This is a genomic window from Mycobacterium sp. NGS39 (genome assembly GCF_059812765.1).
Genome location: NZ_JCALDH010000012.1, coordinates 56,171 through 109,345, shown reverse-complemented (window position 1 = coordinate 109,345; position 53,175 = coordinate 56,171). Strand labels below are relative to the sequence as shown.

Below are 53,175 nucleotides of genomic sequence, written 5' to 3'. Positions count from 1 at the left end.
ACGCCGTCGTGAGTGCGGAAAAGCGACACCGGCGTGCGATAGGTCTTGCCGGAGCGTCGTCCGACGTGCTCGATGATCGACCACATCGACACCCAGCCGCTGATCGGCCGGACCAGCCGGTTGAGCACCTGCCGGTTGAAACGGGCTCGTCGGCGCGCGAAATCGCTCATGCGTCTTCTCTTTTCAGCAGCACTGCGTACTCGAACGGCAGCCTGGCGAAGATCGGCCGCCACAGCCCCTTCACCGACGGCGCCGCCACAGATTTCGGCATCACCCGGGGATCTGTCACGGTGAACGTCTTACCGTGGCGCTGCATTCGGCCCCGCCCGGCAGATGTCAAATTCTTCAGCCAATCGCGGTCGGGCCCGTAGGTCAGCAATATCGCGACACCGTCGCGGGTGCTGAACACGTTCAGCGGCGTGCGGTAGACCCTGCCCGACCGCCGTCCGACGTGTTCGAGGATGCCCATCGCCGGCAGCCAGCCCGCCCACAGCCGCTGAATCGGGTTTGTGACGCGGCGATTGAACCGGGCAAGCCATTGCGGCAGTTGCATGGTGACCATCAAACTCGTGGGCATGGCCTACCTCAAGCCGCCGTGGTTCACCGCCAAGATCTTCAACCGGCTCGCGATGGCCAGCGGCATGGCCAACACGGAAACGCTGACGGTGACGAAGCGGGGCAGCAAGGAACCGCAGAAAGTGCCCGTCCTGACCGTCGACGTGGGCGGCACCAAGTACCTGGTGTCCACCCGAGGCGAATCGCAGTGGGTGAAGAACGTGCGCGCCGATCCGAACGTCACGATCACGACGAAAGGCCGCACCACCAGCTACACCGCCCGCGAAATTCCCGAGAAGGACCGGCAAGCCGTCCTGACGGCCTACCGTCAGAAGGCCGGAAGGATGGTCGACGGGTACTTCCGCAAATTGCCGCACGAAGCTGACCATCCCGTCTTCGCGCTCACTCCCGCGAGGACCTAAGTCACCAGATCTCCATTTCTGGCGAGCGGGACCGCCTACGTCGCTTACAGTCGGTTTTCAGCAATTCTTGCGCGAACGCAGGGGGACATCGATGTCGACCCGGACTAAGTGGGCGGGAATCGCGGCTGCGGTTTCTGCGGGGGTAATCGCCAGTGTCGTGGCCGCGGCAGCGCCGGAGGGCGCGCCGGTGGTCTCGTCGCCCACGGCGGCAGCCACCGCTACACCGTGGGTGCCGCGGCCGATCTTCGGGCCCAAGCCCGTACCGCAGCCTCGTTCGGCGATCGGGCAGACGCAGAAGCCACGCCCGGCCGAGAACAGCACCGACTGGGGTAGCAAGGCCAATGCACCGTTCCAGGCGATCCAGCAGGCGTTGGGCAGCCTGGGCGACGCGCTGAACGCTTCGGACATCGGTGCGACGCAGTCGGCGTGCCGCCAGCTGAGCAGCGCGGGCGCCCGGTTCGCCGCAACCCTGCCCGCCCCGAAGCAGGCGCTCACCGACGAGGCGCAGGCCGCGGTCAGTGAGATCGACGCCGCGTCGCAAGCCTGCCTGGCCGATTCGCCGGACCTCGACGCGCTCGTCACGCACGCGAACGCCGCCAACGACCACCTGTCGGCCGTGGCGAAGATCTCGTCCGGCAGCGGCTAGAGGTCCTACACCCTGTAGTCGGCGCCTGGCCTGCAGCTGGGACACTGGTTCCCATGTGCAGCGCTGAGCAGATCCGCTTCGACGACGGCGCCGCACGCACCGCTGTTTCCGCCCGCCTGTTCGCCCAAGCCTGCGACGTGATCCCGGGCGGCGTGAACTCGCCGGTGCGGGCTTTCAAGTCGGTTGGGGGCACGCCGCGGTTCATCACGTCGGCCCGCGGCTGCTGGCTCGTCGACGCCGACCGCAACCGCTACGTCGATCTCGTCTGCTCGTGGGGCCCGATGATCCTCGGTCACGCCCACCCAGCGGTCGTCGAGGCCGTGCAACGCGCCGCCGCCACCGGCTTGAGCTTCGGTGCCCCCACACCCGCGGAGACCGAGCTCGCCGCGGAGATCAGCCGCCGGGTACCACCGGCCGAGCGGGTCCGACTGGTCAACTCCGGCACCGAGGCCACCATGAGCGCGGTGCGGCTGGCCCGCGGGTTCACCGGCCGGCCCAAGATCGTTAAATTCGCCGGCTGCTACCACGGCCACGTCGACGCGCTTCTTGCCGACGCCGGTTCCGGGGTGGCGACGCTGGGCCTGCCGTCGACGCCCGGGGTCACCGGTGCGACGGCCGCGGACACGATCGTGCTGCCCTACAACGACGTCGGCGCGGTGCAGCAGGCCTTCGACCGGTTCGGCACCGAGATCGCGGCCATCATCACCGAAGCCTGCCCCGGCAACATGGGCACTGTCGCGCCGGAGCCGGGCTACAACGAGGCGTTGCGCCGCATCACTCGACAAGCCGGGGCGCTGCTCATCAGCGACGAGGTGATGACCGGCTTCCGGGTGAGCCCGTCGGGGTGGTACGGGCTGGAGCCGGTGCAGGCAGATCTGTACACCTTCGGCAAGGTGATGAGCGGTGGGCTACCGGCCGCGGCGTTCGGGGGGCGCGCCGAGGTGATGGAGCGGTTGGCGCCGCTGGGTCCGGTGTACCAAGCCGGCACCCTGTCCGGGAACCCGGTCGCGGTGGCGGCCGGGCTGGCGACGCTGCGCGCCGCCGACGAATCCGTGTACCGCAATCTGGACGACAACGCCGAGCAGCTGGCGGAGCTGCTGCATGATTCCCTCGCGGAAGCCGGTGTGCCACACGCCATTCCGCGTGCCGGGAACTTCCTGTCGGTGTTCTTCGGTGACCGTCCGGTCAACGACTTCGCCTCGGCCAAGGCCAGTCAGACATGGCGATATCCGGCGTTTTTTCATGCGCTGCTCGACGGCGGCGTCTACGCGCCCCCGAGCCCATTCGAAACCTGGTTCGTCTCAGCGGTTCTCGATGAAGAGGCGTTCCACCGCATCGAGGCCGCGCTGCCCGCCGCCGCCCGGGCCGCGGCGAAAGCCCCACGACCGGAGGCGTGATGGCAGAGACCACGACCGTGCACGTGATGCGACATGGCGAAGTGCACAATCCCGACAAGATCCTGTACGGCCGGCTGGACGGCTACGGACTATCCGAACGGGGTCGCGCGCAGGCCCAGGCGGTGGCCGAGGCGCTGGCCGACAACGACATCGTCTTGGTGGTGGCCTCGCCGCTGCAGCGGGCTCAGGAGACGGCCGAGCCGATCGCTGCCCGCCACGGATTGGACGTGGTGACTGACCCAGACCTGATCGAGTCAGTGAACGTGTTCGAGGGACAGCGTGTTTCGCCCGGCGACGGCGCCCTGCGGGATCCGCGCAATTGGCGGTATCTGGTCAACCCGTTTCGGCCGTCGTGGGGAGAGCCGTACAAGGAGATCGCCGCGCGCATGCGCACCGCGGTCGAGAAGGCACGCGCGAAGGCAGCCGGCCACGAGGCCGTAGTGGTCAGCCATCAACTGCCGGTGTGGACGCTGCGGCGACATCTGGAAAACAAGCGGCTGTGGCACGACCCGCGCAAGCGGCAGTGTGATCTGGCGTCGCTGACGTCATTGGTGTTCGACGGCGAGAATTTCATTCGCGCGAACTACTGGGAACCGGCCGCGGAATGACGATGCGTCGGCTGATCGCCTCGCTGGCGGCTGTGGCGGCACTGTCGACCGCCTGCTCCACCGGCGACGACGCGGTCGCGCAGGGCGGCACGTTCGAGTTCGTCGCACCGGGTGGCCAAACCGACATCTTCTACGACCCACCCGACACCCGTCGTCGCCCCGGCGACCTAGCTGGACCGAGCTTGATGGACCCCGCGAAGACGGTGGGGCTCAACGACTTCAGCGGTCAGGTGGTCGTCGTCAACATCTGGGGACAGTGGTGCGGCCCCTGCCGCGCCGAAATTGCCGAGCTGCAGCAGGTCTACGACGCCACCCGCCGTGACGGCGTGGCGTTCTTGGGCATCGACGTGCGCGACGGCAACCGCGACGCCGCAAAGGATTTCGTTATCGACCGCAAGATCGCCTACCCGTCCATCTACGACCCGGCGATGCGCACGATGATCGCGTTCGGTGGCAAGTTCCCCACCACCGTGATCCCGTCCACCCTGGTGCTGGACCGCCAGCACCGAGTCGCAGCGGTGTTTCTGCGTGAGTTGCTTGCCGAGGACCTGCTGCCGGTGGTGCAGCGGCTGGCGGCTGAGCAACCGAAACCGGGAGTGCAGTGACGGGTTTCGCTCACCTCGCCGCCGCCGGGCCACTGCTCGTCGCGGTCGGTGTGGCCGCGCTGGCTGGTCTGGTGTCGTTCGCGTCGCCCTGTGTGGTGCCGCTGGTACCGGGCTATCTGTCATATCTCGCTGCGGTCGTCGGTGAGGAGCAGGCGCACGGCCAGGTCGCCGTCAGGACCGCCCGCTGGCGAGTGGCCGGCTCTGCGGTCTTGTTCGTGGCCGGCTTCACCACGGTGTTTGTGCTGGGCACGGTCGCGGTGCTCGGGATGACCACGACACTGATCACCAATCAGCTTCTGTTGCAACGCATCGGCGGCGTGCTGACGATCGTGATGGGGCTGGTGTTCGTCGGGTTCATTCCCGCGTTGCAGCGCCAAGCCAGGTTCACGCCGCGCCGCGTGTCGACTGTGGCGGGTGCCCCGTTGCTCGGTGCGGTGTTCGCGCTGGGGTGGACGCCGTGCCTGGGCCCGACGCTGACCGGGGTGGTCGCGGTCGCGTCGGCCACCGACGGGGCCAGCGTCACGCGGGGCGTGCTGCTGGTGGTGGCGTACTGTCTGGGTCTCGGAATTCCGTTCGTGATATTGGCATTCGGTTCCGCGTGGGCTGTGCGCGGGCTGGGCTGGCTGCGCCGGCACACCCGCGCGATCCAGATCTTCGGCGGAGCACTACTGATCGCGGTCGGTCTGGCACTGGTCACCGGCGTCTGGAACGACTTCATCGCCTGGGTGCGTGACGCGTTCGTCACAGACGTGAGGCTGCCGATATGAGGCACGCTGTCGCATGGGCCCGCAACACGTGGCGGGCGCTGACATCGATGGGCACCGCGCTTGTGCTCTTGTTCCTGCTTGCGCTGGGCGCCGTGCCGGGCGCTCTGCTGCCGCAGCGAAACCTCAACCAGACCAAGGTGATCCAGTACATCGACGAGCATCCGACGATCGGACCGTGGCTTGACCGGCTGCAGGCATTCGACGTGTTCTCGAGCTTCTGGTTCACCGCCATCTACGTGCTGTTGTTCGTGTCGCTGGTCGGGTGCCTGGTACCGCGGATGGTCGACCACGTCAAGAGCTTGCGCGCGACTCCAGTCGCCGCGCCGCGCAACCTTTTTCGGCTGCCCAAGCATGCCGAGCGCCGGCTCGAGGCGGAACCGGAAGCGCTTGCCGCCGAGATCGACGACCGGCTCGGCGGCTGGCGCCGTGTCACCCGCCGCAGCGGTGATGTCGTCGAAATCTCAGCGGAGAAAGGTTATCTGCGCGAATTCGGCAACCTGGTGTTCCACTTCTCGCTGCTGGGCTTGCTGGTGGCGGTGGCGGTCGGGAAGCTTTTCGGTTACGAGGGCAACGTCGTGGTGATCGCCGACGGCGGTCCCGGATTCTGCTCCGCGTCACCCGCGGCGTTCGACTCGTTCCGTGCCGGCAACACCGTCGACGGCACATCGTTGAACCCGATTTGTGTGAGGGTCAACGATTTTCAAGCACACTATCTGCCATCGGGGCAGGCGACGTCGTTCGCCGCGAACATCGACTATCAAGCCGGCGACGACGTGACCGCCGGCAGGTGGCGGCCGTACCGGCTTGAGGTCAATCACCCGCTGCGCATCGAGGGCGACCGGATCTACCTGCAAGGCCACGGCTACGCGCCGACGTTCACGGTGACCTTCCGCGACGGGCAGACCCGCACCCAGACCGTGCAGTGGCGGCCTGACGACCCGCGGACGCTGCTCTCGTCGGGCGCGATGCGGTTCGACCCGCCGGGCGGCACCTATCCCGATCCCAATGAACGTCGCAAGCACCAGATCGCGATCCAGGGATTGTTCGCGCCCACCGAACAGCTGGACGGCGCCCTGCTGTCGTCGAGCTTCCCGACGCTCAACGCCCCGGCGGTGGCGGTCGACGTCTACCGCGGTGACGCCGGTCTGGACACCGGCAAGCCGCAGTCGTTGTTTTCGCTCGACCCGGCGCTGATGCATCAGGGCCGGCTCGCCAAGGTGGCGCGGGTCAACCTGCGGGCCGGTGAGCAGGTGCGGCTCGACGACGGCACCGTGGTGCGATTCGACGGTGCGGTGCCGTTCGTCAACCTCCAGGTCTCCCACGATCCCGGCCAGATGTGGGTGCTCGTGTTCGCGTTGACGATGATGGCCGGCTTGTTGGTGTCGCTGGTGATCAGGCGGCGACGGATTTGGGTCCGGATCGTTCCGTCAGAGGTCGTCGGTACCGTGAACGTCGAGCTGGGCGGCTTGGCCCGCACCGACAACTCCGGCTGGGGTGACGAGTTCGAACGGCTGGTCACGCGAGTGCTGCCGGACCGGGCGGCGCCCGAGCCGACGAGAGAGAAGGCGGACCGCGCATGAATACCGAGCGAGAAGCGAAGGCGGATCGCGCATGAATACCGAGCGAGAAGCGAAGGCGGATCGCGCATGAATACCGAGCACGTCGACGTGACGCTGGCTACTTATTCGGATTGGGCCTTCACGTCGTCCACCGTCGTGCTGGTCGGGGCGTTGCTGCTGTTGGCGTTCGAGTTGGCCTACAGCCGCAGCCGCAAGGCCGAGGCGCGGGAGCTGGTAGCGGCCGGCGTCGGCGGCGACGGTGCCGCACCTGGCGTGGCCGACAACCCGGCGCGACCGTTCGACGAGCGCGTCGGCGGCGCCGGCCTGGCGCTGGTGTACGTCGGAATCGGCTTGCTGTTCGCGTGCGTCGCGCTGCGCGGGTTCGCCACCATGCGTGCGCCGTGGGGCAACATGTACGAGTTCATCAACCTGACATGTCTGTCCGGGTTGGTGGCCGCGGCGGTTGTGTTGCGACGTCGGCAGTACCGCCCGCTCTGGGTGTTCGTGCTGTTGCCGGTGTTGATATTGCTGACGATTTCGGGCCGCTGGCTCTACGCCACCGCCGCGCCGGTGATGCCTGCGCTGCAGTCGTATTGGCTGCCGATTCATGTCTCGGTGGTCAGCCTCGGCTCGGGGGTGTTCTTGGTCGCCGGCGTCGCGAGCATCCTGTTCCTGTTGCGGATGAGCAAATTCAGCCAGCCCGATACGCAAGGGATGTTGGCGCGCGTCGTGCAGAAGCTGCCCGATGCTCAAACACTCGACCGGATCGCTTACCGGACAACGATTTTCGCGTTCCCCGTGTTCGGCTTCGGGGTGATCTTCGGAGCGATCTGGGCCGAGGAGGCATGGGGTCGCTACTGGGGCTGGGACCCCAAGGAGACGGTGTCGTTCATCGCGTGGGTGGTGTATGCGGCGTACCTGCACGCTCGGTCCACCGCGGGCTGGCGTGACAAGAAGGCGGCGTGGATCAACGTCGTCGGCTTCGTCGCGATGGTGTTCAACCTGTTCTTCATCAACTTGGTGACGGTCGGCCTGCATTCGTACGCGGGAGTCGGCTGATCGCTGCGCTAGTGTCGTGCGCGAAGGAAAGACGAGCTAGGGGGACAGGGCGTGCCTGACGGCTTCGACACCGGTGGCTTTCGCGCAGAACAGCGCTTCGACGAGCCCACCACGGGGCCGGTGCGAGACAGCAACGGCCGTCACAGTCAGCCGCCGCCGCACTGGGCCGCCGCGACACCGCCCACCGGCTTCCCGCAGCCGCTGGCCCCCCCGTATCAACCACCGCCCACCTCCGAGGATCTGACCACCACGGAGTTGTTGCGCCCGGTGAAGCCGCCGCCGTCGAGCGGCTGGCGAAAATGGCTGTATCTAGCCACATTCAAGGCCGTGAACCTGGGCGAGAGCCCGAAGGACGCGCACCGAAAGAATCTGCTTGCGCAAGTCAATCGGCCGCTGCAGGGCTGCTATCGAATTGCCCTGCTGTCCTTGAAAGGCGGCGTCGGCAAGACCACGATCACTGCGGCGCTAGGTGGCACGTTTGCGACGATCCGGGGGGACCGGGTCGTCGCCGTCGACGCCAACCCCGACCGCGGCACGCTCAGCCAGAAGGTGCCGCTGGAGACGCCCGCGACCGTGCGCCACCTGCTGCGTGACGCCGAAGGCATTCAGCGCTACAGCGATATTCGCCGCTACACGTCGCAAGGGCCGAGCCGCCTGGAAGTGTTGGCCTCCGAGAGCGATCCGGCCGTGTCGGAGGCGTTCAGTTCAGAGGACTACACCCGCACGCTCGACATCCTCGAACGCTTCTACAGCCTGGTGCTCACCGATTGCGGTACTGGCCTGATGCATTCGGCGATGTCGGCGGTGCTGTCGAAAGCCGACGTTTTGATCGTGATCAGTTCGGGTTCCGTCGACGGCGCCCGCAGCGCGTCAGCGACGCTGGACTGGCTCGACGCGCATGGACATCGGGAGATGGTGCGCAACTCGATCGCGGTGATCAACGCGGTGCGGCCCCGCTCGGGCAAGGTGGATCTGCAGAAGGTGATCGACCATTTCTCGCGGCGGTGCCGCGCGGTGCGGTTGGTGCCGTTCGACCCACATCTGGAAGCGGGCGCCGAGATCAGTTTGGACCGGTTGAAGCCGGCGACCCGGCAGGCGCTGATCGAACTGGCCGCGGTTGTGGCCGACGGCTTTCCGAGCGGCCGGCCTGAGGGCTTCGTTTAACGCTTGGTCGTGTCGTCGTTGCCCCGGCCGAGCCGCCACAGGAATTCGGGATCGTCGTCCGGGCCGATGACGCGGGTTCGGTGCCGAGGCTCGCGCGCAGCCTGCGTCATCCGCCAACCGACGTAGATGAGGCTGGCCAGGATCAGCAAGATGATGAGCAGGTATACCAGCGTGAACACCTCCTTGGATCGAATATACGCGCGTGGATAGGCTCGGGCGGTGGGCAACGATGAGCCGCTTGCGCGAAGAGCAGAAGGCAGCGATGAGCCGCTTGCACGAAGAGCAGACACTGGCGATGAGGGGTCCGACGCAAGGCCGGGGCCTCGGCTGGTACGTGATGTGGTGCTGTACGCGCTGGCCCGGCTTCTTCTGGTCGCCGCCCTGACCGCGCTGATCTACGGCGTCGCCCGCGTGGCCGGCGTGCACGACTTCCCGCTCTACATCGCGTTGGCGTTCGCGATCGTGATCGCGCTGCCGTTGGGAATCTGGTTGTTCACACCGTTGCGGCGTCGGGCTACCGCCAGCATCGCCGCGTTCGACGACCGACGGCGCCGGGACCGGGAGCAGTTGAGAGCTCGGCTTCGTGGCGAAAAGCCGCCGGGGTAGCGCAAACTATGAGCCCATGACCGGGCTGGGCTTCGGTGTCTTGGGCCCGTTGGAGATGACGGTCGACGGGTCGGCGGTGCCGCTGGGCACGCCGAAGCAGCGAGCCGTGCTGGCCATGCTGCTGATCAACCGCAACCGTGCCGTCAGCATCGGATCGCTGGTCACGGCGGCGTGGGAGCAGTGGCCGCCCGCCGAGGCGCGGGCAAGCCTGCACTCGTACGTGTCGAATCTGCGCCGGCTTCTGGCCAAAGCGGGCATCGACCCGCGCACCGTGTTGGTCAGCGCGCCGCCGGGCTATCGTCTCAACATCACCGAAACAGCTTGCGACATCGGCAGATTCATCGTCGAGAAGAACAACGGGGTGCAGGCGGCCGCCGCCGGTGACTTCGATGCGGCCAGCCGGCATCTGACGGCTGCGCTCGCGGAGTGGCGCGGACCCGTGCTCGACGACTTGCGCGATTTTCAGTTCGTCGACGCCTTCGCGGCCGCGCTGACCGAAGACAAGCTGCTTGTCCACACCGCATGGGCCGAAGCCGAAATCGCTTGCGGCCGTGGCTATGCGGTGATCAGCGAGCTCGAAAGGCTGACCGCCGAACACCCTTACCGCGAGCCGCTGTGGGCGCAGTTGATCACCGCCCACTATCTGGCCGAACGGCAATCTGATGCGCTGGACGCCTACCGGCGGCTCAAAGACACGCTCGCAGAAGACCTCGGGATCGATCCGGGCCCGACGGTGCAGGCGCTCTACGGGCGGATCCTGCGGCAGGAGCCTCTGGACATCAAGCACACCGCCAGGGCAACCGCGGCGGAGACCGTGATCAGCATCGACCAGCGCACCGCGGTCAGCGGTGAGCATGCGCTGGCATGCCTGCGCGAGCAGTCAGGACGCAGTCATCCGCTCCTCGCGGCCGCCACCCGGATCGGTCGGCTGGCCGACAATGACCTGGTGCTCGACGACGCCAGCGTCAGCCGCCACCACGCCGTGATCATCGACACCGGCACCAGCTTCGTGATCACCGACCTTCGATCAGCCAACGGGGTGTACGTGGGAGGGCAACGGGTGCGGGGCAGTACGTCGCTGAACGACGGTGACCAGATTCGGATTTGCGATCACCGCTTCACATTCGAGATCCGTTCCCCCGACGAGCATGCTCAGTAGCCCGGTTTCCCCTGTGAGCTGCGTCTGCAGGCATTAGCGTGTTGCCGTGAGCGGCCCGGTGATGCGGCCCGCGGGAGGGTGAGGAAGACCAATGAGCGACACCGACTCGCGGGTGGGAACCGACTTCGGTCACTATCACTTGAGACGGTTGCTCGGGCGCGGCGGCATGGGTGAGGTGTACGAGGCCGAAGACACTCGTAAGGACCGGACCGTGGCGCTCAAGTTGCTGCCGTCGGCCATGACTCACGACCCGGTGTTCCGCAAACGCCTTCAGCGCGAAGCACATTCGGCGGGCCGGCTGCAGGAACCGCATGTGGTTCCAATACACGACTACGGCGAAATCGACGGGGTGCTCTACGTCGACATGCGCTACATCGACGGCACGGACCTGCGCAAGATGCTGGTCCGCTACGGGCCCCTGACGCCGGCACGTGCGGTGGCCATCATTCGTCAGGTCGCGTCCGCGCTCGACGCCGCCCACGAGAGCGGCATCATGCACCGCGACGTCAAGCCAGAGAACATCCTGATCACTCGAGACGACTTCGCGTATCTGGTGGATTTCGGCATCGCCAACGCCACGACCGACGAGAAGCTCACCGAACTGGGCACCGCGGTGGGGACGTACGCGTACATGGCGCCTGAGCGGTTCACCAACTCGGAGGTGACTTACCGCGCCGACATCTACGCGCTGGCGTGCGTGCTGCACGAGTGCTTGACGGGGGCGCAGCCGTATCCGGCCGACAGCGTCAGCGTGGTCATCACCGCGCACCTGATGCATCCGATCCCTCGGCCCAGCGTGCTGCGCCCCGGCATACCCGCGGCGTTCGACGACGTGATCGCCCGCGGCATGGCGAAAGACCCGAAAGATCGGTATGCCACCGCGGGTGACCTCGCGATGGCGGCGCACGAAGCGCTCGCCAGCCGTGACAAGGACCAAGCCGAGACCATCCTGGCGCGAAGCGGGGCGGCCACCATACCCGCGGCTGTCCCGCCGACCACTCCGGCCGGCTTTGCAACGCCGCCGCCCAGCTTCTCGACGCCGCCGCCTGCCGGGCCGCCGCCTGCCGGGCCACCGCAGGGCTCGCCGACTCCGCCGCCCACGCCGCCGCCGTTCGCGGCCGCATCGTCGCAGCCGCCGTACCAGCCTCCACCGCCGTCGGGACCGGGCGGTTGGGGGCCCGGCGGCTGGGGACCCACCGGTCCCATGGGTCCTGGCGGCCCGCCAGCGGGACCGCCGTGGCAGCCGCCGCCATCGGGACCGATGCCGTCGGCCCAGCCGCCCAAACGCAACTGGACACCGATCATCCTCGGCATCGTCGCGCTCGTCGTCGTGGTGATCGTCGCCGTGGCGGCCATCCTGCTCATCCCGAAGTTGCTGAAGAACAACGACGAGACCTCGACGACCGCTACGACGTCGCCGACCACTACGACCAGTACGAAGACACGGACCACCAGCCGGACCGCACCGTCGACCACCGGTCAGGGCGGCCCGATCGCCAAGCTGATGACGCTGCTGCCGCCGGGCTACGACCCGGGAACCTGCAAGCCGGTCACTCCCGTCGCGGACGCTTTGGCCACGGTCGACTGTGAACAGAACTCCAAGCCGGGCGGACCCGCCGTCGCCCGCTATTCGTTGTTCGGTGACCAGGCGAGCCTTGACCGGCATTTCGAGAGCGCAATGAAAGAAGACGAAGAGCTGCTGACGTGCCCCGGTAGCGACACACCGTCGCCCACCACCTGGCACTACACGTCCACGCCGGACAAGGTGGAGGGCCAGGTGGCGTGCGGCAGATACAAGGGCGACTCGGATGTCATCTGGACCCGCAACGAGGACCTGATGCTGGGCAGTGGTCAGGGACCCGACATGGCTGCGCTGCACGACTGGTGGCTGCAATTCGGCTGATCGCCGCGGCCCGTTGGCGGCGCCGGTTGATGTTGCCGCACAATGGCGCTCATGAGCGCACAATCGTTGTACCAGAGGTGGATCGAGGAATTGTGGTCGGGAAAGCCGGTCGCCGCCGAGTTGGTGTCCGACGACTTCGTGGGCCACTGGCCTGGGCGTGACGTCCACGGGCCGTCGGAGCTGCAGGCGATCGTCGACGAGACGCGAGAAATGATGCCGGACTTGACCTTCGACATCGAGGTGGGGCCGCTGGTCGACGGCGAGCTGCTGGCCGCACGATGGGTCGGTCGGGGCGGCGACGGGAGCGTCGCGTTCACCGGCAACGACATCTTGCGGATCGCCGACGGGCGCTTCGTCGAATACTGGACGGGGACGTCGGCCGCCTGATCACGTCGGCGGCGCCGTCAGCGTCAGCGCCAGTGCGACGGCCGCCGACCACACCAGCATCGTGAGCCCGGTGTCGCGCAGCACGGGAATCAATTCGCGTCCACCGCGGCCGCGCCGCACCGGGGCTGCGGCCCGCCACGCCAGCGGCGCAGCGATGAAACCAGTTGCAGCCCAGGGGGTTGCGGCCGTCAGGCCCAACGTTGCGACAGCCGCAACACCGAGCAGCACCTGATAGAACACCCGGGTGCGGGCATCGCCGAGCCGCACCGCGAGCGTGACCTTGCCGGTGCGCGCGTCAGTGGGGATGTCGCGCAGGTTGTTGGCGACGAGCACTGCCGACGACAGCGAGCCCGTCGCCACTGCCAGCACCACGCCCACCCAGTCCACCTGAAGCGCCTGCACGTACTGCGTGCCCAACACCGCGACCAACCCGAAGAACACGAACACCGCCAGCTCGCCGAAGCCGCGGTACCCGTACGGCTTTGAGCCGCCCGTGTACAGCCACGCACCAGCGACGCAAAGCGCGCCGACCGCGATCAGCCACAGCGCGCTGGTGACGGCCAGCGCCAGACCTGCGGCTGCGGCGATGGTCAGGCTCACCGCGGCGGCCGCCCGCACGGATCTCGGTGCGGCAAGCCGGGATCCGACCAGTCGCAGCGGTCCGGCGCGCTCGTCGTCGGTGCCGCGGATGCCGTCGGAGTAGTCGTTGGCGAAGTTGACGCCGACGGTCATCGCGACCGCCACCAGCAGCGCCAGCAGCGCCTTCCACCACACCGCGGCGTGCAGCCATGCCGCGGCCCCTGTCCCGGCGATCACCGGCGCGACGGCGTTGGGCAACGTACGGGGACGCGCCCCCTCGATCCACTGCGCCACGCTGGCCACAGCGTCGATAGTCGCATGCTGTTTGAATGGGCCAATGATCGGCGTGATCGGAGGCAGCGGCTTCTACACGTTCTTCGACGGCGACGCCCGCAGCGTCGAGATGGACACCCCATACGGGCCGCCCAGCGCGCCGATCACCATCGGCGAGGTCGCTCACCACCAGGTGGCGTTTCTGCCGCGCCACGGCGTGCGCCACGAATTCTCGCCGCACGCGGTGCCGTACCGCGCCAACATGTGGGCGTTGCGCGCGCTGGGGGTGCGGCGGGTCTTCGGGCCGTGCGCGGTCGGCAGCCTGAGCCGTGCGCTCGGCCCGGGCGCGATGGTGGTGCCCGATCAGCTCGTCGACCGCACGTCGGGCCGCGCCGACACCTACTTCGATTCCGGCGGTATTCACGTCAGCTTCGCCGACCCGTACTGCCCGACGCTGCGGCAGGCCGCGTTGGCGCCGGGGATCACCGACGGCGCGACGATGGTCGTTGTCCAGGGGCCTCGGTTTTCCACCCGCGCCGAGAGCCGGTGGTTCGCGGGCCAGGGCTTCGAGCTGGTGAACATGACCGGGTATCCGGAGGCGGTGTTGGCGCGCGAACTCGAGATATGTTATGCCGCAATCGCTTTGGTCACCGATCTGGACGCTGGTATCGACGTCGGATCCGGGGTGCGCGCGGTCGACGTGTTCGCCGAGTTCCAGCGAAACCTGGGCCCGTTCAAGCAGGTGGTGCTCGACGCCATCAGCGCGGTACACAGCGAGCGCACCTGCACCCATTGCCTGCCGCATGAGGGCGTTTCGCTGCCCTTCGAGCTGCCATGAAGGTGCTCGTGACCGGCGCGGCCGGGTTCATCGGGGCGCGGGTGGCCGACGCGCTGAGCGCCGACGGGCACGAGGTCGTGGGTGTGGACGTGATGCATCCGGCCGCCCACGCGCCGGGCAGTCAGCCGCCGCCCGGCTGTCATCGCGTGGACGTCCGCGACGCCGACGCGCTGGCCGGGTTGCTGGCGGGTGTCGACGTGGTGTGCCATCAGGCCGCGATGGTGGGCGCCGGCGTGGACGCCGCCGACGCCCCGGCGTACGGCAGCCACAACGACTACGCCACCACCGTGCTGCTGGCCCAGATGTACGCCGCAGGCTGTTCCCGGCTGGTCCTCGCGTCGTCGATGGTGGTCTACGGGCAGGGCCGCTACGACTGCCCGGTCCACGGGCCGGTCGAGCCGCCGCCGCGAAGCCGCGAAGATCTGGACGCCGGCATGTTCGAGCACCGCTGCCCACACGGCGGCGAGGATCTGCAGTGGCGACTGGTGGACGAGGACGCGCCACTGCGGCCGCGCAGCCTTTATGCCGCCAGCAAGACCGCGCAGGAGCACTACGCGCTGGCCTGGAGCGAGGCGGCCGGCGGATCGGTGATCGCGCTGCGCTACCACAACGTGTACGGCCCGGGCATGCCACGGGACACGCCGTATTCGGGGGTCGCCGCGATCTTCCGGTCGGCGCTCGAAAGGGGAGAGCCCCCAAGGGTTTTCGAAGACGGTGCCCAGATGCGCGACTTCGTTCACGTCGACGACGTCGCAGCGGCCAATGTGGCGGCCGTCCGCCGGGTGGGCGCGCAGCGGTTCGCCGCCGCGAATATCTGTTCAGGACAGCCGATTTCGATCCTGCAGGTGGCCGAACTGCTGTGCAGCGCAAGCGGCGGGCCGGCGCCCGTGGTCACGGGCCAGTACCGCAGCGGGGACGTCCGCCACATCGTCGCCGACCCCACCCGGGCGCGCGACCTGCTCGGGTTCACTGCCCACGTCCGCCCAGCGGAAGGCATTCGTGCCTTCGCAACGGCGCCGCTGCGCGCCTGACAGCGGCTCAGCGATCTGCCGCGAGCGGCAACCTGACCTCGAATCGTGCCCCGGTGCCGAGATTGTGCGCCGAAAGCGTGCCGTGATGCGCCTGCACCAACCCGGCCGCGATCGCCAGCCCCAGACCAGAACCGCTCGGCAGCGACGGGTCGCTGCGCGGCACCCGCCCGTTGGAGCCGCGGTACGCCACGTCGAACACCCGCGGAAGGTCGGCCTCGTCGATGCCCACGCCGGTGTCGTCGACGCGGGCGAACGCGCCGTTCTCGTCGGCGCCGAGCGCCAGCTTCACGGTGCCGCCCGCCGGCGTGTGCGCGATCGCATTCGCCACCAGATTCGACAGCACCCGCACCAACGCGCGGTCGCTGCCGATCACCCGGACCGGCTCGGCGGGCAGCGTCGCCTGCAACGCCACCCCGGCACGTTCCGCGGCGATCTTGTGTGCGGCCAGCACGTCGTCGACCACCTCGTCGAGCGCCACCCGCTCCTGCGTCAGCTGCACGGCGCCGGCGTTGATCTTCGACATCTCGAACAGGTCGTCGACCATCTCCGACAGCCGAACCGACTCCTGCTCGATGTGTTTGGCGTGCTCGCGGATTTCACGCGGCGGCACCACGCCGTCAGCCAGCGCCTCGGCGACCGCGCGGATGCCGGCCAGCGGCGTGCGCAAATCGTGGCTGACGAACGCCACCAGCTGCCGCCGTGACTCCTCCGAGGACCGCTCAGAGTCGCGAATCTGTCTCTCCCACACCGTCCTTCGGGCCTGGAACCGGGCCAGCATCACCGCCGCCGGGATGGTGACCACCGCGACGATCACCAGCACCACGGCTATCTGCCGGAACGTCTGCGTGATCATGAAGCCCGACGCACCCAACACGCCTGCCAATGTCGCGAGCGTCGGAATCAGCACCAGCACCACCATGCTGACGGCCAGCGACCACGACCGCGCCAGCCGGATCACCAGCCAACCGGCCACCACGACGGGCACCGTGCAGCCCAGCGCCCAGCCGACGATCTGTACCAGATCATGTGTCGGCATGCGGTTCGCCCCACATGTACCCGCGCCCCCACACGGTCTGAACACGATGTCGCGCACCGAGTTTCGTGCGCAGCCTCTTCACGTGCACGGTCACTGTCGACAGGTCGCCGAACTCCCAGCGCCACACCCGCTTGAGCAGTTCCTCGCGGGTGAACACCGTGTCCGGGTGGGTCATCAGGAACAGCAGCAGGTCGAACTCGCGGTTGGTCAGGTTCACCTTGCGCCCGTCGACGTACACCGACCGCGCGGCAGTGGCCACCTTGATCCCGTCGGCGGTGATCTCCATCGGCACCGCAGAGCCGGGAGCCGGGGCCCGGCGCAGCACCGAGCGCACCCGCAGCGCCAGTTCTCGAGGGCTGAACGGTTTGGTGACGTAGTCGTCGGCGCCTGCCTCCAGGCCCGCGATGCGGTCGTCTTCCTCACCCAGCGCGGTCAGCAGGATCACCGGGATCGGATAGCCGCCGCCGCTGCGCAATGTGCGGCACAGCGCCATCCCGTTGGGGCCGGGCATCATCACGTCGAGCACCGCGACGTCGATCCGCTGGGTGCCCAGCACCCGCAGCGCCTCGGTCCCGTCCCCGGCGACGGTCACGTCGAGGCCGTCGCGCTCCAGATACCGCCGCACGACGTCACGGACGACGGTGTCGTCGTCGGCGATCAGCACCCGTGCGGCCACAGCCCCGAGGTTAGTCGGAAACCGGGACGACCTGCGGCGATGTCATTGATTCGTCACCCCTGCCGGCGCAGCGGCAGATACCGGCGTGACTAACCTCGACACACATGCCCGACTGTTCGGTGACGGTGGTGCTGCCGTGCTTGAACGAAGCGGCCTCGCTGCCGGGCGTGTTGGCGAGAATTCCGCCGGGATATCGGGCTTTGGTGGTCGACAACAACAGCACTGACGAGACCGCCGATGTGGCGCGCAGCCACGGCGCTCGGGTGGTCACGGAGCCACGGCCGGGGTACGGCGCCGCGGTGCACGCGGGCGTCGTCGCGGCGACGACGCCGATCGTGGCTGTGCTGGACGCCGACGGATCGCTGGATCCGGCGGAGCTGCCCCTGATGGTCGCCGAACTCGAGCGGGGCGCCGACATGGTGGTCGGACGCCGGCGCCCGGTGCGCGGGTTGCGCTGGCCGTGGCATGCGAGGCTGGGCACCGCCGCGGTGAGCTGGCGGTTGCGGAACCGCTATGGACTGCCGATACACGACGTCGCGCCGATGCGGGTGGCCCGCCGCGACGCGCTGCTGCGACTCGGCGTCGAGGACCGCCGGTCGGGATATCCGGTGGAGCTGCTAGTGCGGGCAGCACAGGCCAGCTGGCGCGTGGTGGAGCGCGACGTGGGATACGGCCCGCGTACCGGCGGGAAGTCGAAAGTCAGCGGGTCGGCGCGCGGCAGCCTCGTCGCGGCCGTCGACTTCTGGCGGGCGATCTCATGACGCTGCCGGTGACGGTGCTGGTGGTCGCGAAGGCGCCCACACCGGGGCAGGCCAAGACCCGGCTGGCGGAGGCGGTGGGTGCGCAGGCGGCAGCACAGATCGCCGCGGCCGCATTGCTGGATACGCTCGACGCCGTCGCGGCAGCGCCGGTGGCCGGTCGTGTGGTCGCGTTGACGGGTGATCTCGATACCGCGGTGATGGCCGACGAGATACGTTCGGCGCTACGCCCTTTCGTCGTCGTTCCGCAACGCGGTATCGATTTCGGCGACCGGCTGGCCAACGCCCACGCCGATGCCGCCACAGCGGCTGGACCGCGGCCCGTGCTGCAGATCGGCATGGACACCCCACAAGTCACGCCCGGGTTGCTTTCCCGCTGCGCTGACGCGCTGCTGGCCGCGCCGGCCGTGCTCGGGATGGCCACCGACGGCGGCTGGTGGGTGCTCGGGGTGCACTCGCCCATCGAGGCGGACGTGCTGCGCGCGGTGCCGATGTCGCAACCCGACACGGGTGCGATCACACTTCGCGCCTTGCGCGACACCGGAATCAACGTGGTGCTTGTCGACGAACTGCGCGACGTCGACACCATCGACGACGTGGCCGCGGTGCGTGCTCAATGCGCATCCGAATCGCGATTCGCCAACGTAACCCAAGGGCTGTGACGTGCTGGGCAACCTCTACGAACTGGCGCTCAGCGGTGAACGGTGCTGGGTTCGCCACGACGACGGTCGCGTGCATGCGCTTCCGGTGCGCAGCTGGCTGGGCGGGCGCGGGGCCGACGATGCTTTCGACCGCGCCGTGGTCGGCTTGTGTGACGGCCCGACACTCGATCTGGGTTGCGGGCCAGGGCGATTGGTGGCCCAGCTGATACGCCGCGGCATCCCAGCGCTCGGTGTGGACCAGTCGGCCACCGCAGTGCGGCTAGCGCGGCGCCGGGGCGCGCCGGCACTGCGCCGTGACATGTTCGCGCCATTGCCGGCCACCGGCCGCTGGCACACCGTGCTGCTCGCCGACGGCAACATCGGCCTGGACGGCGACCCGGGGCGGATCCTCGCGCGGGCCCGTCAGCTGCTGCGGGAGGGCGGGCGGTGCCTGGCCGAATTCGACAGCGCTGCAACGGGTGTGCACCGCGGCTGGGTGCGGCTGGAGTCGGCACGTGCGGTCGGGCCGTGGTTCCGCTGGGCGTCCGTCGGCGTCGACAGCGCCGCCCGGCTGGCCGAGCTCGTCGGCATGTCGGTCATCGGAATTCATCCGGTGGGTCGACGGGTGGTGGCGAGCCTCGCCGTTTGACCCGCACCAGCCGGATCGCGTAACAGCCCGCGCTGACAGCGAACATCGCCGCGCACAACAGCAGCCACCTGCCCAGAAACGGCTGCTGCGTCTGGCCGGTGGCAGCCTGGTACGTGGCGGCACCCTGCTCGATGATTCCGGGCAGGAACACCAGCAGGGTCAGCGCCGCGCCGAGGAGGGGCACGCGAAGGTAATTCAGCACCGAGACACGGGCTTTCGGCAGCCGGCGGTCTGGCAGCGTCAAAAGCCGGTCGGCCAACGAGTACAGCGGAAACAGCACCAGGTCGTGGCCGACGACGGCCGCTGCGAACCACACCGCGATCGACTGCCACCACACGTGCGGGTTCCACAGTGTCTGGGGCTTCATCACGGCGATGACGTAAGCCAGCGCGGCGAACCCGGCCAGCATGGTCAGCAGGTGCAACGGATGCGAGCCGTAGAACGTGCGGTAGCGGGCCAGCAGGCCGCCGGCGGTGTTCACGGTTCGGGCTCGAACTCGATGGACGCCACCCACTTGGTCTTGTGGACGCCGGGCAGCGCGGGAACGATGATCCGCGCGGGATATCCGTGGTCCAGCGACAACTCCGCACCGTTGACCCGCAGCGCCAGCAGCGAATCGGAGTCGAGCACCTGGTTACCTTGCAGCACAGCGCGGTTGAATGCGCCAAAGCGTTCCAACGACGTCACCCGCGCCAGCCGCGGCGTCGGCACGCCGGCGAGCGCGGCCAGATCACGCAGCCGCACGCCGCTCCATGTTTCGGTGGTCGACCAGCCTTCGACGCACGCGATCGGCAGCCGTGCGGTGTGTTGCGCCATGGCGGCCAGTGCGTCGCGGTCCAGCGTCACCGGAGCGGATCCACCGGTCAGCCTGAGTCGCCACCGCTCGCCGGTGCTCTCGGGGCTGATCGCTGCCGCGAATGCGGTCCGGTTGACCTGAAAGTCGTTGGGCCCCGATCCGTGGTCGCGTCCGCGTGGAAGCAGCAACGCCGAATGGCGGGTCCAGCCGCCGACGGTCTGCCCGGCGGTGATCGCGGCCATGGCCAGCGCGCCGCCGCCCACCAGTGCCAACGCACCACGGCGGCTCACCGTCGCAGGTGCCGGATCGGAGGCCACCAACCCGTCGGGATCCTGCGGCTCTGGCTGTGTGTCAGAGCGGTTGGTGCGCAACACTTCTCGCATCGGGATGGCACGCACACCGCTGAGCATGCGCGGAACCTTCAAGGTGATGTGCATCAGGAAGCCGACGATGAACACCCATGCGCCGAAGTAGTGCGCGGTGTAGAAGCTGAAACCGAAGATGTAGTCGTATTGGATGTTCAGCACACCGGTGGCCAGCTCGAACAAGATGCCGCCGACGAGCATGAGCAGCGAAAGCCGTTCCAGCATTTGCGCGATCGACCGACTCGGCGGCCAGACGAACAGCTTCGGGATCACCGACCACAGCTTGGCCAGCACCACGGGAATGAGCACGAGTCCAAGCCCGACGTGCACGCCCTGGGTGAGCCGGTACAGCCATGCCGGCCTCGTGGGCCAGTCGAACGTCGGCAATTTCAGCCAACCCACGTCGGCGGGAATGGCCTGCCGAAACTGCGGGCCGTACGCGATGTACGACAACAAACCGGTGAGGATCACGACCGGCAGGGTGACCAACAGCACCAGGCCCAGGACCGAGGTCAACCATGGGCCGCGAAGCGGGCTGCGCCACCGGCGTTGTGTCGGCGCACTGTCGTCGGCCATGTCTCTCGTCTACTCCGGTCTGCGCCCAGCGGCACCGTTTTCCCGGAGACGAAGTTCTTACCAGTTGGTGTAGATGACGTGGTTGAGCACCAACGCACCGACGACGTTGGCGGCCAGCCACCAGCGATGCGACCGGTGGGGCAGCAGTGCCGGCGCCGCTGTCAGCCACATCGTGAACGGCAGCCAGATGCGTTCGGTTTCGGCCTTGCTCAGCATCGACAAGTCCGCGCACACAATCGCGGTGAGCGAGGCCAGCACCAGAAGGTGAACACCGCAGCGGCGGCGGATCGCCGTGAGATCGAAGACCTTGCTGACTCCGGCGACACTGCCCAGACCGATCGCGCACACCACCGATGCCAGATTGGCCCAGCTCCAGTACTGAAACGGCCGGTCATTCGCTATGCCCTGCCAATAACGTTGCTGCACAAGGGTATAGCCGTCGAACCACCAGAAGCCTGCCCACGCGAAGACGCCGACGACCATCAGCGCCGCGGGTATCGCGACGGCCAGCGCTGTCAACGCGTCACGACGTCGATCGGCGGTGAAAAGCACGGCCACCGCCAGGACTGCGATCAGTGCCAGGCCGTAGTTCAAGAAGACCGCCCAGCCCAGCAGCAGACCGGCAGCGGCGGCGGCCACGACGGGCAGCCGGACGCTTCGGCTGACGGCCAGCGCCAGCAGCGCCAGCCCCCATGCGGCGACTCCCGCGAAATAGCCGTCGGCTGACACCGCAACCCAGATCGCGGTCGGTGCGACCGCCACGAACGGCGCGGCGAGCCGGGCGGTGGCCTCGCCGTCGAGGGCCCGCAGCGTCACGACGATCGCCGCGGCCGCGCTGGATCCGGCGAGCAGGCACAAGGTCCCGGCCCAGCCGCCGCCGCCCAGCCCGATGCGGTCCAGCCAGACGAACGTCAGCAGCGCACCGGGTGGATGGCCGGAGACGTGCGTGATCCAGGAGTCGGGCAAAAAGTCGGGGATGCGACGGGCGAAACTGCGCAGTGCCGCCGGGATGTCGGTTACGGACGGCACTTGGCGCAGGTATTCGTGCTGGGCGGTCAACCGGCCGGCAAAGCCGCGCTTCCAGCCGTCGACCAGGGCCAGCGAGAACGCCCACGCCGCTGACGTCGCCCACGCGACAACGGGCAGCGCCCGCCACGGCAGGCGTTGGGCGACAGTGGGTCCGTACGCGACGGCAAGCACGCCGATCAGCACCGCGACCGGGGTGCCCCATCCCACGTGGGTGTTCCACCATCCGAATATTGGTGCGGTGTCGGCGAATTGGTGGATTCGTTCGGGTGACGAGCGGATCAGCGGCGTGACGACGCCGAGATGCAGGTGCGGCACGACGAATGCGGCTGTCACCAGCGCGACGGCCAGCGGAACCGCGACCGCCTCGCTGCGCACCTTCACGACGCCAACCCTATGGGCAGATCACCGGGAGAACCGTCCGGCCAGCGCCCGCCTGTCCACCTTGCCGATTCCGCGCAGCGGCAGCTCGTCGACGACATGCAGCTCACGCGGCGCGGCAGTGCTGTCCAGTGAGGCGCCGACGAACTCGCGCAGCTCCTGCAGCGTCGGCGGCTGACGATCCGCCGCAGCCACCACCGCGGCGACCACCCGCTCGCCGAGCCGAGGGTCGGGTACGCCGAACACCGCGCACTGCGCTACCGCCGGATGGCTTGCGATCACCGCCTCGACCACTTGTGGCTGCACGGTCAGGCCGCCCGTGCTGATGCCCTCGTCGAGCCGGCCGTACACGGTGAGCACGCCGTCGGCGTCGATGCTGCCCGCGTCGTCGGTGCGGAACCAGCCCGGTTCGGCGAACGGGTCGGCACCTGACGGCGGATTGCGGTATCCCTTGGCCAGCGTCGCGCCGCCGAGCACCACCCGCGCATCGTCGATCCGCATCCGCACCCCGTCCAGCGGCACCCCGTCATAGACGCAGCCGCCGGCGGTCTCGCTCATCCCGTAGGTGCGCACCACGTGAATGCCTGCGGCACATGCCTTTTCCGCCAACGCAGGAGGGAGCGGGCCGCCGCCGATCAGCACCGCGTCGAACTCGGCCAGTGCGCCGGTCGCCGCCGGGTCGTCGAGCGCCTTCGCCAATTGGGTTGCCACCAACGACGCGTAGCGCCGACCGCTACCCAGCGCCTGTACTGCGGCGGGCAGCACTGAAACGTCGAAACCGCCGGAGACGTCGAGCACCACCGGCGTGGTGCCGGCGAGCGTGCTGCGGATCAGTACCTGCATGCCGGCGATGTGGTGCGCCGGCAATGCCAACAGCCAGCGGCCGGTACCGCCGAGGCGCGCGTGTGCCGCAGACGCACTGGCCCGCAGTGCCGCTGTGGTCAGCATCGCGCCCTTCGGAGCGCCCGTCGTGCCTGACGTCGCAACCACCAGCGCCACATCGTCGTCGATCGGTTCGCCGACCCGCAAAGCCGTTGTCAGCAAAGAACATTCACGCGGGCTCCAGGTCGGTACGGGCAGCAGCGCATGAGTGCGGCCGGTCAGCATTTGCTCCACCGCCGGCAGAACACGCGAAACCTCGGCGCCGGCGGGAATGTCGAGCGTGTGCAGCGTGGCTATCCGGTGTCCTCGCTGTCTCTCGGATCGTCCAGCGGCCACCCTCTGACCGCGAGGCGCTGGCGCACGCGCTCCACGTCGTTGGGCGACGGCAGCTCGTCGGTGATACCGGTGATGGCCACGCCGATGTCGATGTGGTCGAAATCACCGCGCTTCATCAACTCGGCGGCCACGGCTTTCACCTCGTCGGTGGTGAGGCGACGCGACAGCAGGGCAAGGACCGGCATGTAGTCGGTGGCGGGCACGCCCTCGGGGTATCCCGCGCGCAGCCACGACGCGATCGCGCTGAGAAATCGGTTCACTGCGCCACCTCTCCACGACGTCCGCCCGCAATGATTGATTCGATCGTAGAGCGGAGAACGCGACCACCGGCGGATCGGCCGCGCAGCCCAACACACCGCATCCATGAAGTGAATAGTCGGTGAACTCCTCGCAGGTCAGCGCAAACTCCCTGCTCGACACGAGTTGCGCTATCCACGGAGTTTGCGTGAATCAGCCTTGGTGCCAGCAGAATGGGCGCCATGAGCCCGGAGTTGCTGATCTTGGGGTTGCTTGTCGCGACGGCACTCGTCTTCGACTTCACCAACGGATTCCACGACACCGGCAACGCGATGGCGACGTCGATCGCTACCCGTGCTCTCAAACCAAAGGCGGCGGTGCTGCTGGCGGGTGTGCTGAATCTGGTCGGCGCGTTTCTCTCGGTCGAGGTGGCCGCCACGGTCACCACCCAGGTGCTGAAGATCCAAGACGCCAAGACGGGACACTTGCTGCCCGGGATCGATCCGTCCACCGGGCTGACGATCATCTTCGCGGGACTCATCGGCGGGATTCTGTGGAACCTGTTCACGTGGCTGTTCGGCATCCCGTCGAGCTCCTCGCACGCGCTGTTCGGGGGACTGATGGGTGCGGGACTTGCAGCGATCGGGTCCGGCGGCGTCAACTGGAGCGGCATCACGCAGAAGGTGCTGATCCCTGCCGTCGCCGCGCCCGTCATCGCGGGGATCGTCGCGGCTGCGGGCACCTGGCTGGTGTACCGAGTCACACGCCAGGTGCTCGAGAGCCGGCGTGAAGAGGGCTTCCGGTGGGGTCAGATCGCAACCGCGTCGCTGGTGGCGTTGTCGCACGGAACCAACGACGCCCAGAAGACGATGGGCGTCATCGCGCTGGCGCTGATGACGACAGGACACCTGACCGGCGACGTCAAGAAGGACGGCTTGCCGTTCTGGATCGTCGCCAGCTGTGCGTTGGCGATCGGACTCGGCACCTACATCGGCGGCTGGCGGGTCATCCGCACTCTCGGAAAGGGTCTCGTCGAGATCGAGTCGCCCCAGGGTCTTGCCGCCGAGGCATCCTCGGCAGCGATCATTCTGAGTTCGAGTGCTGCGGGAATGGCTCTGTCCACCACCCATGTGGCGACGGGTTCCATTCTGGGCAGCGGCGTCGGCAAACCCGGTGCGCAGGTGCGATGGGCCGTCGCCGGCCGGATGGCCGTGGCATGGCTGCTGACGCTGCCCGCGGCGGGGTTGGTGGGCGCGGTGACATTCTGGATTTCCCACAGCATCGCGGCCGTCGGCTCGGCGTTGTGGGGCGACATCGTCATCTTCCTGATCCTCGTAGGGGCGTCGTACTACATGTGGCGGCGCGCGCAGCAGCAGAAGGTCGACCACACCAACGTCAACGCCGAGTGGAACACCACGACCAACTCGGTGGTACCTCCCGAGACTCGGCCGACCGACGTCGCGACGCCCAAAGAGCCGATCGCTTGAGAGATCTTGAGATGAGGAACGACTGATGCACTATCTGGAGAGCATCCTGCGTGTGCTCCTCGTGGGGCTGCTGCTCGGAGCCGGCTTGCCGGCAATCTTCGCTCTGGGGTTAGTGGCCTATTCGGGCGGGGCCGGCGGCGTCGACGCCAACGGCGTTGTGCAGCAACCTAATACGGCTTTGAAGTCCCTCGGGGTAGTGCTGTTCCTAGTCGTCGCCGCAGTGATTGTCCTCGGAATCCTGTGGATCACCCGAGGAACCATCATCCATCACTTCGGGATAGATCTGTTCCCGTTCCTTCCGAGGAAATGAGCTGACATCGATGGCTGAGAACCGCAGTTTTTTCGAGTGCGCGCTGAAGTGGATCCACCAGGGATATCCGAATGGTGTTCCGCCCAAAGACTATTTTCCGTTGCTCGCGTTGTTGAAGCGGTCGCTCACCGAAAGCGAGGTGGTGCAGGCGGCGTTGTCGATTCTGCGAGAGGGCGATTCCGACACGCCTGTTACCACCGATCAGATTCACGAGGCGATCCGCCGAATCACTGAGCAGGAACCGAATCCCGAAGAGATCCATCAGGTGGCGTCGCGGCTGGCATCGGTCGGCTGGCCGTTGGCGACGACAGCCAGCTGACCGCGACATCGTGCAGTAACGGTGCAAATCTTGCTTGAAGTCTTTACCAGTGGCTGTTGTCATGTTCGGGAAGCCGGTCAGACGCCAAAAGGACGATAACGCGAGGACGCAAGGCCGGTCAGGCGGTCAGGATCGTCTTGATCGCGTCGCCGTGGCAGTGCTCGTGAAGGGCGGCCGGCGCGTCGTCGAAGGAAGCGGTGAGTGTGGTCACCAACTCCGGCTGCAGCCGTCGTGATGCCATGAGCTCCAACACTTCTGGCATGACGGCGCGGACATGGCTGCGGCCGATGTGAAGGGTCACATTGCGTACGTAGCAGGCCGCCAACGGAATGCGTGCACTGCGGTGAAGCGACCACACGCAGGTGCAAATGCCGTCGGGTGCGGTATGGCGAAGCACGTGACGAAGTCCGCTCGGGGTGCCGGTCGCATCGACGGTGAGTGCAGCGGTGGGCCACTCGCGGCGCTGTCGTGGCTCCAAGGCGCGGAACCCGAGCCGCTCCGCCCGATCGCGAACGGACGCGCGGCCGTCGACCACATAGATTCGGCGGGCACCGAGCGCTCGGGAGATCAGCGCGGTGCACAAGATCGCGCTCGACGTCATCGGCTCCCGGCTGCCCAGTCGCCCGACGATCAGCACTTCGGTGTCGCGATCTGCGGCCAGCAGGGCGGGCAGATGCGGTGCGACCTGACGGTAGGCGTCACAGATGTTGTCACCGACGCCGGCGGCAGCGGCGGGATCGACACCGTCGGGCAATGTCACCAGCATCGCGTCGGCGTACGGAACAGCCATCAGATCAGCAAGTGCGCCGCCCCACAGGCCACCCGAGATGCCGAATCCGTACATCGATGCCGGCGGGACCGCCAGGCAACTGCCGGTGAGCCCGCGCCGGCATGCGGCGCATTGTCCGCAACTGATCTGAAACGGCACCACCACCCGGTCGCCGACGCGAACGTCGTTCACCTGGTCACCGACCTCGGTCACCTCTGCCACACATTCGTGGCCCAAGTGCAGAGGCAATGGAAAAGGCGTGCGGCCCAACATCATTGCCCGGTCGACGTCACAGGTGGCGACAGCTACCGGCCGCACCAGAGCACCGTACGGTCCAGGCCGGCCGGGTCGCGGAACCGATCGCCAGCGCAGCCGTCCGCCCGGCGATGCGATCAGTCCGCGCATCCGCTCGCGGCGCGGCTTCGCGCGGCTGCCGAGTTGGTTCACTCGCATCCGGATGTCGCGGTGCAGCGGCAGGCGCGCGGCGGAGAGGGCATCGGGGCGCAGCAGTGCGGCGTAGTGGCCTATCGCGGAGCGGGCGCGCACGCGATCCCGGTCGGCGCGGTTGCTCGGCTCCGTCTTACCGATGACCATCGGAACTCCTTCACGAACGGTTGATTCGGATAATGCTTGGGCGGCGTTCACTCGATGGCGCGGATGAGCCGTTCGATGACTGCGCCGGCTTCCTTGCGTGCTTGCTCGTGGTCTTCGGCGCGCGCCACGTACAGGGTGGCTTCGCGGATGGCGGCCAGCATCGTCAGGGCCGTCGGCTCGATCGGCTGAGCCGGGATGCGGCCCGTCTCGACCGCATTGGTCAACAGCGCTCTGACGAGCCCGATGTTGTAGCGGTTACCGATCTCGGTCCACCGTGTCCAGCCGAGCACCGCGGGAGCATCCACCAGGACGATGCGCTGAATCTCCGGATCCGAGCAGGCGTCCAACCAGAAGTTCGCCCCCAGCCGCATAATTTGCACGGGATCGCTCTCGTCGGCCTGCGCGATGGCCTCGGCCATCCGGGTTGCGACTTCGGCTTCCACTTGCTCGAAAACCGCGGCGAAAAGCTCGGTCTTGTCGGCGAAGTGGTGATATAGCGCTCCCCGGGTCAGGCCGGCCGCTCGAACGATGGTCTCCAGTGCTGCCTCGGCGAAGCCGCGGGCGGCGAAGAGCTGCCGGGCAGCCGAAATCAGCGCCTCGCGGGTTTCTGCGGCCCGCTGCGCCTGGCTGCGGCGAACATCGTCCAACGTATTGCTCCTCATACATACTGTATGTATTCTCCTACATACTGTATGTAGGTCCGTTGAATCATAGCTGCTGCCGCGGTGCTGCGTCGCCCGACTCCAGCGGAAAGAAGACCACGATGTCGACAACCCGCGAGAAGGTGTCGTTTCCCAGCGGCGACAGCTACTGCACGGCGTGGCACTACCCCGGAACCAACGGTGCATGCGTGGTCATGGCCGCCGGACTGGCGGTGATCAAGGAAGCGGGCACTGATCCACTCGCATCGGAGCTCCACGACGCGGGGTACAGTGTCCTGGCCTTCGACTACCGCTATCTGGGTGAAAGTGGCGGCACTCCAAGGCAATTGGTGCGCTTCCGCGATCAGCTCACCGACTACCAAGCCGCCATCGACTTCGCCGCGACGCTGCCCGGAGTAGATCCTGCTCGGCTCGTCATCTGGGGCTTCTCGGCGTCGGGCGGCCATGTGTTCTTGCTCGCGGCGCGTAACCCTGGGCTGGCTGCGGCGATCGCGCACGCACCGGCCGCCGACGGACTCGACGCCATGCGCAACGCCCTGCGGCACATGACTTTCCCGGCGTTCGTCCGGTTGATCGGCCGTGCCGCGGCGGATGCCATCGGCGGACTGTTCGGTCGCGATCCGCTGCTGGTCCCGCTGGCCGGTGAACGCGGCACCGTCGCCGCGCTCACCACACCCGACTCACGCAATTACTCGCGGGCGCTCAACCCTTCGAACCGCTACCCGCACTGGCAGCAAGCCGTCGCGGCTCGATCTGCGGTGCGCATCGGCTTCTACCGTCCGGCTCGATACGCCAAGCGAATTCAATGTCCGCTGCTCGTCGTCGCCTACGACGCCGACGGTGTCGCCCCGCCCGGACCGGCAATCCGTGCCGCACGGCAGGCGCCACGCGGCCGGCTCGCCCGCCTCCGCGGTGGACACTATTCGGGATTCCTCGAGGCCCAGGAGGAGACGACGCAGGCCATCTTGTCCTTCCTGGGTCATGAACTCCAGCCGCTCGCGTCAACCGATCGAGCGGGTTACCGGACATAGTGCGTGAGGACCTCAGAGCCGATACATCTCCCGGCGCATGGCTGCCGACTCGAGAAACGAGCTGCGAGGCGGTGGATAATTGCGCTTCACCCGTGGCCTCGGGCTGGTGGCTTCGGACAACCATGCGGTCAGCAGCCGCCAGCGGCGCCGAATCCGGGCACCGCCAACGTCGGCCCGCAGCGGCACAGCAGTCGTCTTGGCGAAGTCGCCAAGGGGTTCGGCGGGGGGCCAGAACGGGATGTGGATGGTAGCCATGGCGTGCGGATCCTCTCGTGTTGTTCGACGCGCCTGTGCTGCGATGAATTAGAAACAGCCACAACAGCTTTCGCCGATGACGCCATTTCGGTGTGTGATGATTCCGACGCTACGAGCCGCGGTGGTCTCTGCGCGTCGTGCGACGGTCCGATCTTGATCTGCAACCGGGGTAGGAGCGCGATGTCCTACCACGGGACGATGCCGTCGCGCGTGGCGGCTCCTAGGATTGCCCGGTGATGTCTGCGGTGCAGAACCTGCGCGTGAGGGTGCGCCGGAAGGGCGACATCCTTCCCGGCGGCTTCAGCTGGACGTTCGTCGGCACCGTGGACGCCGCGTTGGCCGTGCTTGCGGTGATCGCGGTGTTTCAGCGTCCCGCCTCTGACTGGCTCGCCGCCACTGTCGCACTGCTAATAGCCGGTGCGCCGTATCTGTTCTTCTTCCTCTTGGGTTTGGTGAAGTTCGAAGCCGTCGCGCTGTGGGCCGCGTGGATGACCGCAACGGCGATTCTGCTATTCGCCACCTCGACGCCGATCAGCGCAGATTTCGCGCCGCTGCCACTGGGTCTGACTGTCGGAGTGGTGGGCTCGCTGACGTCGATGCGTGGCGGATTCCTGGCCGCGGCCTCGGCGGCCGGGATGTTGTGTGCGGCCGCCGCGCTGCACCGCCTCGACAGCTGGCCGCTGTATCTGGCGTTCGTCGGGATCGGTTGGATGGTCGGCTATCTCATGCGCATCCAACAGCAACTGCTGATCGCACAGGGCGAAGCACAAGACCAATTGGCACAACATGCAGCCGCCGACGAACGGCGTCGCATCGCGCGTGAAATACATGACGTGATCGCGCATTCTTTGAGCATTACGCTGTTGCATGTCACTGGGGCGCGTCGCGCGCTGCAGCAAGACCGCGATGTCGACGAGGCCGTCGACGCCCTCGAGCAGGCCGAAAGACTGGGGCGCCAGGCGATGTCGGACATTCGCTGCACCGTGGGTCTGCTCGACACCACCGAAAGCAAGCTGGCACCAGAGCCCGGGGTGGCCGACATCTCTGCTCTGGTCGCAGGATTCGTCAGCGCAGGACTCGAGATCACGCTGCGCGTCACGGGGGATCTGAATCGTGTCTCCGCGGCCGTCGGGCTGGCGTTGTACCGCATCGCGCAGGAGTCGTTGTCCAACATCGCCAAGCATGCGCCGCGCTCGGCTTCCACCATGATGCTCGCAATCACCGACACCGCCGCAGTGCTCAACGTCTTCAACGAGCTGGCGACGGCAGTCGCGGCAGGAGGTTCGTCGGCGGAGGGCCGCGGTGTGCACGGGATGCGACAACGGGCTGATCTCGTCGGTGGAACGCTGGCTGCGGGGCCATCTCACGGCGGCTGGTCGGTACTGGTGCGTATTCCACTGGAAGGCAACGAAATCCAGCACAATGGCAGGTTATGCGGGTGACGACCGGCCAGGTGGAAATCAGTGCGCTTCTTGTCGACGACCAGGAGTTGGTGCGATCCGGGTTACGGCGGATTCTGCGGCGCAAAGACGGCATCAGTGTCGTCGGCGAATGCTCCGACGGTGACGAGGTGCTGGACGCGGTCGCCCAGTATCAGCCTGACGTGGTGGTGATGGACCTGCGGATGAAGCGAGTCGACGGGATCGAGGCGACCCGCCTGCTGGTGTCCGGTGGCGGGCCGCCGGTTCTCGCGCTCACCACCTTCAGCGACGACGAGTTGCTGTCGGGTGTGCTTCATGCCGGCGCAGCGGGATTCGTCCTGAAGGACTCGTCCGCCGAAGAGCTGATCCGCGCAGTGCGGGCCGTGGCGCGCGGCGACGCCTATCTCGACCCGGCAGTCACCGGACGAGTCTTGAGCACCTACCGCGACGGCCCCGCGCAGCACACGTCGGCAAAGATCACCGAACTGACCGCGCGGGAATTGGATGTGTTGCGCTTGATCGCGCGAGGCTGTTCGAACGCCGAGATCGCCGATCAGCTGTTCATTTCCGGCGTCACCGTCAAGACTCACATCGGCCGGATTTTCGTCAAACTGGGACTGCGTGACCGGGCCGCGGCGATCGTCTTCGCTTACGACACCGGGATCGTCGCGCCGACGCAAGCGGGCCCGCGCGACAGATAGTCGCGGCGGTAGTCAGCCGCGGACGTCGCGGCGCAGCGGATGCTCGGGCGGTACCTGCACGAAGATAAGCGTGATGCCGTCGGGATCGACGACATGCATCTCGTGCAGTCCCCACGGCTCCTGACGTGCCTCGCGGGCGATGGGGACGCCGCGCCCTTGCAATTCACTCTGGGTGGCGTAAACGTCGCGGACTTGCAGCCAAAGCGCACCCGGAAACGTGCCGGCGCCGTCGTCGCGGCCGTGGCCGGCCAGCTCGATCAGCGATTGGCCTGCGAAAAACACTGTGCCGGCGCCGTATTCACGCCAGATAGCCAGCCCGATTGCGTCGCGGTAGAACTCGAGTGACCGCTGGTAGTCGGCGGGACGGATGAGCATCCGGCTGGCCAGAATCTCCATGGTTGTCGTGTCTATCACGCCACCGGATTGGGCTGAACACGCTGCCGCTTCATCATCGTGGTGACCAGCTCGGGGCTCATGAGGTCAAGCGCCCGGCTGAACAGCGACATCCGCGGCGCGATTCGCACCGGTCGCCGGCGTGCGGCGGTGATCATCCACTCCGCCGCCTCCTGCGGCGTCAGCGCCGGCAGACCCTGGTATTCCTTGGTGGGCGCGATCATCGGCGTCGCGACCAGTGGGTAGTACAGCGTCGTCGACGCCACGCCCCGGCCGGACCATTCGGTCTCGATCACGCGACTCACCGACGACAACGCAGCCTTGGACGCGTTGTAGACGGCGAACAGCGGTGACGCCTCGCTGAACACACCCCACGTCGCGACGTTGATGATGTGGCCGTCGCCGCGCGCCAGCATGCCCGGTGCCAGCCCGCGGATAAGCCGAAGCGGCGCATAGTAATTCAGCGTCATGGTGCGCTCGACGTCATGCCAGCGGTCCAGCGACTCGGCGAGCGGACGGCGGATCGAGCGTCCGGCGTTGTTGACCAGGATGTCGACGCCGCCGAGCCGGTCGTCGACCGCCGCCACCAGCTCGTCGATGGCGTCCAGGTCGGACAGGTCGCAGGGCAGCGCGATGGCCTGACCGCCGCGGCCGACGATGCGCTGCGCCACCGCGTCCAGCAGGTCCTTGCGCCGGGCGACCACCACAAGGCTCGCGCCGGCTTGGGCGAACAACTCGGCGGCCGCCTCGCCGATACCGGAGGAGGCGCCGGTGATCAGCACGCGTTTGCCGCCCAGATGCACTGTTTCGGCGGATGGCCGGTGCAGGAGCAGTTGTTCGGTGATGGGCGGCCGCATGCCGGCCATCACCATCGCCCGGGAGAACCGCCGCATCGGATTCACGCTCCGCAGCCTACGGCCTCCCGCGATTTCGGTGCGCCAACGTGCGCTCAGCGCCTGGAATCGCACCGAAATCGCGTCAGAAGTAGCGCGGGAAGCGGCTCCAGTCGGGGTCCCGCTTCTCCAGGAACGCGTCTCGGCCCTCGACGGCCTCGTCGGTCATGTACGCCAGCCGCGTCGCCTCGCCGGCGAACAGCTGCTGACCCACCAGGCCGTCGTCGAGCAGATTGAATGCGAACTTCAGCATCCGTTGCGCCTGAGGCGATTTCGCGTTGATCGTCTTCGCCCACTGCAGGCCGACGGTTTCCAGGTCCGCATGGTCGACGACCTCGTTGACCGCGCCCATTCGGTGCATCTGCTCGGCGGTGTAGGGGCGGCCCAAGAAGAAGATCTCGCGGGCGAACTTCTGTCCGACCTGCCGCGCCAGGTATGCCGAGCCGTAGCCGCCGTCGAAGCTGCCGACGTCGGCGTCGGTCTGCTTGAACCGGGCGTGTTCGCGGCTGGCCAGCGTCAGGTCACACACCACGTGCAGGCTGTGCCCGCCGCCGGCTGCCCAGCCGCTGACCAGACAGATCACCACCTTCGGCATGAACCGGATCAGCCGCTGCACTTCGAGGATGTGGAGCCGGCCGGCGCGTGCCGGATCGACGGTGTCGGCGGTCTCGCCGGAGGCGTACTGATAGCCGGTGCGGCCGCGGATGCGCTGGTCGCCGCCGGAGCAGAACGCCCAACCGCCGTCCTTGGGGGAAGGCCCGTTGCCGGTGAGCAGCACCACGCCGACGTCCGGCGATATGCGCGCATGGTCCAACGCCCTGTAGAGCTCGTCGACGGTATGCGGCCGGAACGCGTTGCGCACCTCCGGCCTGTTGAATGCCACTCGAACCGTGCCGTCGTCGATGTGCCGGTGATACGTGATGTCGGTCAGGTCGTCGAAACCCGGCACCGCCCGCCACAGAGACGCGTCAAAGGGGTTCTCGCTCAACGCAATTGCTCCTACGCTGTGGGATCCAAGCGGAACACCGCGCACCGGCCGGCGAGCGCTTCGAATTCTTCTGGCCGGCCGTCTTTCACCAGGCCGGCGTTCTTCATGAAGTTCACCCCGGTCGGGACTTCGGTCGGGAAGGCCCGCAGCAGTGGTCGCGCTTCCTCCGGTGACATCTCCACCAGCCGAACCCGCTCGGTGCGACGGCCGCGCCGTAGCGTGCCCTCGCCCGCCGCGCGCGCGTTTTCCACCCAGTCGGCGCCCGGAAAGCCGCCCACCACATAGCGTTTCCCGTCGATGTTCATCGGCGTCACCGGTGTGGACCGGGGCTTACCGGTCTTGCGGCCCGGCACTGTCAACACCACCGGGCTTTCCCCGCCGAAGCTCAAGCCCAGCTTCGACATGGCGATGAAGACCTTGTTCATCGGCTTCAGCCACCACGGCGGCCGGATGCGCTCTCGGGTCATATTCGGCACGCTACCGGTCGTGCTGTGGAACCCGTCGCTGAGGCGGGCGATGATCGATGTGGCCGCCTCTTAGCGACAATCGGCCTTGCCTGGCGGCTACCCGCCGGGATTGTCGCTAAGAGCCGGGCATGACGACTATTGCCCCGGTCGAATTACGAAAGTGACTGGCGTGACGCCACATTCGCGGTGCACGACGCTCAGCCCACCGCGCGCGACGCGCCCTCCCAGAACCTGGCGCGCACGGCCTTCTTGTCCGGCTTTCCCAACCCGGTCAGCGGCAGCGCGTCCACCACCACGACCTGCTTGGGCGACTGCACCGATCCCTTGCGCTCCTTGACCGCAGCCTGGATCTCGACGGTCATCCGGGTGATCGACTCCTGGTCACGCGGCGCATCGTCACGCAGCACCACCACGGCGGTGACGGCCTCGCCCCACTTGTCGTCCGGTGTGCCGATCACGCACACCTGCGCCACCGCCTCATGCTCGGCAACAACGTCCTCGACTTCGCGCGGGTACACGTTGAACCCGCCTGTGACGATCATGTCCTTGACCCGGTCGACGATGTACCAGAAACCGTCCTCGTCCTCCCGCGCCAGATCACCGGTGTGCAACCAGCCGTCGCGGAACGTCTCGGCCGTCGCGTCCGGAAGCTGCCAGTAGCCGCCCGCCAAAAGCGGCCCGCTGACGCATATTTCGCCGACCTCGCCCTGCGGTACCGGCTTGCCGTCCTCGCCCAAGAGCGCGGTGCGGGCAAACAGCGTCGGCCGCCCGCACGACGTGAGCCGCTTCTCGTCGTGGTCGGCCTTCGGCAGGTAGGTGATCACCATCGGCGCCTCGGACTGGCCGTAGTACTGCGCGAAGATCGGCCCGAACCGGTCGATCGCCTCCTTGAGCCGCACCGGGTTGATCGCCGAGGCGCCGTAGTACACGGTTTCCAGCGACGACAAGTCGCGGGTGCGCGAATCCGGATGGTCCAGAAGGGCATACAGCATCGACGGCACCACCATGGTCGCGGTGATGCGCTGCTCCTCGATCACACGAAGCACCTCGGCCGGGTCGAACTTGGAGAGCACGATCATCTCGCCGCCCTTGATCGCCGTCGGCAAGAAGAACGCCGCCCCGGCATGCGACAGCGGCGTGATCATCAGGAACCGGGGGTTCTCCGGCCATTCCCACTCCGCGAGCTGGATCGAGGTCATCGTGGTGGTGGTCTGCGAGGTCATGATGACGCCCTTGGGCTTGCCGGTGGTGCCGCCGGTGTAGGTGAGCCCGACGATGTGGTCGGGCGCCAACTCCGCGGCCGTCAGCGGGCGGGGCTGGTACTTGTCGGCCTCGGCGTTGAGGTCCACCGCGACGTCGGCCAGCGCGTCAGGCACCGGCCCGATCGTCAGGATCTGCTTCAGAGAGTCGACCCGCTCCAGCAAGCGCAGCGCGCGCTCGGTGAACATCGGGTTGGGGTCGATGATCAGCGATGTGACGCCCGCATCCGTCAGCACGTAGGCGTGGTCGTCCAGCGAGCCGAGAGGGTGTAGTGCGGTGCGGCGGTAGCCCTGGGTCTGCCCGGCGCCGACGATCATCAGCACCTCCGGCCGGTTCAACGACAGCAGGCCGACCGCGGCGCCGGTGCCGGCGCCCAGCGCTTCGAAGGCCTGAACGTACTGCGTAATGCGGTCGGCGAGCTGACCACCGGTGAGCGTGGTGTCGCCGAGATACAGCAGCGGCTTGTCTTTGTGGCGCTTCAGCGCGCCCACGAGGAGGTGGCCGGAGTGGATGGGATGGCGAAGCTGGTCCTGACTCATGGGGTCAAGACTAGAACGTGTTACAGAAATGTCCTACGCCGGGAACTTGTCGCGGATCCGGGACGCGATGTTGGTCGCCTGATCGGAGACCGAGAACCCGCATGCGGATACGTCGATGACGACGTTGGACCGCGACGTGATTGCGTGCGAGCAGGACCACTGCGAGCCGTCGGCCGTCTTCGGTAACGCACTGATCCCGTCGGCCTCGGTGACCTGGCCGAAGGTCCAGTGCTCAGCCGTCTCCGGCCGCAGCGCGGTGAACGCCGTTCCGGCGCAGCGGCGCCACGTCTCCAGCGTCCTGGTCACGTAAGTGCTGGCCGCGTCGTCGTCCGGAAACGTCACGACGCCCTGGTCGACGATGTGCAGCAGTTGCGGGCTGTCGTCGGGCTCTTGCATCACCGAGCCGCGCACCGCGACGAACGTGGTGTCGCGGTAGCCGGCCTCGACGGTGTTGTAGGCGGCCCTGACGCAGTCCTCCGGCACATAGCCGGCCGTGCTGGGCGGCATCTGCGCATAGCTCTGTTGTACGGCGAGATCTGGGGCGTCCATGATGCTGCGCACGTCATCGAGCCCCAGCAACAGCCCCTCGAGATCCTTCTCCTGCACACCACCGGCCGCGGGCGCGCCAGAGGCGGTCGAGTTCGGAAGCTGGAAGATCTGAGGCCTGGGGGTACCGGCCACGGTGTTCGCGCACCCGGCGGTCAAGGCGGCCGCCATCGACGTCGCCGCTGCGATGGCCAGCACTCGCCCCACGTCGCCTCACCCGTCCTGAGTTTTCGGTGAAGTGTAGGGCGAGGCGCGCAGTTCTTGGGTGATTCGAGCTGCAACCGCCGACGGGCACATCCGCGGGCATCCGACCGAAACGCCGCCCCGCGGCGCAAGATATGACTCATGCCGATAGCAGAACTCGTCATTCGGGGCACCGTGCTCACGGTCGACGACGCCAATTCCACCGCAGAGGCGCTGGCCGTGACAGACGGGCGCATCGTGGCGGTCGGCAGCTGTGACGACGTCGAGCCGTGGATCGGCGAGGCCACGGACGTACTCGACGTCGACGGCTGTGTGATACCGGGCCTCGTTGAGGCGCACGGACATCCGCTGATGGAAGCGATCGTGTTGTCCGACCGGATGGCCGACATCCGCCCGGTCAGGATCCGCGACGCCACCGCCGTCGTCGACGCGGTGAAGCGCGAAGTGGCGGCTCGCGGTAGTGAAGGCGCCTATCTCGTCGGCTGGGATCCGCTGCTGCAGTCGGGTCTGCCGGAGCCCACGCTGGCATGGCTCGACGGCATCGCGCCCGACACGCCGCTCGTCGTCATCCACAACTCCGGCCACAAGGCGTTCTTCAATTCGGCGGCCGCGCGCCGTGCCGGGCTGACCCGCGACACCCCGGACCCCAAAGGCGCCCGCTACGGCCGCGACAGCGCCGGCAACCTCGACGGGACCGCAGTGGAAACCGCTGCGGTTTTCTCGCTACTGGCAGGCGTTGTCGAGGCCGCCGACTATCCGGCGATGCTGCGCGCGGAGTGCGCCCGGCTGAACCGCGCCGGGTTGACCACGTGCTCGGAGATGGCGTTCGACCCGATGTTTCGGCCGTTGCTCGGGCAGCTGCACGACGACCTCACGGTGCGGCTGCGCACCTACGAGATATCGACCGCGAAGTTGGCCAGCGATGCCCTCCCTGACAACGGCGACGAGATGGTCAAACAGGTCGGCATCAAGATCTGGGTGGACGGCTCGCCGTGGATCGGCAACGTCGACCTGTCGTTTCCGTACCTGGACACCGATGCCACCCGCACCATCGGCGTCGTGCCGGGTTCGTGCGGACACGCCAACTACAGCCGCGACCAGCTCGCCGAGATCGTCGGCGCATATTTCCCGCAGGGCTGGCAGATGGCCTGCCATGTGCATGGCGACGCGGGCGTCGACACGATCCTCGACGTGTACGAAGAGGCGCTGAAGCGCTGGCCTCGCGAGGATCACCGGCTGCGACTCGAGCACGTCGGCGCGATCACCAACGAGCAACTCAAACGCGCTGCCGCACTTGGGATTACGTGTAGCTTGTTCGTCGATCAAATTCACTACTGGGGCGACGTGCTGGTCGACGGGCTGTTCGGCCCGGAGCACGGATCGCGATGGATGCCGTGCGGTTCGGCGGTCGCTACCGGCATGCGGATTTCGCTGCACAACGATCCGCCGGTGACACCCGAGGAGCCGCTGCGCAACATCAGCGTCGCGGCTACCCGGACGGCTCCGAGCGGGCGGGTGTTGGCGCCGGAGGAGCGGCTGACCGTCGAGCAGGCTATCCGCGCACAGACCATCGACGCGGCATGGCAGCTGTTCGCCGACGACATCGTCGGCTCGCTGGAGGTGGGCAAGTACGCCGACTTTGTCGTGCTGTCGCAAGATCCGCGGGCTGTTCCCGCCGCGGAGGTCGCTGACCTGGAGGTGCGGTCCACGTATCTGGCGGGCAAACAGGTCTTCAGCAGTTGAGACCCGACCTCGCCGACTTGCTGGAACGCGTCCACGTGGTCGCGCTGCCGATGCGAGTTCGCTTCCGCGGCATCACCGTTCGCGAGGTTGCGCTTATCGAGGGACCCGTCGGCTGGGGCGAGTTCGGCGCGTTCGTCGAATACGAGCCGCCCGAAGCCGCGCACTGGTTGGCTTCGGCGATCGAGGCGGCCTATCAGATGCCGCCGGACCTGCGCCGGGATCGCATTCCCGTCAACGCCACCGTTCCCGCGGTGCCGGCGGCCCAGGTGGCGGAGGTGTTGAGCCGCTTCCCGGGCGCCCGCACAGCCAAGGTCAAGGTCGCCGAACCCGGACAGACGCTGCACGACGACGTAGCGCGGGTCGAGGCCGTCCGCGGGCTGGTTCCTACCGTCCGGGTCGACGCCAACGGCGGGTGGACGGTCGACGAAGCGGTCGCGGCGGCGGCGGCACTCGGCCCGCTGGAGTACATCGAGCAGCCCTGTCAGACCGTCGACGAACTCGCCGAGGTGCGGCGGCGCATCGACACTCCGGTGGCTGCCGACGAGAGCATCCGCAAGGCGCAGGACCCGCTGCGTGTGGTCCGCGCGGATGCCGCCGACGTCGCGGTGGTGAAGGTCGCGCCGCTCGGTGGCCGGTCAGCGTTGCTGAAAACGGCTGAGCTGCTTGGTATTCCGGTCGTCGTCTCCAGTGCGCTCGACTCGGCGGTGGGCATCGGCACGGGACTGCAGGCCGCCGGCGCACTGCCGACGCTGAGCCATGCCTGCGGGCTTGCGACCGGACGTCTGTTCGAGCAGGACGTCGCCGAGCCCGTCGCACCCGTCGACGGCTATCTGCCGGTGGCCGCGGCCGTGCCCGAACCCGCGCGGCTGGAGGCCCTGAAGGCGCCGGCAGACCGCAGGGACTGGTGGATCCGGCGCCTCATCGAGTGCTACCAGCTGCTGGGTCTGTCCTGATGTGTGGGATGCATGGCCTAGACGACATAGCGGCGCTGGCCAAGACTGGACTGCGTGGCACGCAAGGTCGTGATCGTCGGCTTCCCGAGGGTGCAGGCGCTGGATCTGATCGGGCCGTTCGAGGTGTTCACCAGCGCGCCGCTGAACTGGCGCGCAAGGCCGCAGAAATCATGCGCCGCAACTTCATTCGGCGGATCGGCGTACCGCCGGACCAGTACCGCAAGACGTTCGCCTGACACGAGGAGAGATCATGCAAGTCGCAATTGTGCTCTATCCCGGCTTCACCGCACTCGATTTCATCGGGCCATACGAGGCGTTGCGTTGGCTCCCGGACGCCGAAGTGCGGTTCGTCTGGCATGAGCCCGGCCCCATCACCGCCGACTCGGGCGTGCTGGTGATCGCGGCAACACATTCGTTCGCCGAAACACCTTCTCCCGACGTTATTTTGGTGCCCGGTGGGTTCTCCTCGATGGAACACGCGCGCGACGAGAAGGTACTCGACTGGTTGCGCCAGGCGCACCAGACGGCGACGTGGACGACGTCGGTGTGCTCAGGGTCGATCATCCTCGCCGCAGCCGGACTGCTGGACGGCAAACGCGCGACCTCGCACTGGGCGGCCTTGAGTGCGCTGAAAGCATTGGGCGCCAAGCCTGTCGGGGACCAGCGCATTGTCCACGAAGGCAACGTCGTCACGTGTGCGGGTGTCTCGGCAGGCATCGACCTCGGTCTGTGGCTGGCGGCGCGGATCGGCGGCGAGAGCCGCGCCAAGGTCATCCAGCTGTCGATGGAATACGACCCGCAGCCGCCGTTCGACTCGGGTCACATGTCGAAAGCGTCGGCCAGCACCAAGGCCGCCGCGGCCGCGTTGATGTCGAAGGATCTGGTCACCCGGGGCCAGCTCAAGCCGATGTCGCAATTGGTGTGGGACCGAGCGATCAAGGCTGCCCGCTCACGGCGCGGCCGGCCCCGTTTCGGGCGCCGCGAGCGTGTGTGACAACGCAGCGAGATAGGACTTGTTGCACGCCAACGCGTGCACAGCGTGTCGGAGGCCCGATTTCGGCGCCACGGTAACCTCGCCGCATGGTCAACCTCGCCTACGACGATTCCGGCAGCGGTCAGCCGGTGTTGTTCATCGCCGGACATGGTGGCGTGGGCCGCACCTGGGCGCCGTTTCAGGTGCCGGCGTTCCTGGGTGCCGGCTATCGCGTCGTGACCTTCGACAACAGGGGAGTGGGCGCCACCAAAGACGCTGACGGATTCACCACCGAAACCATGGTCGCCGACACGGCCGCGCTCATCGAGAAGCTCGACCTCGCGCCGACAAATATCGTGGCAGCGTCGATGGGTTCCTTCATCGCCCAAGAGCTGATGCTCTCCCGGCCCGAACTCGTCAAGCGCGCGGTGCTGTTGTGCACCCGCGGCCGGGAGGACCTGACCCGCAAGTTCTTCCGCAGAGCCGAGATGGAACTGGCCGACGCCGGCATCGAATTGCCCGCCGCCTACAGCGCGAAAATCCGTCTGCTGGAAAGCTTTTCGCCGAAAACACTCAACAATGACGACGCCGTGCGTGACTGGATCGACATGTTCACGCTGTGGCCCGCCAAGTCGACGCCCGGGGTGCGGGCGCAAAGCGAAGTCGCACCGGACACCAATCGGCTGCCGGCGTACCGCGCGATCACCACGCCGACGCTGGTGATCGGGTTCGCCGACGACCTCGCCGTGCCGGCGTATCTCGGCAAGGAAGTCGCCGATGCGCTGCCCAACGGCCGCTACCTGGAAATCCCCGACGCCGGACACCTCGGCTTCATGGAACGCCCCGACGTGGTCAACGCCGCGATGCTGAAGTTCCTCGCGGGTCAGTGATGTCGCCGCCGAGCTGGCCGGCCTGGGGCCCGCGTGTGACACCCTGGAAAGGGTGAACCCCTCCACGGCGCAAGCGCGCGTGGTCGTCGACGAGCTGATTCGCGGCGGCGTACGCGACGTCGTGCTGTGCCCCGGCTCGCGCAACGCGCCGCTGGCCTTCGCGCTGCGTGACGCCGACGCCGCCGGCCGGGTCCGCCTGCATGTCCGCATCGACGAGCGCACCGCCGGCTACCTCGCCATCGGCCTGGCGGTCGGCAGGCAGGCGCCGGTGCCGATCGTCATGACGTCGGGCACCGCGGTCGCCAACCTCGGGCCGGCCGTCGCGGAAGCCAACTACGCGCGGGTGCCGCTGATCGTGCTGTCGGCCAACCGGCCATACGAGTTGTTGGGCACCGGAGCCAACCAGACCATGGAGCAGCTCGGCTACTTCGACACGCAGGTGCGCGCCGCCATCAGCCTCGGCCTGGCCGAAGAGGGCACCGAGAAGATGGCCGAACAGAACGCCCGCTGGCGCTCGGCGGTGTGCCGGGTCCTCGTCGCGGCGACGGGCGCGCGGACCGCCAACGCCGGGCCGGTGCAGTTCGACATCCCGCTGCGCGAGCCGCTGGTACCCGGCCCCGAACCGGACTTGGCCGCCGTCCCACCGGGCCGACCCGGCGGGCGACCGTGGACGTATACGCCACCCGTGACGTTCGACCAACCGCTGGACATCGACCTGTCCCACGACACCGTGGTGATCAGCGGCCACGGCGCCGGCGCGCACCCGAATCTCGCCGAGCTGCCGACCGTCGCCGAGCCCACCGCGCCACCCGCCGAAAACCCTCTGCACCCGCTCGCTCTGCCGCTGCTCCACCCGCAGCAGGTGATCATGCTGGGCCGGCCGACGCTGCACCGCACGGTGTCGTCGCTACTGGCCGACCCCGCCGTGCCGGTCTACGCGCTGACCACCGGGCCGCGCTGGCCTGACGTGTCGGGCAACTCGCAGGCCACCGGCACCCGCGCGATCACCACCGGCACGCCGAGTGAGGGCTGGCTGCGCCGCTGCGCCGAGGTCAACCGCCGCGCCGTCGACGCGGTGCGCCGCCAACTGAAGGCTCACCCGCTGACCACCGGCCTGCACGTCGCTGCCGCCGTCGCCGACGCGCTGCGGCCCGGCGACCAGTTGGTGCTCGGCGCGTCGAATCCGGTGCGAGACGCGGCATTGGTGGGGACCCACACCAAAGGTGTTGTAGTGCGGTCAAATCGGGGAGTGGCGGGGATCGACGGCACGGTGTCCACCGCGATCGGGGCCGCGTTGGCGCACGAGCACGTTTCGGGAGGCCGCACAGTCGCGTTGATCGGTGACCTGACCTTCGTGCACGACGCCTCCGGCTTGCTGATCGGGCCGACGGAGCCCGTGCCGACGGACCTGACGATCGTGGTGTCCAACGACAACGGCGGCGGCATCTTCGAGCTTCTCGAGCAGGGCGACCCGCGGTTCTCGGATGTGTCGTCGCGGATCTTCGGCACGCCACATGACGTCGACGTCGGCGCGTTGTGCCGCGCCTATCACATCGAGTCACAGCAGGTCGAGGTCGACGACCTCGTCGAGGCGATCAACACTTCGTCTGCCGGAATGCGAGTGCTCGAGGTCAAAGCGGATCGCTCGACGCTGCGGCAGTTGCACGCGTCGATCAAGGCGGCGATATGAGCCGGTTCGCCAGCGTGCTTGACCGCTTGCGAAACGAAAGGGAGCCCGACGAACCCGACAGCACCGGTCGAAAGGTCATGCGCCGCGTCAAGATCGGCATCGTCATTGCAGCGTGTCTGGTGACGTTGCAGTCGGTGCTGCTGGTGGCCGGCGCATGGCGCAACGACCGGCAGATCGAACGGAACATGGGTGTGGCGCAGGCCGAGGTGCTCAGCGCCGGCCCGCGTCGTTCGACGATCGAGTTCGTCACCCCCGACCGCGTCACCTACCGCCCGGAACTCGGTGTGCTGTATCCGTCCGAGCTCGCGGACGGCATGCGCATCTACGTCGAATACGACCGCAACAACCCGAATCTCGTTCGCGTGCAACATCGCAACGCCGCGCTCGCGATCATCCCGGCCGGGTCGATCGCGGTGGTGGGCTGGCTGGTGGCGGCCGCGCTGTTGGTGGCGGCGACATTCGTGGAACGGCGATACGTTCGCTAGCCGGCGGACCCCGCCATCAGCGGTTGCCCACCAGTCGCTTCAGCCAGTCGTTGTCGGCGGTGTCGACGATCTTACGGGCATTGGAGTCGTAGACCGTCGGGATGACCACGGTTTGGCGAATGTCCTTGAGCCGCTTCTCGTTTGCGGCGTCCATGGCAATGGTGTCGACGGCGGGACTGCCTGCGGCGATGTGGTCGATCGTGCTCTGCGGCAGCCGTGCCCGTTCAGCCACGCCGGCCAGATAGCGGTTGTCGCCCGAGGGGTCGGCGTCCCAATACAGCTGCTGGACGAAGCCCTGGAACGCGGCCGCTGCCAGATCGGCTCCGGCAGCGATGAACAGCGCGTTGCTCACGCGGTGCGAATAGCCCGTCGGTGCGGTGTCGAAGATCGTCACCGGCCGGTAGGTCACCAAGAGGTCGCCACTGTCGATGTGGTCGGCGATCTCACCGCCCTGGAACATCTGCATGCGCGCGCAGAGCGCGCACTGCGGTTCGAGGAAGATCTCCAACGACACCCGTGCTACCGGCCTGCCGAGTTGGATGCCGTACCCGTCACCGGTGATCAGCACGGTGGCCGCAGGGTGCGTGCCGGCTGGCGCCAGTGGCGAGCCGACGATCGCCCTGGCGCAGCCCGCAGTCATGAGCAGGACGCCAACGACCGCGGCCAGCTTGAGCCAGCGCATATCCGACCCTAGCTGCCCACGACGGGCAGCTGCTGAAAGCGAAGCGGGGCTAGTCGACAGCTCCCGCGCCGGCGAGCCGGCGGAACATGTCGAGCATCTTCGGATCTTTGTTGATCGCCGGAATGCGCGCGCGCAGGGTGCGAAATCCCGGATCGTTGAACAGCGCGACGACATCAGAATTTCTCGACACGTCAATATTCGACTGCCGCACCCAGATCAACAGATCCGACAGCACCGGCATGATTCCGTCGACGTCGCCCTGAGCCCACCGGTCCCGATATTTATGCGCGACGCCTTGCCACTGCATACGGGCGGCGTCACTGTGGTTGATGCCCAACCGGAGCATGCTCGCGACAGCATTGGCCAATTTTCCCCGGAGGCGAGCAGCGCAATCCGGATCATCCCACCCGTTTACCATCCGCCCCCCGGACGCGTTCACTTTCGGCATTCCGGCTGACGGTACCTGAATTTGCGGCCAACTGGATAACTAATCCTTAAGAATTTCGCCGGGCCGCCTGAATTTCGTGTGTCGTATTCCTGTGCGCAACCGCGGGGAAAGGCGCTGGTGACACGCTCTCGGCGTGCGAGTGGCTATTGTCGCGGAGTCCTTCCTGCCGAATGTCAACGGCGTCTCCAACTCGGTGCTGCGGGTCTTGGAGCATCTGAACCGCACCGGTCATGACGCGATCGTCATCGCGCCGGATAATGCGTCCGACCAGGCGCCTGCTGCCTTCGAGCACGACGGTGTGCCGGTACATCGGATGCCGTCGCGCATGTTCCCCCGGATCACCTCGCTTCCGTTGGGAGTTCCCATGCCACGCATGCTGGGCATACTGCGCGACTTCGAGCCCGACGTGGTCCATCTCGCCTCTCCGGCACTGTTGGGATACGGCGGTCTGCAGGCAGCGCGCGTGCTGAAGGTACCGACGATCGCCGTCTTCCAGACCGACGTCCCGGGCTTCGCGAAGAGCTACGGCATGGGGGTGGCGCACCGGGCGGCGTGGGCATGGTTTCGCCATCTTCACCGGCACGCTGACCGTACCTTGGCGCCGTCGTCCGCAACAATGGAAATGCTTGCCGCACAGCGCATTCCACGCCTTCATCAATGGGCGCGGGGGGTGGACATCACCGGATTCGCGCCATCAGCGCGCGACGAGCACCTGCGGAGGATTTGGTCGCCGGCCGGCAAGCCGATCGTCGGGTTCGTCGGCAGGCTGGCGCCGGAGAAGCACGTCGAACGTCTGCACGTGCTGGCCCACAACGACGATGTGCAGTTGGTGATCGTCGGCGACGGAGTCGACCGGCCCAGGCTCGAAAAGGTGCTTCCCACAGCAGTTTTCACCGGCGCCCGCTACGGTGCCGAGCTCGCGCGCGCGTACGCCAGCATGGACGTGTTCGTGCACCCCGGAGAGCACGAGACGTTTTGTCAGGCGGTGCAGGAGGCGCTGGCTTCGGGCGTGCCGGTGGTGGCGCCCAACGCCGGCGGTCCGCGAGATCTGGTCAGCCCGGGCCGCACTGGGCTGCTGCTGGAGGTCGCAGAGTTCGAGCAGCACCTGCCCGGGGCGGTGGCTCATCTGGTGCGAGCGCGGTCGCTCTACGCACCGGCGGCCCGGCGCAGCGTGCTGGCGCGCACCTGGCCCGTCATTTGCGACCAGTTGCTGGCGCACTACCAGGCCGTCCGAGGGATCGGCCGAGCCGCCGCGGCCTGATAACTTCGGCCGGGTGGGACGCGCGACGCTGGACAAGGATCCGCACGAGGTCGCGTCGATGTTCGATGCGGTCGCGCGTCGCTACGACCTCACCAACACCGTGCTGTCGCTGGGGCGTGACCGCTTCTGGCGCCGCGCGACGCGGAACGCGCTGAGCGTCGGAAAGGGTGACGACGTCCTCGATCTTGCGGCCGGCACCGCGGTGTCCACCTGCGAGCTGGCGCGCTCGGGAGCGTGGTGCGTCGCGGCGGACTTCTCGGTGGGCATGCTGTCGGCGGGCCGGGCGCGGCCGGTGCCGAAAGTGGCCGGCGACGCGACGCGGCTGCCGTTCGCCGACCAGGCGTTCGACGCGGTGACCATCAGTTTCGGGCTGCGCAACGTCGTCGACCACGAGGCAGCGCTGCGCGAAATGGCGCGGGTGACCAAGCCTGGAGGGCGGCTCGTGGTGTGTGAGTTCTCGACGCCGACGAACCGCCTGTTCGGCACGGTCTACAAGGAGTACCTGATGCAGGCGCTGCCGCGGGTGGCGCGCGCGGTGTCGTCGAACCCGGATGCGTACGTCTACCTGGCGGAGTCGATCCGCGCCTGGCCCGACCAGGCCGAGCTGGCCCGTCGCATCGAGCGCAATGGGTGGTCGCAGGTGCGGTGGCGCAACCTCACGGGCGGGATCGTGGCCCTGCACGCGGCAACCAAGCCCACCCTCTGATTGTCCGCGAGCGGGCGTGTTGGTACACCGACACGCCGGTCAGCTATGTACCGCAGTGCACGCTCGCGGGAGAGAAAACGCGGCAAGCGCAGCACTCACGAGAACGGCGGGCGGCGGTCCACCCAGCGTGAGCCGCTGCCCAGCCGCCGCCACAATCGTGCGACTCGATCGACGTCGTCGTCGGTCACCAGGTTGCCCATCACGCGAACGACCATCTGCATCAACGTCACCGACCGCATCGCAAACGGCCCGACGCTGGGTAACAGCCACGGCACCGTCAGCAACCATGCCAACCGCCGCGCAATCGAGAACGCCTTCGCGTAATGCGCTTGCAGCAGCGCAGGCCATGCCAGCGACAAGTCGCCGCTGCCCAGCATGTCCGCGGCGAATCTGCCCATCTCCAGCCCGTAGTCGATGCCCTCGCCGTTGAGCGGGTTGACCCCAGCGGCGGCATCGCCGATCAGCATCCAATTCGGCCCGGCCACTCCACTGACCGCGCCTCCCATCGGCAGCAGGGCCGACGACACCGCGCGCGGCGGCCCGTCGAATTCCCAGTCGTCGCGACGCTGGTCGGCGTAGTGGCCGATCAGCGTCCGCAGCGCCACATCGGCCGGCCGCTTGGCAGTCGCCAGCGCGCCGACGCCGATGTTCACTTCGCCGTTGCCCAGCGGGAAGATCCAGCCGTAGCCCGGCAGCAGCTCGCCGGAACGCGACCGCAGCTCGAGGTTCGACGAGAGCCAGGGGTCGTCGGCGCGCGGTGTGGACAGGTATCCCCGCACCGCCACCCCGTACACGGTCTGCTGGTGCCACTCACGACCCAGCACCCGCCCCAGCGGCGACCGCGCACCGTCGGCGACGATCAGTTCCCGGCACGCCACCGACGACCCCGAGCGCGTCGTCAACGACACCACGCGGCCCAGCGAATCCCGTTCTGCACCAACGATTTTCGATCCCAACAACATCCGGCATCCGGCGTCGACGGCCACCTGGCGCACCCGCTCGTCGAGCTCGGTCCGCGGCACCGCAGACCCGTACGCCGGAAACGACGGACCCGGCCAGTCGATCTCCGCCTCGCCGCCGAACCCGGCCAGCCGCAGCCCGCGGTGTTTGATGCGGGTGTCCAGCCAGTCGCCCAGGCCCAAACGGTGCAGTTCGGCGACGGCCCGCGGTGTCAGGCCGTCGCCGCACGGCTTGTCGCGGGGGAACTCGGCGGCGTCGACCACCAGCACATCGCGACCGGCCCGCGCGGCCCACGCCGCCGCGGCAGAGCCGGCCGGACCGGCGCCGACGACGACCACGTCCGCGCTCGCGCCATTGCGCTCCTCGCGTCCGCGGTCGTGCATGTTCACCAGTATGTTGGACGGGTGAGCACACCAGCGACCGTGGTGGCGGGCGTCGAATTCGGAGACCCGGACTTTGCCGCCAGTGTCCGTGACGGTGTGGCCCGCATCGAAACGCTGATCAGCGAGGAACTCAGCAAGGGTGACGAAATCATCCGCGACGCGGTGCTGCATCTTTTCGAGGCCGGCGGCAAGCGCTTCCGCCCGCTGTTCACGGTGCTCGCCGCGCAACTGGGCCCGAACCCGGACGCGTGGCAGGTCACCGTCGCCGGTTCGGTGATCGAGTTGGTGCATCTGGCGACGCTCTACCACGACGACGTCATGGACGAGGCGCAGGTGCGCCGCGGCGCCCCGAGCGCTAACGCTCGCTGGAGCAACAACATTGCGATCCTGGCCGGCGATTACCTGTTCGCGACCGCCTCGCGGCTGGTCAGCCGGCTGGGCCCCGACGCGGTGCGGGTGATCGCCGAGACGTTCGCCGAGCTGGTGACGGGCCAGATGCGCGAGACCCGCGGGGCCGCGCAGCACGTCGATTCCGTCGAACACTACCTACGTGTGGTGCACGAGAAGACGGGGTCGCTGATCGCGGCGTCCGGACAGCTCGGTGCGACGTTCTCGGGCGCGTCCGACGACAATGTGCAGCGGCTGAGCCGGCTGGGCGGGATCGTCGGCACCGCGTTCCAGATCTCCGACGACATCATCGACATCGCCAGCGACTCCGACGAGTCCGGCAAAACCCCCGGCACCGACCTGCGGGAGGGCGTGCATACCCTGCCGGTGCTCTACGCGCTGCAGGAAAGCGGACCGGACGCGCAGCGGCTGCGCGAGTTGCTGGCGGGACCCATGGACGACGCGCACGTCGCAGAGGCGTTGGCGTTGCTGCGGGCGTCGTCGGGCATGGCGAAAGCCAAGGCCACGGTCGCCCGGTATGCGGCCCAAGCCCGCGACGAGTTGGCCGGGCTGCCGCCGGGCGCGGGGCGCGATGCCTTGGCGACGCTCGTCGAGTACACGATCTCGCGGCACGGTTGACGGAACCCAGCTTCATCGCTCAGCGTTCTCCTAACGATCCGGTTTCGTGCAGGAGGGGTGAGTGATGGTCGGGCACCGGTGGGGCAACAGCATCAAGACGGTGCTGCTTCTCGGGCTGATGTCGGCGCTGATCGTGTTCGTCGGGTCGCTGTTCGGCCGCGGGATCATGTTGTTGGCGGTCCTGTTCGCGGTCGGCATGAACGTGTGGGTGTACTTCAACAGCGACAAGCTGGCGCTGCGGGCGATGCATGCGCAGCCGGTGACCGAACTGCAGGAGCCGACGATGTACAAGATCGTCCGCGAGTTGGCGACGGTGGCCCATCAGCCGATGCCGCGGTTGTACATCAGCGACACCGCCAACCCCAATGCCTTTGCCACAGGCCGCAATCCACGCAATGCCGCGGTGTGTTGCACCACCGGAATACTGGCGATCCTCAACGAACGTGAGCTGCGCGCGGTGCTCGGCCACGAACTGTCGCACGTCTACAACCGGGACATCCTGATCTCGTGTGTGGCGGGTGCGCTCGCGGCGGTGATCACCGGGCTGGCGAATTTGGCGGTCTTGATGAGCTGGTTCGGCGGGCGCGACGGCAACGCGAATCCTTTTGCGCTGCTTCTGGTTTCGCTGCTGGGTCCGATTGCGGCGACGGTCGTGCAGATGGCGGTGTCCAGGTCGCGGGAGTATCAGGCCGACCAGTCGGGTGCGGAGCTGACGGGCGATCCGCTGGCGCTGGCGTCGGCGTTGCGCAAGATCTCGGCCGGGGTGCAGCAGGCACCGCTGCCGCCGGAGCCGAAGCTGGCCAGCGAGGCACACCTGATGATCGCCAGCCCGTTCCGGGCGGGTGAGAGGTTCGTGGGGTTGTTCTCGACGCACCCGCCGATCGCGGAACGGATTGCGCGGCTGGAGGCCATGGCTCGAGGAATGTACTGAACTACGCTCATGGCATGACCGACCATGACCGCGCCGCTGTCCGACGTGAAATCGCCGATGCCCTGGTCAATGCGGTCGAACGCCGCCACGAGGTGGCCGATGCGATCGTGGCAGCGGAAAACCGCGACGCCGCCATCGGGGCCATCGCGAAGTTGCTCGGCACCTCGAGGGTCGGCGCGGAAGCCGTCATGAGCATGTCGTTCGACAAGTTCACCAGGGATTCGCGCCGGCGCATCGCCGAAGAACTCGACGACCTGAACAAGCAGCTGACGTTCACGCTCGGAGACCGCCCGGCCAGTACGGGTGAGGGTCTGACATTGCGACCGTTCCGAGGTGAGGCAGACCGCGACATCTTCTCCGCGCGCACCGAGGACATGCACGAAGCGGGCGACGGTTCCGGAGGACCCGCCGGAGAGCTTGACGACGAGATCCGCTCGGGACTGGGACGCATCGACAGCGAAGACGCGGTCTGGCTGGTGGCGGTGGCCGGCGATCAGAAGGTGGGCATGGTCTTCGGGGAACTCGCCAACCACGAGGTGAACGTGCGGGTGTGGATACATCCCGAACACCGCAAGAAGGGCTACGGCACCGCCGCGCTGCGCAAAGCCCGCACCGAGATGGCGGGTTATTTCCCCGCTGTGCCGCTGGTGGTGCGCGCGCCCGCGGCGGGCGGCACGACCGCTTAGGGTGAACCCGTGCTGACGAAGGTGATGACCGGTCTGGCCGGTGCCGTGGCAGCAGCGGTCGTGGTGACGCCGCCCGTCGCGGGAGCCGACGAGGGGACGCTGCCGAACATCAATGTCTATCCGCCGATTTCTCCGGCGGAGTTTTCGGTGTTGGACGGCGCCTGGTACGCATTCGCCACACCGAACGGTCTGACGTGTGTGCTCGACAAGATGCGCAATGCGTACGGCTGCAGCGGACCGATTCCGGCTGCACCGAACGGGGCAAACTTGGTGAGCGGCGTCGGCGCGGAAGAGCCCACGTTCGCCAACAGTGCGGCACCGCTGTTCGCGGCGGCGGGCGCGGCCAAGCCGCTGCCCCCGCAGACCCGGATCAGCTACCGCGACGTCAGCTGTGCGATCGACGCGGCCGGTGCCACGGTGTGCGTGAACAGCGCCGCGCAGCACGGGTTCGTGCTGAGTCCGTCAGGCAGCTTCGCCCGGTAGGGCGAAAACCTCAAAACCCTGCGCCGTGGATCTCGTGTCCCGGCGTCTCCGCGGCCAGCCCGCGATACGCGTCCTCCACCGTGCGGCCGTGGTTGATGACGCCGTCGACCTCCCGCGCAATCGGCATGTGCACGCCGTACCGCTCGGCCAGCTCCATGATCACGCTGGCGGCCTTGACGCCCTCGGCGACCTGATCCATCGACGCCAGGATCTCGTCGATCGGCTTGCCCGCCCCGATCTGCTCGCCGACGTGGCGGTTCCGAGAACGCGGGCTCGTACACGTCACGATCAGATCGCCCAGGCCCGCCAGCCCCGGGAACGTCTCCGGCTGCCCGCCCATCGCGACACCCAGCTTGGTCATCTCCCGCAGCGCCCGCGCGATCACCAGCGCGCGGGTGTTCTCGCCGATGCCCAGCGAATACCCCATGCCCGTCGCGATCGCGTACACGTTCTTCAACGCGCCACACATTTCGACGCCCAGCACGTCGTCGGTGGTGTACACGCGGAACCGCTGGGTGCGGAACATCTGGGCCAGCCGGGTGGACAACTGCTGATCGGGCATCGCCATCACCGCGGCCGCCGCATAGCCTTGCGCCACCTCGCGGGCGATGTTCGGCCCGGCCAGGATGCCAGCCGGATGGCCCGGCATCACCTCCGCGACGATCTGCGACATCCGCAGACTCGTGCCCTGCTCGAGCCCCTTGACCAGCGACACGATGGGCACCCACGGCCGCAGGTACGCCTGCAGCTCTTTCAGCACGTCGCGGAAGCTGTGCGACGGCACGGCCATCACCACGACGTCGGCAGAGTCTGCGGCTTTCTCGAAGTCGGTGGTGGCCTTCAGGGTGGGGCTCAGTTCCACTTCGTCGCCCAGATAGCGCATATTGCGGTGGCGCTCGTTGATGTCCTCGGCGGTCTCGTGTGAACGCACCCACTGCAGAGTCTCGGCCCGACGGGAGGCGATGGACGCGACGGTGGTGCCCCACGATCCGCCACCGAGCACGACGACGCGGGGTTCGCGGCGAGCAGGTGTCATGGATGTCACCTTATTCAGGACGGCACACTTGCCGTGTGCTGTCGCGCGAACTCGCCGGGCGAGTCGACGTGTTGCTCGGCCGCGGCCGTCGCGTGATCCTCGGCATCACCGGCCCGCCCGGGGCCGGCAAGTCGACCTTGGCCGCCGAACTCGTCGCGCACTTCGCCGACGCAGTGCAGGTGCCCATGGACGGGTTCCACCTCGCCGACGTCGAACTCACCCGCCTGCGACGCCTCGAGCGCAAGGGAGCCGTCGACACCTTCGACGCCCACGGCTACCTTGCGCTGTTGGAACGGATCGCAGCCGACCCGCCGCACGTGGTCTACGCGCCGGCGTTCGATCGCGAGATCGAACAACCCGTCGCGGCCAGCATTCCGGTGCCGCCCTCGGCGCGGCTGGTCGTCACCGAAGGCAACTACCTGCTTGACGACGCACCACCATGGCCGTCGATCCGAGCCCACCTCACCGAGGTGTGGTACCTCGGCCTGCGGCGCGACGAGCGCCATCGCCGCCTCGTGGATCGGCACATCGCGTTCGGCAAGTCACCCGAGCAGGCCGAGAGGTGGGTGAGAGAGGTCGACGAAGCGAACGCCCGCCGCATCGAAAACACAAGGCACAAAGCGGATTTCGTCGTCAACTCCGCGGGTTAGGCGCTGTCGAACACCATCGACTCCGTGATCCGGTCGAACCGGTGGTCGATGGCGTCGACGAAGTAGTTCTGCCGCACGTTCCATGGCCGCTTGGTACCCGATTTCGGCAGCGCGTGCAGATTGCGAAGGACGTAGCCGGCGGCGATGTCCCACGTCAGTTTCTCGGTCATCGGCTCCCGCTGCAGATGCGGGTAGGCCGACGTATAGCCGTGGGCGCGCATGTACGCGATCAGCTTGGCCGTCGCGCGTGCGGTCATGTCCGCCCGCAGTGTCCACGACGCGTTCACATAGCCGATGCACCAGAACAGGTTCGGCACGTCTTGCAGCATGTGCGCCTTGTAGACGAAGCGGTCCTGCGGCTTGATCTCCGCGCCGTCGATGCTCAGCGCTACCCCGCCCAGTGCCTGCAGATCCATGCCGGTCGCCGTCACCA

The 53,175-nt window shown here is 67.6% G+C and carries 63 protein-coding genes (2 of these 63 only partly in view); 37 read left to right on the top strand and 26 right to left on the bottom strand.

The genetic code is table 11. From position 1 onward, the window contains the following. On the bottom strand, positions 1–170 hold the beginning of the coding sequence (locus AC5Y39_RS17355; protein WP_500019906.1) for a nitroreductase family deazaflavin-dependent oxidoreductase. It extends 214 nt beyond the left edge of the window; only the first 170 of its 384 coding nucleotides appear in the window; the start codon lies at positions 168–170; its stop codon lies beyond the left edge, outside the window. Then, the gene (locus AC5Y39_RS17350) at positions 167–553 is read right to left on the bottom strand and encodes a nitroreductase family deazaflavin-dependent oxidoreductase (protein ID WP_500020117.1); all 387 of its coding nucleotides are present in this window, start codon (positions 551–553) and stop codon (positions 167–169) included. Before AC5Y39_RS17350 ends, AC5Y39_RS17355 begins: the two co-directional genes overlap by 4 nt. A gap of 22 nt (positions 554–575) precedes the next feature. Between AC5Y39_RS17350 and AC5Y39_RS17345 the strand changes: the two genes are divergently transcribed. The 9 genes from AC5Y39_RS17345 (at position 576) to AC5Y39_RS17305 (ending at position 8,782) form a co-directional block, all read left to right on the top strand. Beyond that, entirely contained in the window at positions 576–977 is a 402-nt protein-coding gene (locus AC5Y39_RS17345) for a nitroreductase family deazaflavin-dependent oxidoreductase (RefSeq protein WP_500019908.1), read from the top strand. A 91-nt stretch (positions 978–1,068) separates the two neighbouring features. Next, positions 1,069–1,623 (top strand): hypothetical protein, encoded by a 555-nt coding sequence (locus AC5Y39_RS17340; RefSeq protein ID WP_500019910.1) that lies wholly within the window; start codon positions 1,069–1,071, stop codon positions 1,621–1,623. 53 nt (positions 1,624–1,676) lie between these two features. Then, entirely contained in the window at positions 1,677–3,020 is a 1,344-nt protein-coding gene (gene hemL / locus AC5Y39_RS17335) for a glutamate-1-semialdehyde 2,1-aminomutase (RefSeq protein ID WP_500019912.1), read from the top strand. Beyond that, the gene (locus AC5Y39_RS17330; protein ID WP_500019914.1) at positions 3,020–3,628 is read left to right on the top strand and encodes a histidine phosphatase family protein; all 609 of its coding nucleotides are present in this window, start codon (positions 3,020–3,022) and stop codon (positions 3,626–3,628) included. The genes hemL and AC5Y39_RS17330 overlap by 1 nt, the downstream gene beginning before the upstream one ends. Positions 3,629–3,630: 2 nt before the next feature. Further along, positions 3,631–4,233: a TlpA disulfide reductase family protein gene (locus AC5Y39_RS17325; RefSeq protein WP_500019916.1), complete on the top strand. Its 603-nt coding sequence runs from the start codon at positions 3,631–3,633 to the stop codon at positions 4,231–4,233. Further along, positions 4,230–5,000 (top strand): cytochrome c biogenesis CcdA family protein, encoded by a 771-nt coding sequence (locus AC5Y39_RS17320; protein WP_500019918.1) that lies wholly within the window; start codon positions 4,230–4,232, stop codon positions 4,998–5,000. The genes AC5Y39_RS17325 and AC5Y39_RS17320 overlap by 4 nt, the downstream gene beginning before the upstream one ends. Then, positions 4,997–6,580 (top strand): cytochrome c biogenesis protein ResB, encoded by a 1,584-nt coding sequence (gene resB / locus AC5Y39_RS17315; RefSeq protein WP_500019920.1) that lies wholly within the window; start codon positions 4,997–4,999, stop codon positions 6,578–6,580. The genes AC5Y39_RS17320 and resB overlap by 4 nt, the downstream gene beginning before the upstream one ends. A gap of 66 nt (positions 6,581–6,646) precedes the next feature. Next, positions 6,647–7,618 carry a c-type cytochrome biogenesis protein CcsB gene (gene ccsB, locus AC5Y39_RS17310; RefSeq protein ID WP_500019922.1) on the top strand — a complete coding sequence of 324 codons (972 nt, stop codon included), beginning with the start codon at positions 6,647–6,649 and terminating at the stop codon, positions 7,616–7,618. 51 nt (positions 7,619–7,669) lie between these two features. Next, the gene (locus AC5Y39_RS17305) at positions 7,670–8,782 is read left to right on the top strand and encodes a MinD/ParA family ATP-binding protein (protein ID WP_500019924.1); all 1,113 of its coding nucleotides are present in this window, start codon (positions 7,670–7,672) and stop codon (positions 8,780–8,782) included. Here the strand turns inward: AC5Y39_RS17305 and AC5Y39_RS17300 are convergent. Then, complete coding sequence (locus AC5Y39_RS17300; RefSeq protein ID WP_500020119.1) at positions 8,779–8,952, bottom strand: hypothetical protein; 174 nt, start codon at positions 8,950–8,952, stop codon at positions 8,779–8,781. The genes AC5Y39_RS17305 and AC5Y39_RS17300 overlap by 4 nt on opposite strands. Before the next feature lie 157 nt (positions 8,953–9,109). On the opposite strand from AC5Y39_RS17300, the gene AC5Y39_RS17295 reads away from it, so the two are divergent. The 4 genes from AC5Y39_RS17295 to AC5Y39_RS17280 all read left to right on the top strand — a co-directional run bounded on the left by AC5Y39_RS17295 (position 9,110) and on the right by AC5Y39_RS17280 (position 12,837). Beyond that, positions 9,110–9,388, top strand: coding sequence for a DUF4229 domain-containing protein (locus AC5Y39_RS17295; protein ID WP_500020121.1), 279 nt, complete (start codon positions 9,110–9,112; stop codon positions 9,386–9,388). A 16-nt stretch (positions 9,389–9,404) separates the two neighbouring features. Further along, the gene (locus AC5Y39_RS17290; RefSeq protein ID WP_500019926.1) at positions 9,405–10,547 is read left to right on the top strand and encodes a BTAD domain-containing putative transcriptional regulator; all 1,143 of its coding nucleotides are present in this window, start codon (positions 9,405–9,407) and stop codon (positions 10,545–10,547) included. A 91-nt stretch (positions 10,548–10,638) separates the two neighbouring features. Continuing rightward, on the top strand, positions 10,639–12,450 hold the full coding sequence (locus AC5Y39_RS17285; protein ID WP_500019928.1) for a serine/threonine-protein kinase: 1,812 nt from the start codon (positions 10,639–10,641) through the stop codon (positions 12,448–12,450). Between the two features lie 42 nt (positions 12,451–12,492). Beyond that, the gene (locus tag AC5Y39_RS17280) at positions 12,493–12,837 is read left to right on the top strand and encodes an ester cyclase (protein WP_500019930.1); all 345 of its coding nucleotides are present in this window, start codon (positions 12,493–12,495) and stop codon (positions 12,835–12,837) included. Here AC5Y39_RS17280 and AC5Y39_RS17275 read toward each other — a convergent pair whose 3' ends face one another. Then, the gene (locus AC5Y39_RS17275; protein ID WP_500019932.1) at positions 12,838–13,719 is read right to left on the bottom strand and encodes a 1,4-dihydroxy-2-naphthoate polyprenyltransferase; all 882 of its coding nucleotides are present in this window, start codon (positions 13,717–13,719) and stop codon (positions 12,838–12,840) included. 34 nt (positions 13,720–13,753) lie between these two features. Here AC5Y39_RS17275 and AC5Y39_RS17270 point away from each other — a divergent pair, with 34 nt between their 5' ends. Further along, positions 13,754–14,527 carry an S-methyl-5'-thioadenosine phosphorylase gene (locus AC5Y39_RS17270; RefSeq protein WP_500019934.1) on the top strand — a complete coding sequence of 258 codons (774 nt, stop codon included), beginning with the start codon at positions 13,754–13,756 and terminating at the stop codon, positions 14,525–14,527. Continuing rightward, positions 14,524–15,558 carry an NAD-dependent epimerase/dehydratase family protein gene (locus AC5Y39_RS17265; RefSeq protein WP_500019936.1) on the top strand — a complete coding sequence of 345 codons (1,035 nt, stop codon included), beginning with the start codon at positions 14,524–14,526 and terminating at the stop codon, positions 15,556–15,558. Before AC5Y39_RS17270 ends, AC5Y39_RS17265 begins: the two co-directional genes overlap by 4 nt. A gap of 7 nt (positions 15,559–15,565) precedes the next feature. On the opposite strand, the gene AC5Y39_RS17260 is transcribed toward AC5Y39_RS17265, so the two are convergent. Continuing rightward, entirely contained in the window at positions 15,566–16,594 is a 1,029-nt protein-coding gene (locus AC5Y39_RS17260; RefSeq protein WP_500019938.1) for a sensor histidine kinase, read from the bottom strand. Further along, the gene (locus AC5Y39_RS17255) at positions 16,581–17,270 is read right to left on the bottom strand and encodes a response regulator transcription factor (RefSeq protein ID WP_500019940.1); all 690 of its coding nucleotides are present in this window, start codon (positions 17,268–17,270) and stop codon (positions 16,581–16,583) included. Before AC5Y39_RS17255 ends, AC5Y39_RS17260 begins: the two co-directional genes overlap by 14 nt. Positions 17,271–17,374: 104 nt before the next feature. Between AC5Y39_RS17255 and AC5Y39_RS17250 the strand changes: the two genes are divergently transcribed. From AC5Y39_RS17250 to AC5Y39_RS17240, 3 genes are read left to right on the top strand one after another with little or no spacing between them, the layout of a single operon-like run. Continuing rightward, positions 17,375–18,031, top strand: coding sequence for a glycosyltransferase family 2 protein (locus tag AC5Y39_RS17250; protein ID WP_500019942.1), 657 nt, complete (start codon positions 17,375–17,377; stop codon positions 18,029–18,031). Next, a complete protein-coding gene (locus tag AC5Y39_RS17245; RefSeq protein WP_500019944.1) occupies positions 18,028–18,690 on the top strand; it encodes a TIGR04282 family arsenosugar biosynthesis glycosyltransferase in 663 nt (220 codons plus the stop codon). The genes AC5Y39_RS17250 and AC5Y39_RS17245 overlap by 4 nt, the downstream gene beginning before the upstream one ends. 1 nt (position 18,691) lies before the next feature. Then, positions 18,692–19,318 carry a methyltransferase domain-containing protein gene (locus tag AC5Y39_RS17240; protein WP_500019946.1) on the top strand — a complete coding sequence of 209 codons (627 nt, stop codon included), beginning with the start codon at positions 18,692–18,694 and terminating at the stop codon, positions 19,316–19,318. Here the strand turns inward: AC5Y39_RS17240 and AC5Y39_RS17235 are convergent. From AC5Y39_RS17235 to AC5Y39_RS17215, 5 genes are all read right to left on the bottom strand, one after another. Beyond that, positions 19,266–19,727: a hypothetical protein gene (locus AC5Y39_RS17235; protein ID WP_500020122.1), complete on the bottom strand. Its 462-nt coding sequence runs from the start codon at positions 19,725–19,727 to the stop codon at positions 19,266–19,268. The genes AC5Y39_RS17240 and AC5Y39_RS17235 overlap by 53 nt on opposite strands. A 68-nt stretch (positions 19,728–19,795) precedes the next feature. Next, positions 19,796–21,055: a molybdopterin-dependent oxidoreductase gene (locus tag AC5Y39_RS17230; RefSeq protein WP_500019948.1), complete on the bottom strand. Its 1,260-nt coding sequence runs from the start codon at positions 21,053–21,055 to the stop codon at positions 19,796–19,798. Positions 21,056–21,112: 57 nt separating this feature from the next. Next, positions 21,113–22,465, bottom strand: a complete 1,353-nt coding sequence (locus AC5Y39_RS17225) for a hypothetical protein (RefSeq protein WP_500019950.1) — start codon at positions 22,463–22,465, stop codon at positions 21,113–21,115. A 21-nt stretch (positions 22,466–22,486) separates the two neighbouring features. Further along, positions 22,487–23,587 carry an o-succinylbenzoate--CoA ligase gene (gene menE, locus AC5Y39_RS17220; protein WP_500020124.1) on the bottom strand — a complete coding sequence of 367 codons (1,101 nt, stop codon included), beginning with the start codon at positions 23,585–23,587 and terminating at the stop codon, positions 22,487–22,489. A gap of 50 nt (positions 23,588–23,637) precedes the next feature. After that, a complete protein-coding gene (locus AC5Y39_RS17215) occupies positions 23,638–23,940 on the bottom strand; it encodes a DUF3349 domain-containing protein (RefSeq protein ID WP_500019952.1) in 303 nt (100 codons plus the stop codon). A 219-nt stretch (positions 23,941–24,159) separates the two neighbouring features. Here AC5Y39_RS17215 and AC5Y39_RS17210 point away from each other — a divergent pair, with 219 nt between their 5' ends. Genes AC5Y39_RS17210 through AC5Y39_RS17200 form a run of 3 tightly spaced genes read left to right on the top strand, consistent with a single transcriptional unit; the run spans position 24,160 to position 26,033 of the window. Further along, positions 24,160–25,404, top strand: coding sequence for an inorganic phosphate transporter (locus tag AC5Y39_RS17210; protein ID WP_500019954.1), 1,245 nt, complete (start codon positions 24,160–24,162; stop codon positions 25,402–25,404). A gap of 25 nt (positions 25,405–25,429) precedes the next feature. Then, positions 25,430–25,714, top strand: a complete 285-nt coding sequence (locus tag AC5Y39_RS17205) for a hypothetical protein (RefSeq protein WP_500019956.1) — start codon at positions 25,430–25,432, stop codon at positions 25,712–25,714. Between the two features lie 10 nt (positions 25,715–25,724). After that, the gene (locus AC5Y39_RS17200) at positions 25,725–26,033 is read left to right on the top strand and encodes a DUF3349 domain-containing protein (RefSeq protein ID WP_500019958.1); all 309 of its coding nucleotides are present in this window, start codon (positions 25,725–25,727) and stop codon (positions 26,031–26,033) included. 118 nt (positions 26,034–26,151) lie between these two features. Here the strand turns inward: AC5Y39_RS17200 and AC5Y39_RS17195 are convergent, their stop codons facing one another. Beyond that, entirely contained in the window at positions 26,152–27,396 is a 1,245-nt protein-coding gene (locus tag AC5Y39_RS17195; RefSeq protein ID WP_500019960.1) for a zinc-dependent alcohol dehydrogenase, read from the bottom strand. A gap of 47 nt (positions 27,397–27,443) precedes the next feature. Then, positions 27,444–28,058, bottom strand: coding sequence for a TetR family C-terminal domain-containing protein (locus AC5Y39_RS17190; protein WP_500019962.1), 615 nt, complete (start codon positions 28,056–28,058; stop codon positions 27,444–27,446). Positions 28,059–28,159: 101 nt separating this feature from the next. On the opposite strand from AC5Y39_RS17190, the gene AC5Y39_RS17185 reads away from it, so the two are divergent. Continuing rightward, complete coding sequence (locus tag AC5Y39_RS17185) at positions 28,160–29,089, top strand: alpha/beta hydrolase (protein ID WP_500019964.1); 930 nt, start codon at positions 28,160–28,162, stop codon at positions 29,087–29,089. A gap of 12 nt (positions 29,090–29,101) precedes the next feature. Here AC5Y39_RS17185 and AC5Y39_RS17180 read toward each other — a convergent pair whose 3' ends face one another. Beyond that, a complete protein-coding gene (locus tag AC5Y39_RS17180; protein WP_500019966.1) occupies positions 29,102–29,344 on the bottom strand; it encodes a hypothetical protein in 243 nt (80 codons plus the stop codon). Between the two features lie 236 nt (positions 29,345–29,580). Here AC5Y39_RS17180 and AC5Y39_RS17175 point away from each other — a divergent pair, with 236 nt between their 5' ends. Together AC5Y39_RS17175 and AC5Y39_RS17170 are read left to right on the top strand one after the other, a co-directional pair. Then, complete coding sequence (locus AC5Y39_RS17175; RefSeq protein WP_500019968.1) at positions 29,581–30,786, top strand: sensor histidine kinase; 1,206 nt, start codon at positions 29,581–29,583, stop codon at positions 30,784–30,786. Then, a complete protein-coding gene (locus AC5Y39_RS17170; RefSeq protein WP_500019970.1) occupies positions 30,777–31,466 on the top strand; it encodes a response regulator transcription factor in 690 nt (229 codons plus the stop codon). The genes AC5Y39_RS17175 and AC5Y39_RS17170 overlap by 10 nt, the downstream gene beginning before the upstream one ends. A 12-nt stretch (positions 31,467–31,478) precedes the next feature. Here the strand turns inward: AC5Y39_RS17170 and AC5Y39_RS17165 are convergent, their stop codons facing one another. The 6 genes from AC5Y39_RS17165 to AC5Y39_RS17140 all read right to left on the bottom strand — a co-directional run bounded on the left by AC5Y39_RS17165 (position 31,479) and on the right by AC5Y39_RS17140 (position 36,759). Further along, positions 31,479–31,862 (bottom strand): VOC family protein, encoded by a 384-nt coding sequence (locus AC5Y39_RS17165; protein ID WP_499963413.1) that lies wholly within the window; start codon positions 31,860–31,862, stop codon positions 31,479–31,481. Positions 31,863–31,876: 14 nt separating this feature from the next. Next, a complete protein-coding gene (locus AC5Y39_RS17160) occupies positions 31,877–32,752 on the bottom strand; it encodes an SDR family oxidoreductase (RefSeq protein ID WP_500020126.1) in 876 nt (291 codons plus the stop codon). A gap of 85 nt (positions 32,753–32,837) precedes the next feature. Further along, complete coding sequence (locus tag AC5Y39_RS17155) at positions 32,838–33,740, bottom strand: 1,4-dihydroxy-2-naphthoyl-CoA synthase (RefSeq protein WP_500019972.1); 903 nt, start codon at positions 33,738–33,740, stop codon at positions 32,838–32,840. Positions 33,741–33,751: 11 nt separating this feature from the next. Further along, positions 33,752–34,207 carry a nitroreductase family deazaflavin-dependent oxidoreductase gene (locus tag AC5Y39_RS17150; protein ID WP_500019974.1) on the bottom strand — a complete coding sequence of 152 codons (456 nt, stop codon included), beginning with the start codon at positions 34,205–34,207 and terminating at the stop codon, positions 33,752–33,754. A 197-nt stretch (positions 34,208–34,404) separates the two neighbouring features. Beyond that, positions 34,405–36,006, bottom strand: coding sequence for a fatty-acid--CoA ligase FadD8 (gene fadD8, locus AC5Y39_RS17145; RefSeq protein ID WP_500019976.1), 1,602 nt, complete (start codon positions 36,004–36,006; stop codon positions 34,405–34,407). A 33-nt stretch (positions 36,007–36,039) separates the two neighbouring features. Next, positions 36,040–36,759 (bottom strand): sensor domain-containing protein, encoded by a 720-nt coding sequence (locus AC5Y39_RS17140; RefSeq protein ID WP_500019978.1) that lies wholly within the window; start codon positions 36,757–36,759, stop codon positions 36,040–36,042. Between the two features lie 138 nt (positions 36,760–36,897). Here AC5Y39_RS17140 and AC5Y39_RS17135 point away from each other — a divergent pair, with 138 nt between their 5' ends. Both AC5Y39_RS17135 and AC5Y39_RS17130 read left to right on the top strand, forming a co-directional pair. Next, on the top strand, positions 36,898–38,499 hold the full coding sequence (locus tag AC5Y39_RS17135) for an amidohydrolase (RefSeq protein ID WP_500019980.1): 1,602 nt from the start codon (positions 36,898–36,900) through the stop codon (positions 38,497–38,499). After that, positions 38,496–39,452 (top strand): o-succinylbenzoate synthase, encoded by a 957-nt coding sequence (locus AC5Y39_RS17130; protein ID WP_500019982.1) that lies wholly within the window; start codon positions 38,496–38,498, stop codon positions 39,450–39,452. Before AC5Y39_RS17135 ends, AC5Y39_RS17130 begins: the two co-directional genes overlap by 4 nt. Positions 39,453–39,469: 17 nt before the next feature. On the opposite strand, the gene AC5Y39_RS17125 is transcribed toward AC5Y39_RS17130, so the two are convergent. Beyond that, the gene (locus AC5Y39_RS17125) at positions 39,470–39,691 is read right to left on the bottom strand and encodes a hypothetical protein (protein ID WP_500019984.1); all 222 of its coding nucleotides are present in this window, start codon (positions 39,689–39,691) and stop codon (positions 39,470–39,472) included. 11 nt (positions 39,692–39,702) lie between these two features. Here AC5Y39_RS17125 and AC5Y39_RS17120 point away from each other — a divergent pair, with 11 nt between their 5' ends. The 4 genes from AC5Y39_RS17120 to AC5Y39_RS17105 all read left to right on the top strand — a co-directional run bounded on the left by AC5Y39_RS17120 (position 39,703) and on the right by AC5Y39_RS17105 (position 43,490). Then, positions 39,703–40,446, top strand: coding sequence for a DJ-1/PfpI family protein (locus tag AC5Y39_RS17120; protein ID WP_500019986.1), 744 nt, complete (start codon positions 39,703–39,705; stop codon positions 40,444–40,446). Positions 40,447–40,532: 86 nt separating this feature from the next. Beyond that, positions 40,533–41,315 carry an alpha/beta fold hydrolase gene (locus tag AC5Y39_RS17115; protein WP_500019988.1) on the top strand — a complete coding sequence of 261 codons (783 nt, stop codon included), beginning with the start codon at positions 40,533–40,535 and terminating at the stop codon, positions 41,313–41,315. A gap of 52 nt (positions 41,316–41,367) precedes the next feature. Beyond that, on the top strand, positions 41,368–43,005 hold the full coding sequence (gene menD, locus AC5Y39_RS17110) for a 2-succinyl-5-enolpyruvyl-6-hydroxy-3-cyclohexene-1-carboxylic-acid synthase (protein WP_500019990.1): 1,638 nt from the start codon (positions 41,368–41,370) through the stop codon (positions 43,003–43,005). Beyond that, the gene (locus tag AC5Y39_RS17105) at positions 43,002–43,490 is read left to right on the top strand and encodes a DUF3592 domain-containing protein (protein ID WP_500019992.1); all 489 of its coding nucleotides are present in this window, start codon (positions 43,002–43,004) and stop codon (positions 43,488–43,490) included. The genes menD and AC5Y39_RS17105 overlap by 4 nt, the downstream gene beginning before the upstream one ends. A 16-nt stretch (positions 43,491–43,506) precedes the next feature. Here AC5Y39_RS17105 and AC5Y39_RS17100 read toward each other — a convergent pair whose 3' ends face one another. Next, positions 43,507–44,172, bottom strand: coding sequence for a DsbA family protein (locus AC5Y39_RS17100; RefSeq protein WP_500019994.1), 666 nt, complete (start codon positions 44,170–44,172; stop codon positions 43,507–43,509). Positions 44,173–44,221: 49 nt separating this feature from the next. After that, positions 44,222–44,620: a hypothetical protein gene (locus tag AC5Y39_RS17095; RefSeq protein WP_500019996.1), complete on the bottom strand. Its 399-nt coding sequence runs from the start codon at positions 44,618–44,620 to the stop codon at positions 44,222–44,224. Between the two features lie 133 nt (positions 44,621–44,753). Here AC5Y39_RS17095 and AC5Y39_RS17090 point away from each other — a divergent pair, with 133 nt between their 5' ends. Together AC5Y39_RS17090 and AC5Y39_RS17085 are read left to right on the top strand one after the other, a co-directional pair. Further along, positions 44,754–45,881, top strand: coding sequence for a glycosyltransferase family 4 protein (locus tag AC5Y39_RS17090; protein ID WP_500019998.1), 1,128 nt, complete (start codon positions 44,754–44,756; stop codon positions 45,879–45,881). A 13-nt stretch (positions 45,882–45,894) separates the two neighbouring features. Beyond that, complete coding sequence (locus tag AC5Y39_RS17085) at positions 45,895–46,587, top strand: demethylmenaquinone methyltransferase (RefSeq protein ID WP_500020000.1); 693 nt, start codon at positions 45,895–45,897, stop codon at positions 46,585–46,587. 95 nt (positions 46,588–46,682) lie between these two features. Here AC5Y39_RS17085 and menJ read toward each other — a convergent pair whose 3' ends face one another. After that, positions 46,683–47,930 (bottom strand): menaquinone reductase MenJ, encoded by a 1,248-nt coding sequence (gene menJ, locus AC5Y39_RS17080; protein WP_500020002.1) that lies wholly within the window; start codon positions 47,928–47,930, stop codon positions 46,683–46,685. A gap of 21 nt (positions 47,931–47,951) precedes the next feature. On the opposite strand from menJ, the gene grcC1 reads away from it, so the two are divergent. The 4 genes from grcC1 (at position 47,952) to AC5Y39_RS17060 (ending at position 51,056) form a co-directional block, all read left to right on the top strand. Next, positions 47,952–48,956 (top strand): nonaprenyl/(2E,6E)-farnesyl/geranylgeranyl diphosphat synthase, encoded by a 1,005-nt coding sequence (gene grcC1, locus AC5Y39_RS17075; RefSeq protein ID WP_500020004.1) that lies wholly within the window; start codon positions 47,952–47,954, stop codon positions 48,954–48,956. Positions 48,957–49,020: 64 nt separating this feature from the next. Then, positions 49,021–49,887: a zinc metalloprotease HtpX gene (gene htpX / locus AC5Y39_RS17070; protein WP_500020006.1), complete on the top strand. Its 867-nt coding sequence runs from the start codon at positions 49,021–49,023 to the stop codon at positions 49,885–49,887. Between the two features lie 14 nt (positions 49,888–49,901). Continuing rightward, on the top strand, positions 49,902–50,573 hold the full coding sequence (locus AC5Y39_RS17065) for a GNAT family N-acetyltransferase (RefSeq protein ID WP_500020008.1): 672 nt from the start codon (positions 49,902–49,904) through the stop codon (positions 50,571–50,573). A gap of 9 nt (positions 50,574–50,582) precedes the next feature. Then, the gene (locus AC5Y39_RS17060) at positions 50,583–51,056 is read left to right on the top strand and encodes a hypothetical protein (RefSeq protein ID WP_500020010.1); all 474 of its coding nucleotides are present in this window, start codon (positions 50,583–50,585) and stop codon (positions 51,054–51,056) included. 10 nt (positions 51,057–51,066) lie between these two features. On the opposite strand, the gene AC5Y39_RS17055 is transcribed toward AC5Y39_RS17060, so the two are convergent. Then, a complete protein-coding gene (locus tag AC5Y39_RS17055; RefSeq protein WP_500020012.1) occupies positions 51,067–52,092 on the bottom strand; it encodes an NAD(P)H-dependent glycerol-3-phosphate dehydrogenase in 1,026 nt (341 codons plus the stop codon). A gap of 35 nt (positions 52,093–52,127) precedes the next feature. Between AC5Y39_RS17055 and AC5Y39_RS17050 the strand changes: the two genes are divergently transcribed. Further along, positions 52,128–52,742: a nucleoside/nucleotide kinase family protein gene (locus AC5Y39_RS17050; RefSeq protein WP_500020014.1), complete on the top strand. Its 615-nt coding sequence runs from the start codon at positions 52,128–52,130 to the stop codon at positions 52,740–52,742. On the opposite strand, the gene AC5Y39_RS17045 is transcribed toward AC5Y39_RS17050, so the two are convergent. Next, positions 52,739–53,175, bottom strand: the 3' end of a protein-coding gene (locus AC5Y39_RS17045; RefSeq protein WP_500020016.1) for a flavin-containing monooxygenase. Its footprint extends 1,006 nt past the window's final position; the window shows 437 of its 1,443 coding nt (coding positions 1,007–1,443); its start codon lies beyond the right edge, outside the window; its stop codon occupies positions 52,739–52,741. The two genes, AC5Y39_RS17050 and AC5Y39_RS17045, sit on opposite strands and share 4 nt — an antisense overlap.

What these genes read in the sequence shown, in the direction of transcription:
- AC5Y39_RS17175 (WP_500019968.1), top strand. Translation starts at nt 29,581, where the DNA reads ATGTCTGCGGTGCAGAACCTGCGCGTGAGGGTGCGCCGGAAGGGCGAC.
- AC5Y39_RS17185 (WP_500019964.1), top strand. Translation starts at nt 28,160, where the DNA reads ATGTCGACAACCCGCGAGAAGGTGTCGTTTCCCAGCGGCGACAGCTAC.
- AC5Y39_RS17230 (WP_500019948.1), bottom strand. Translation starts at nt 21,055, where the DNA reads ATGGCCGACGACAGTGCGCCGACACAACGCCGGTGGCGCAGCCCGCTT.
- AC5Y39_RS17180 (WP_500019966.1), bottom strand. Translation starts at nt 29,344, where the DNA reads ATGGCTACCATCCACATCCCGTTCTGGCCCCCCGCCGAACCCCTTGGC.
- AC5Y39_RS17265 (WP_500019936.1), top strand. Translation starts at nt 14,524, where the DNA reads ATGAAGGTGCTCGTGACCGGCGCGGCCGGGTTCATCGGGGCGCGGGTG.
- AC5Y39_RS17190 (WP_500019962.1), bottom strand. Translation starts at nt 28,058, where the DNA reads ATGAGGAGCAATACGTTGGACGATGTTCGCCGCAGCCAGGCGCAGCGG.
- hemL (WP_500019912.1), top strand. Translation starts at nt 1,677, where the DNA reads ATGTGCAGCGCTGAGCAGATCCGCTTCGACGACGGCGCCGCACGCACC.
- AC5Y39_RS17165 (WP_499963413.1), bottom strand. Translation starts at nt 31,862, where the DNA reads ATGGAGATTCTGGCCAGCCGGATGCTCATCCGTCCCGCCGACTACCAG.
- AC5Y39_RS17160 (WP_500020126.1), bottom strand. Translation starts at nt 32,752, where the DNA reads ATGCGGCGGTTCTCCCGGGCGATGGTGATGGCCGGCATGCGGCCGCCC.
- AC5Y39_RS17120 (WP_500019986.1), top strand. Translation starts at nt 39,703, where the DNA reads ATGCAAGTCGCAATTGTGCTCTATCCCGGCTTCACCGCACTCGATTTC.
- AC5Y39_RS17195 (WP_500019960.1), bottom strand. Translation starts at nt 27,396, where the DNA reads ATGGTCATCGGTAAGACGGAGCCGAGCAACCGCGCCGACCGGGATCGC.
- AC5Y39_RS17170 (WP_500019970.1), top strand. Translation starts at nt 30,777, where the DNA reads ATGCGGGTGACGACCGGCCAGGTGGAAATCAGTGCGCTTCTTGTCGAC.
- AC5Y39_RS17350 (WP_500020117.1), bottom strand. Translation starts at nt 553, where the DNA reads ATGCAACTGCCGCAATGGCTTGCCCGGTTCAATCGCCGCGTCACAAAC.
- AC5Y39_RS17250 (WP_500019942.1), top strand. Translation starts at nt 17,375, where the DNA reads ATGCCCGACTGTTCGGTGACGGTGGTGCTGCCGTGCTTGAACGAAGCG.
- AC5Y39_RS17065 (WP_500020008.1), top strand. Translation starts at nt 49,902, where the DNA reads ATGACCGACCATGACCGCGCCGCTGTCCGACGTGAAATCGCCGATGCC.
- ccsB (WP_500019922.1), top strand. Translation starts at nt 6,647, where the DNA reads ATGAATACCGAGCACGTCGACGTGACGCTGGCTACTTATTCGGATTGG.
- AC5Y39_RS17280 (WP_500019930.1), top strand. Translation starts at nt 12,493, where the DNA reads ATGGCGCTCATGAGCGCACAATCGTTGTACCAGAGGTGGATCGAGGAA.
- AC5Y39_RS17270 (WP_500019934.1), top strand. Translation starts at nt 13,754, where the DNA reads ATGATCGGCGTGATCGGAGGCAGCGGCTTCTACACGTTCTTCGACGGC.
- AC5Y39_RS17235 (WP_500020122.1), bottom strand. Translation starts at nt 19,727, where the DNA reads ATGCTGGCCGGGTTCGCCGCGCTGGCTTACGTCATCGCCGTGATGAAG.
- AC5Y39_RS17325 (WP_500019916.1), top strand. Translation starts at nt 3,631, where the DNA reads ATGCGTCGGCTGATCGCCTCGCTGGCGGCTGTGGCGGCACTGTCGACC.
- htpX (WP_500020006.1), top strand. Translation starts at nt 49,021, where the DNA reads ATGGTCGGGCACCGGTGGGGCAACAGCATCAAGACGGTGCTGCTTCTC.
- menJ (WP_500020002.1), bottom strand. Translation starts at nt 47,930, where the DNA reads ATGCACGACCGCGGACGCGAGGAGCGCAATGGCGCGAGCGCGGACGTG.
- AC5Y39_RS17260 (WP_500019938.1), bottom strand. Translation starts at nt 16,594, where the DNA reads ATGCCGACACATGATCTGGTACAGATCGTCGGCTGGGCGCTGGGCTGC.
- resB (WP_500019920.1), top strand. Translation starts at nt 4,997, where the DNA reads ATGAGGCACGCTGTCGCATGGGCCCGCAACACGTGGCGGGCGCTGACA.
- AC5Y39_RS17330 (WP_500019914.1), top strand. Translation starts at nt 3,020, where the DNA reads ATGGCAGAGACCACGACCGTGCACGTGATGCGACATGGCGAAGTGCAC.
- AC5Y39_RS17345 (WP_500019908.1), top strand. Translation starts at nt 576, where the DNA reads ATGGCCTACCTCAAGCCGCCGTGGTTCACCGCCAAGATCTTCAACCGG.
- fadD8 (WP_500019976.1), bottom strand. Translation starts at nt 36,006, where the DNA reads ATGAGTCAGGACCAGCTTCGCCATCCCATCCACTCCGGCCACCTCCTC.
- AC5Y39_RS17205 (WP_500019956.1), top strand. Translation starts at nt 25,430, where the DNA reads ATGCACTATCTGGAGAGCATCCTGCGTGTGCTCCTCGTGGGGCTGCTG.
- AC5Y39_RS17115 (WP_500019988.1), top strand. Translation starts at nt 40,533, where the DNA reads ATGGTCAACCTCGCCTACGACGATTCCGGCAGCGGTCAGCCGGTGTTG.
- AC5Y39_RS17200 (WP_500019958.1), top strand. Translation starts at nt 25,725, where the DNA reads ATGGCTGAGAACCGCAGTTTTTTCGAGTGCGCGCTGAAGTGGATCCAC.
- AC5Y39_RS17105 (WP_500019992.1), top strand. Translation starts at nt 43,002, where the DNA reads ATGAGCCGGTTCGCCAGCGTGCTTGACCGCTTGCGAAACGAAAGGGAG.
- AC5Y39_RS17095 (WP_500019996.1), bottom strand. Translation starts at nt 44,620, where the DNA reads ATGCCGAAAGTGAACGCGTCCGGGGGGCGGATGGTAAACGGGTGGGAT.
- AC5Y39_RS17055 (WP_500020012.1), bottom strand. Translation starts at nt 52,092, where the DNA reads ATGACACCTGCTCGCCGCGAACCCCGCGTCGTCGTGCTCGGTGGCGGA.
- AC5Y39_RS17210 (WP_500019954.1), top strand. Translation starts at nt 24,160, where the DNA reads ATGAGCCCGGAGTTGCTGATCTTGGGGTTGCTTGTCGCGACGGCACTC.
- AC5Y39_RS17340 (WP_500019910.1), top strand. Translation starts at nt 1,069, where the DNA reads ATGTCGACCCGGACTAAGTGGGCGGGAATCGCGGCTGCGGTTTCTGCG.
- AC5Y39_RS17150 (WP_500019974.1), bottom strand. Translation starts at nt 34,207, where the DNA reads ATGACCCGAGAGCGCATCCGGCCGCCGTGGTGGCTGAAGCCGATGAAC.
- AC5Y39_RS17245 (WP_500019944.1), top strand. Translation starts at nt 18,028, where the DNA reads ATGACGCTGCCGGTGACGGTGCTGGTGGTCGCGAAGGCGCCCACACCG.
- AC5Y39_RS17135 (WP_500019980.1), top strand. Translation starts at nt 36,898, where the DNA reads ATGCCGATAGCAGAACTCGTCATTCGGGGCACCGTGCTCACGGTCGAC.
- AC5Y39_RS17100 (WP_500019994.1), bottom strand. Translation starts at nt 44,172, where the DNA reads ATGCGCTGGCTCAAGCTGGCCGCGGTCGTTGGCGTCCTGCTCATGACT.
- AC5Y39_RS17290 (WP_500019926.1), top strand. Translation starts at nt 9,405, where the DNA reads ATGACCGGGCTGGGCTTCGGTGTCTTGGGCCCGTTGGAGATGACGGTC.
- AC5Y39_RS17285 (WP_500019928.1), top strand. Translation starts at nt 10,639, where the DNA reads ATGAGCGACACCGACTCGCGGGTGGGAACCGACTTCGGTCACTATCAC.